The organism is Acinetobacter sp. BZX-2, assembly GCF_055179795.1.
The window spans coordinates 2,421,007-2,478,677 of record NZ_CM143686.1; the positions used below are offsets into that span (position 1 = coordinate 2,421,007).

50 protein-coding genes (1 of these 50 running past the window's edge) are annotated in these 57,671 nt (G+C 37.3%); 18 read left to right on the forward strand and 32 right to left on the reverse strand.

Annotated elements, in window-relative coordinates:
• The first annotated feature begins 293 nt into the window (after positions 1 to 293).
• A complete protein-coding gene (locus ACY45D_RS11415) occupies positions 294 to 812 on the forward strand; it encodes a DJ-1/PfpI/YhbO family deglycase/protease (RefSeq protein ID WP_463106855.1) in 519 nt (172 codons plus the stop codon).
• Positions 813 to 878: 66 nt separating this feature from the next.
• On the opposite strand, the gene ACY45D_RS11420 is transcribed toward ACY45D_RS11415, so the two are convergent.
• The 10 genes from ACY45D_RS11420 to ACY45D_RS11465 all read right to left on the reverse strand — a co-directional run bounded on the left by ACY45D_RS11420 (position 879) and on the right by ACY45D_RS11465 (position 13,734).
• Positions 879 to 1,184 (reverse strand): DUF1905 domain-containing protein, encoded by a 306-nt coding sequence (locus ACY45D_RS11420; RefSeq protein ID WP_463106856.1) that lies wholly within the window; start codon positions 1,182 to 1,184, stop codon positions 879 to 881.
• A 680-nt stretch (positions 1,185 to 1,864) separates the two neighbouring features.
• The gene (locus ACY45D_RS11425) at positions 1,865 to 3,007 is read right to left on the reverse strand and encodes an acyl-CoA dehydrogenase family protein (RefSeq protein WP_463109480.1); all 1,143 of its coding nucleotides are present in this window, start codon (positions 3,005 to 3,007) and stop codon (positions 1,865 to 1,867) included.
• A 195-nt stretch (positions 3,008 to 3,202) separates the two neighbouring features.
• Positions 3,203 to 4,165, reverse strand: a complete 963-nt coding sequence (sohB, locus tag ACY45D_RS11430) for a protease SohB (RefSeq protein WP_463106857.1) — start codon at positions 4,163 to 4,165, stop codon at positions 3,203 to 3,205.
• A gap of 121 nt (positions 4,166 to 4,286) precedes the next feature.
• The gene (locus ACY45D_RS11435; RefSeq protein ID WP_463106858.1) at positions 4,287 to 4,991 is read right to left on the reverse strand and encodes a Type 1 glutamine amidotransferase-like domain-containing protein; all 705 of its coding nucleotides are present in this window, start codon (positions 4,989 to 4,991) and stop codon (positions 4,287 to 4,289) included.
• 140 nt (positions 4,992 to 5,131) lie between these two features.
• Positions 5,132 to 6,046 (reverse strand): phosphate ABC transporter ATP-binding protein PstB, encoded by a 915-nt coding sequence (gene pstB / locus ACY45D_RS11440; RefSeq protein ID WP_463106859.1) that lies wholly within the window; start codon positions 6,044 to 6,046, stop codon positions 5,132 to 5,134.
• Positions 6,047 to 6,061: 15 nt separating this feature from the next.
• On the reverse strand, positions 6,062 to 7,456 hold the full coding sequence (gene pstA, locus ACY45D_RS11445) for a phosphate ABC transporter permease PstA (RefSeq protein WP_463106860.1): 1,395 nt from the start codon (positions 7,454 to 7,456) through the stop codon (positions 6,062 to 6,064).
• Positions 7,453 to 8,832 (reverse strand): phosphate ABC transporter permease subunit PstC, encoded by a 1,380-nt coding sequence (gene pstC, locus ACY45D_RS11450; RefSeq protein WP_463106861.1) that lies wholly within the window; start codon positions 8,830 to 8,832, stop codon positions 7,453 to 7,455. Before pstC ends, pstA begins: the two co-directional genes overlap by 4 nt.
• Before the next feature lie 104 nt (positions 8,833 to 8,936).
• Entirely contained in the window at positions 8,937 to 9,953 is a 1,017-nt protein-coding gene (locus ACY45D_RS11455; protein WP_463106862.1) for a substrate-binding domain-containing protein, read from the reverse strand.
• Between the two features lie 871 nt (positions 9,954 to 10,824).
• Entirely contained in the window at positions 10,825 to 12,357 is a 1,533-nt protein-coding gene (locus ACY45D_RS11460) for a pyridoxal phosphate-dependent decarboxylase family protein (protein WP_463106863.1), read from the reverse strand.
• A gap of 3 nt (positions 12,358 to 12,360) precedes the next feature.
• The gene (locus ACY45D_RS11465) at positions 12,361 to 13,734 is read right to left on the reverse strand and encodes a diaminobutyrate--2-oxoglutarate transaminase (protein ID WP_463106864.1); all 1,374 of its coding nucleotides are present in this window, start codon (positions 13,732 to 13,734) and stop codon (positions 12,361 to 12,363) included.
• Between the two features lie 501 nt (positions 13,735 to 14,235).
• On the opposite strand from ACY45D_RS11465, the gene ACY45D_RS11470 reads away from it, so the two are divergent.
• The 3 genes from ACY45D_RS11470 (at position 14,236) to ACY45D_RS11480 (ending at position 18,333) form a co-directional block, all read left to right on the forward strand.
• On the forward strand, positions 14,236 to 14,940 hold the full coding sequence (locus tag ACY45D_RS11470) for an SIMPL domain-containing protein (protein ID WP_089604826.1): 705 nt from the start codon (positions 14,236 to 14,238) through the stop codon (positions 14,938 to 14,940).
• A gap of 282 nt (positions 14,941 to 15,222) precedes the next feature.
• On the forward strand, positions 15,223 to 17,418 hold the full coding sequence (locus ACY45D_RS11475; protein WP_463106865.1) for a TonB-dependent receptor family protein: 2,196 nt from the start codon (positions 15,223 to 15,225) through the stop codon (positions 17,416 to 17,418).
• A 144-nt stretch (positions 17,419 to 17,562) separates the two neighbouring features.
• Entirely contained in the window at positions 17,563 to 18,333 is a 771-nt protein-coding gene (locus tag ACY45D_RS11480) for a sulfite exporter TauE/SafE family protein (protein WP_463106866.1), read from the forward strand.
• A 105-nt stretch (positions 18,334 to 18,438) separates the two neighbouring features.
• Here the strand turns inward: ACY45D_RS11480 and ACY45D_RS11485 are convergent, their stop codons facing one another.
• Together ACY45D_RS11485 and ACY45D_RS11490 are read right to left on the reverse strand one after the other, a co-directional pair.
• The gene (locus tag ACY45D_RS11485; RefSeq protein ID WP_463106867.1) at positions 18,439 to 19,533 is read right to left on the reverse strand and encodes a fatty acid desaturase family protein; all 1,095 of its coding nucleotides are present in this window, start codon (positions 19,531 to 19,533) and stop codon (positions 18,439 to 18,441) included.
• A gap of 12 nt (positions 19,534 to 19,545) precedes the next feature.
• Positions 19,546 to 20,613, reverse strand: coding sequence for a ferredoxin reductase (locus ACY45D_RS11490; RefSeq protein ID WP_463106868.1), 1,068 nt, complete (start codon positions 20,611 to 20,613; stop codon positions 19,546 to 19,548).
• Between the two features lie 140 nt (positions 20,614 to 20,753).
• Here ACY45D_RS11490 and fabR point away from each other — a divergent pair, with 140 nt between their 5' ends.
• The gene (fabR, locus tag ACY45D_RS11495) at positions 20,754 to 21,449 is read left to right on the forward strand and encodes an HTH-type transcriptional repressor FabR (protein WP_463106869.1); all 696 of its coding nucleotides are present in this window, start codon (positions 20,754 to 20,756) and stop codon (positions 21,447 to 21,449) included.
• A gap of 821 nt (positions 21,450 to 22,270) precedes the next feature.
• Here the strand turns inward: fabR and ACY45D_RS11500 are convergent.
• Positions 22,271 to 23,041, reverse strand: coding sequence for a response regulator (locus ACY45D_RS11500; protein WP_463106870.1), 771 nt, complete (start codon positions 23,039 to 23,041; stop codon positions 22,271 to 22,273).
• A gap of 746 nt (positions 23,042 to 23,787) precedes the next feature.
• Here ACY45D_RS11500 and ACY45D_RS11505 point away from each other — a divergent pair.
• Positions 23,788 to 24,804: an AI-2E family transporter gene (locus tag ACY45D_RS11505; RefSeq protein WP_463106871.1), complete on the forward strand. Its 1,017-nt coding sequence runs from the start codon at positions 23,788 to 23,790 to the stop codon at positions 24,802 to 24,804.
• A 59-nt stretch (positions 24,805 to 24,863) separates the two neighbouring features.
• On the opposite strand, the gene rapA is transcribed toward ACY45D_RS11505, so the two are convergent.
• Entirely contained in the window at positions 24,864 to 27,701 is a 2,838-nt protein-coding gene (gene rapA / locus ACY45D_RS11510; protein WP_463106872.1) for an RNA polymerase-associated protein RapA, read from the reverse strand.
• 142 nt (positions 27,702 to 27,843) lie between these two features.
• On the reverse strand, positions 27,844 to 28,488 hold the full coding sequence (locus ACY45D_RS11515; protein WP_463106873.1) for an RluA family pseudouridine synthase: 645 nt from the start codon (positions 28,486 to 28,488) through the stop codon (positions 27,844 to 27,846).
• Between the two features lie 472 nt (positions 28,489 to 28,960).
• Between ACY45D_RS11515 and ACY45D_RS11520 the strand changes: the two genes are divergently transcribed.
• Positions 28,961 to 29,662 carry a YidX family protein gene (locus ACY45D_RS11520; protein WP_463106874.1) on the forward strand — a complete coding sequence of 234 codons (702 nt, stop codon included), beginning with the start codon at positions 28,961 to 28,963 and terminating at the stop codon, positions 29,660 to 29,662.
• 395 nt (positions 29,663 to 30,057) lie between these two features.
• On the forward strand, positions 30,058 to 30,858 hold the full coding sequence (locus ACY45D_RS11525; protein ID WP_463106875.1) for a phosphatidylinositol-specific phospholipase C domain-containing protein: 801 nt from the start codon (positions 30,058 to 30,060) through the stop codon (positions 30,856 to 30,858).
• 171 nt (positions 30,859 to 31,029) lie between these two features.
• Here the strand turns inward: ACY45D_RS11525 and ACY45D_RS11530 are convergent, their stop codons facing one another.
• Positions 31,030 to 31,656, reverse strand: coding sequence for a cation efflux transmembrane domain-containing protein (locus ACY45D_RS11530; RefSeq protein WP_463106876.1), 627 nt, complete (start codon positions 31,654 to 31,656; stop codon positions 31,030 to 31,032).
• 117 nt (positions 31,657 to 31,773) lie between these two features.
• Between ACY45D_RS11530 and ACY45D_RS11535 the strand changes: the two genes are divergently transcribed.
• On the forward strand, positions 31,774 to 32,178 hold the full coding sequence (locus tag ACY45D_RS11535) for a Cd(II)/Pb(II)-responsive transcriptional regulator (protein WP_463106877.1): 405 nt from the start codon (positions 31,774 to 31,776) through the stop codon (positions 32,176 to 32,178).
• A 314-nt stretch (positions 32,179 to 32,492) separates the two neighbouring features.
• Here ACY45D_RS11535 and arsH read toward each other — a convergent pair whose 3' ends face one another.
• Genes arsH through ACY45D_RS11555 form a run of 4 tightly spaced genes read right to left on the reverse strand, consistent with a single transcriptional unit; the run spans position 32,493 to position 35,064 of the window.
• On the reverse strand, positions 32,493 to 33,197 hold the full coding sequence (gene arsH, locus ACY45D_RS11540) for an arsenical resistance protein ArsH (protein WP_463106878.1): 705 nt from the start codon (positions 33,195 to 33,197) through the stop codon (positions 32,493 to 32,495).
• Between the two features lies 1 nt (position 33,198).
• Positions 33,199 to 34,257, reverse strand: a complete 1,059-nt coding sequence (gene arsB, locus ACY45D_RS11545) for an ACR3 family arsenite efflux transporter (protein WP_463106879.1) — start codon at positions 34,255 to 34,257, stop codon at positions 33,199 to 33,201.
• A gap of 4 nt (positions 34,258 to 34,261) precedes the next feature.
• Positions 34,262 to 34,735 (reverse strand): arsenate reductase ArsC, encoded by a 474-nt coding sequence (locus ACY45D_RS11550; RefSeq protein WP_463106880.1) that lies wholly within the window; start codon positions 34,733 to 34,735, stop codon positions 34,262 to 34,264.
• A 5-nt stretch (positions 34,736 to 34,740) separates the two neighbouring features.
• Positions 34,741 to 35,064: an ArsR/SmtB family transcription factor gene (locus ACY45D_RS11555; RefSeq protein WP_463106881.1), complete on the reverse strand. Its 324-nt coding sequence runs from the start codon at positions 35,062 to 35,064 to the stop codon at positions 34,741 to 34,743.
• Between the two features lie 96 nt (positions 35,065 to 35,160).
• Here ACY45D_RS11555 and arsC point away from each other — a divergent pair, with 96 nt between their 5' ends.
• The 3 genes from arsC to ACY45D_RS11570 all read left to right on the forward strand — a co-directional run bounded on the left by arsC (position 35,161) and on the right by ACY45D_RS11570 (position 37,432).
• Positions 35,161 to 35,592 carry an arsenate reductase (glutaredoxin) gene (arsC, locus tag ACY45D_RS11560; RefSeq protein ID WP_463106882.1) on the forward strand — a complete coding sequence of 144 codons (432 nt, stop codon included), beginning with the start codon at positions 35,161 to 35,163 and terminating at the stop codon, positions 35,590 to 35,592.
• Between the two features lie 164 nt (positions 35,593 to 35,756).
• Positions 35,757 to 37,157, forward strand: a complete 1,401-nt coding sequence (gene trhP / locus ACY45D_RS11565) for a prephenate-dependent tRNA uridine(34) hydroxylase TrhP (RefSeq protein ID WP_463106883.1) — start codon at positions 35,757 to 35,759, stop codon at positions 37,155 to 37,157.
• Positions 37,158 to 37,171: 14 nt separating this feature from the next.
• A complete protein-coding gene (locus tag ACY45D_RS11570) occupies positions 37,172 to 37,432 on the forward strand; it encodes a YfhL family 4Fe-4S dicluster ferredoxin (protein WP_463106884.1) in 261 nt (86 codons plus the stop codon).
• A gap of 228 nt (positions 37,433 to 37,660) precedes the next feature.
• Here ACY45D_RS11570 and ACY45D_RS11575 read toward each other — a convergent pair whose 3' ends face one another.
• Positions 37,661 to 38,551 (reverse strand): LysR family transcriptional regulator, encoded by an 891-nt coding sequence (locus ACY45D_RS11575; protein WP_463106885.1) that lies wholly within the window; start codon positions 38,549 to 38,551, stop codon positions 37,661 to 37,663.
• Positions 38,552 to 38,664: 113 nt separating this feature from the next.
• Here ACY45D_RS11575 and ACY45D_RS11580 point away from each other — a divergent pair, with 113 nt between their 5' ends.
• A complete protein-coding gene (locus ACY45D_RS11580; RefSeq protein ID WP_463106886.1) occupies positions 38,665 to 39,342 on the forward strand; it encodes an FMN-dependent NADH-azoreductase in 678 nt (225 codons plus the stop codon).
• Positions 39,343 to 39,513: 171 nt separating this feature from the next.
• Here the strand turns inward: ACY45D_RS11580 and ACY45D_RS11585 are convergent, their stop codons facing one another.
• The gene (locus ACY45D_RS11585; protein WP_463106887.1) at positions 39,514 to 39,852 is read right to left on the reverse strand and encodes a carboxymuconolactone decarboxylase family protein; all 339 of its coding nucleotides are present in this window, start codon (positions 39,850 to 39,852) and stop codon (positions 39,514 to 39,516) included.
• 96 nt (positions 39,853 to 39,948) lie between these two features.
• Here ACY45D_RS11585 and ACY45D_RS11590 point away from each other — a divergent pair, with 96 nt between their 5' ends.
• On the forward strand, positions 39,949 to 40,866 hold the full coding sequence (locus ACY45D_RS11590) for a cupin domain-containing protein (protein ID WP_463106888.1): 918 nt from the start codon (positions 39,949 to 39,951) through the stop codon (positions 40,864 to 40,866).
• 232 nt (positions 40,867 to 41,098) lie between these two features.
• On the opposite strand, the gene ahpF is transcribed toward ACY45D_RS11590, so the two are convergent.
• Positions 41,099 to 42,664 carry an alkyl hydroperoxide reductase subunit F gene (gene ahpF / locus ACY45D_RS11595; RefSeq protein ID WP_463106889.1) on the reverse strand — a complete coding sequence of 522 codons (1,566 nt, stop codon included), beginning with the start codon at positions 42,662 to 42,664 and terminating at the stop codon, positions 41,099 to 41,101.
• A gap of 411 nt (positions 42,665 to 43,075) precedes the next feature.
• On the opposite strand from ahpF, the gene ACY45D_RS11600 reads away from it, so the two are divergent.
• Complete coding sequence (locus ACY45D_RS11600; RefSeq protein WP_463106890.1) at positions 43,076 to 43,696, forward strand: DsbA family oxidoreductase; 621 nt, start codon at positions 43,076 to 43,078, stop codon at positions 43,694 to 43,696.
• Positions 43,697 to 43,813: 117 nt separating this feature from the next.
• Here the strand turns inward: ACY45D_RS11600 and ACY45D_RS11605 are convergent, their stop codons facing one another.
• From ACY45D_RS11605 to cxpE, 7 genes are all read right to left on the reverse strand, one after another.
• Positions 43,814 to 44,749 carry a hypothetical protein gene (locus ACY45D_RS11605; protein WP_463106891.1) on the reverse strand — a complete coding sequence of 312 codons (936 nt, stop codon included), beginning with the start codon at positions 44,747 to 44,749 and terminating at the stop codon, positions 43,814 to 43,816.
• 57 nt (positions 44,750 to 44,806) lie between these two features.
• On the reverse strand, positions 44,807 to 45,934 hold the full coding sequence (locus ACY45D_RS11610) for a toxic anion resistance protein (RefSeq protein ID WP_463106892.1): 1,128 nt from the start codon (positions 45,932 to 45,934) through the stop codon (positions 44,807 to 44,809).
• 9 nt (positions 45,935 to 45,943) lie between these two features.
• Entirely contained in the window at positions 45,944 to 46,726 is a 783-nt protein-coding gene (locus ACY45D_RS11615) for a tellurium resistance protein (RefSeq protein WP_463106893.1), read from the reverse strand.
• A 191-nt stretch (positions 46,727 to 46,917) separates the two neighbouring features.
• The gene (locus ACY45D_RS11620; RefSeq protein ID WP_463106894.1) at positions 46,918 to 49,350 is read right to left on the reverse strand and encodes a CSLREA domain-containing protein; all 2,433 of its coding nucleotides are present in this window, start codon (positions 49,348 to 49,350) and stop codon (positions 46,918 to 46,920) included.
• Positions 49,351 to 49,362: 12 nt separating this feature from the next.
• Entirely contained in the window at positions 49,363 to 51,171 is a 1,809-nt protein-coding gene (gene rbtA, locus ACY45D_RS11625) for a rhombotarget A (protein ID WP_463106895.1), read from the reverse strand.
• Positions 51,172 to 51,347: 176 nt separating this feature from the next.
• Entirely contained in the window at positions 51,348 to 52,055 is a 708-nt protein-coding gene (gene hda / locus ACY45D_RS11630; protein WP_463106896.1) for a DnaA regulatory inactivator Hda, read from the reverse strand.
• Positions 52,056 to 52,070: 15 nt separating this feature from the next.
• Positions 52,071 to 53,276 (reverse strand): chloramphenicol efflux transporter CxpE, encoded by a 1,206-nt coding sequence (cxpE, locus tag ACY45D_RS11635; RefSeq protein WP_463106897.1) that lies wholly within the window; start codon positions 53,274 to 53,276, stop codon positions 52,071 to 52,073.
• A 135-nt stretch (positions 53,277 to 53,411) separates the two neighbouring features.
• Here cxpE and purM point away from each other — a divergent pair, with 135 nt between their 5' ends.
• Positions 53,412 to 54,482 carry a phosphoribosylformylglycinamidine cyclo-ligase gene (purM, locus tag ACY45D_RS11640; protein ID WP_463106898.1) on the forward strand — a complete coding sequence of 357 codons (1,071 nt, stop codon included), beginning with the start codon at positions 53,412 to 53,414 and terminating at the stop codon, positions 54,480 to 54,482.
• Positions 54,483 to 54,491: 9 nt separating this feature from the next.
• The gene (gene purN, locus ACY45D_RS11645) at positions 54,492 to 55,124 is read left to right on the forward strand and encodes a phosphoribosylglycinamide formyltransferase (RefSeq protein WP_463106899.1); all 633 of its coding nucleotides are present in this window, start codon (positions 54,492 to 54,494) and stop codon (positions 55,122 to 55,124) included.
• Positions 55,125 to 55,213: 89 nt separating this feature from the next.
• Here the strand turns inward: purN and ACY45D_RS11650 are convergent, their stop codons facing one another.
• Together ACY45D_RS11650 and sppA are read right to left on the reverse strand one after the other, a co-directional pair.
• Positions 55,214 to 56,026, reverse strand: coding sequence for an alpha/beta fold hydrolase (locus tag ACY45D_RS11650; RefSeq protein WP_463106900.1), 813 nt, complete (start codon positions 56,024 to 56,026; stop codon positions 55,214 to 55,216).
• Positions 56,027 to 56,100: 74 nt separating this feature from the next.
• The gene (gene sppA / locus ACY45D_RS11655) at positions 56,101 to 57,132 is read right to left on the reverse strand and encodes a signal peptide peptidase SppA (protein WP_463106901.1); all 1,032 of its coding nucleotides are present in this window, start codon (positions 57,130 to 57,132) and stop codon (positions 56,101 to 56,103) included.
• Positions 57,133 to 57,268: 136 nt separating this feature from the next.
• Here sppA and ACY45D_RS11660 point away from each other — a divergent pair, with 136 nt between their 5' ends.
• Positions 57,269 to 57,671: the 5' portion of a lysophospholipid acyltransferase family protein gene (locus ACY45D_RS11660; RefSeq protein WP_463106902.1), read on the forward strand. The gene runs 545 nt beyond the window's last position; 403 of the gene's 948 nt are visible here — the first part of the coding sequence; its start codon is at positions 57,269 to 57,271; the stop codon falls past the right edge of the window.

Here is a 57,671-nt window from a genome sequence, read left to right on the forward strand (position 1 = left end):
TTATACGCCCTTTAAAGTCGAGAATTACGAAAAGTCTAAGCTTAAGACCTCCGACAGTATAACAATAGTTCGATTAAATTTGTTGAGCAAAACTGCTTTTATCTTAGCAACAATACACGGTTCATCAATTCGAAAATAATTGATTGATGAGAATCTAAATACTGCTTCAATTTTGTATAAAAAACAGCCAATTCCATCGTTATTTTTCACATAATTTATTTACAAAGCAGCTATAGAGTTATGACGATTTCCATTTATGATGAAAGAGTTAAGCGCAATTCGAGAAATAGAATATGAATAAAAGAATCGCTGTTTTGATTACCCATGATTTTGAAGATACAGAATATCATCATCCTGTCGAAGCCTTTCGTGCAGCCAGTCATTCTGTACGAAATATTGAAAAATTGGCTGGAAATATTGTTTATAGCAAGCAACGCAAATCATCTGTAAGTATCGATTTAGGGATCGATGAAATTTCAGTGCAAGACTTCGATGCGCTGATGATTCCCGGTGGGAACTCTCCACTTTTACTCAAACAAGACCCACGTTTTATTGATTTTTTACGTAATTTTGCCAATGCACAGAAACCAATTTTTTTGTGTTGTTATAGCCCCCAACTCTTGATAGATGCTCAAATTGCAATTGGTCGTCGCTTAACCTCGATTGATGAATTGATTAAAGAATTAAAAGATGCTGGAGCAGTTATTTTCGATCGTGAAGTGGTTAATGACAATAATCTGTATATTTCTTCACGTTCAACTTATGAACTCCCTATTTTTATCAATGAATGTTTAAGTGTATTAAGGGTTTAGTTTCTATTCATTCATCAGCATGAAGTGAACGAAACTTTTTAATTATTTTCAAATACAATTTAGTGATTAAACAGATAAAAGAATTGAAAATGAAATACGATCTCCTAAGCTGATTTTTTCTTTCTTACGGATTTCTGCTTTCAGCGGTAACAAATAACCTTCTGATTGTTTGTCTGGGAATATAGATGTTTTCCACACACTTTGACCTAGTGTCACAGTAATAGATACAAGCCCCCAACTCCGTCTTTGAAGTAAGTAGTTTTTTATTTCAGCAGACTGTTGTTTGGGAATAATCACATAGTGCCAACCACCAACACCCGAATAACGTTGAACTGTGGATTCAACTAAAAAATGAATTTCATTGCCCATCATCTTTAATTTTTCTCAAAATTTGAATACTCTCATCACGATTATATTTATCCCATTTGCCCATTCTATTTTTAACATGACGAGTAAATACAATACAAATACCTGAGACTTCCCCCCAACTAGATTAATTAAACCAAACTAGACAATGTACTGGCTTTATTAATCTCATCATACTTTTATCAAACCTCTTCTCGTTCAACTCAAGAGTTACCCATTTTTATTAGTGAATGCTTAAATGTTTTACGTACTTAATTTAAAGACTGGGCTAAATGGGTCAATTTGATTTGGTTTTAGGTTCTTGGCAATGTACACAATGCTTTCGTGTAAATAACCCGATAGATTTGATGTAAATTGGACCACCACTTGATTGAGAGAAGAAATGTTGTTTACACCAAGGGCAAATATCTTTCATTAAAAAACCAAACATGACAAAGAGGTAAGCAAAAATTCCAAAAATCATGGTCAAAACAAAAACCAAGCCTTGCGTTGCAATAAATATTTTTAAGATGTAATAACAGAAATATATTAAGAATGGTAAAGAGAAAAAACTGATTACGAACCGATTTCTTGCTTGAATCAGCTTTTGATATTGTTGGTGCTTTTCTATCTCTTGGTCCAATTTATTTTTATTCCTCAATGGAAGCTATTTACTAATAGCTTCCATATATTCAAAGAAATACAGATTAACGCCCAATCATGCCACGCGCCACGATTTCTTTCATAATTTCATTGGTTCCACCATAGATGCGCTGGATACGTGCATCGACGAAGAAACGTGAAATTGGATATTCAGTCATATAACCATAGCCACCAAACAACTGAAGTAAGTTATCTGCAACTTTCATTTGCATGTCTGTACTAAAGCTTTTCAAAGCCGCAGCCGTTTCAACATCCAATTTATGTTCTTTATATAACGCCAAATTTTGATTATAGAAAGCTGCTGTTGCTAACTCATCAATTTTTGCTTGCGCTAAAACAAAACGTGTATTTTGGAAATTACCAATTGCTTGACCAAAAGCCTGACGTTCTTTGACATAAACTGTAGCAATATCAATCGCACCACGAATTGCACCCAAAGCCGTTGCTGCAATTGCAGTACGCTCACGTGGTAATTCTTGCATCAAATAAGCAAAACCATTTCCAGCATTGCCTAAAAGTTGATTTGCAGGAACTTTGACATTATCAAAGAACAATTCAGAAGTATCTTGAGAATGTAGACCGATCTTGTCTAAATTCGTACCCTTCTTAAACCCTTCCAAATGCGTATCAACCAAAAGCAATGACACACCTTTTGCACGCGCTTGCGGATCTGTTTTACACGCGAGAACCACTAAATCCGCATGTTGACCATTTGAAATAAAGGTTTTTGAACCATTTAAAACATAGTGATCGCCATTCAAAATTGCTGAAGTACGCATCGCCTGTAGATCAGAACCTGCTCCTGGCTCAGTCATACCAATTGCACCAACCACTTCACCTGCAACCATTTTAGGCAGCCAATATTGTTTCTGCTCTTCATTGGCAATATTTAAAATATATGGCGCTGCAATTTCTGAATGGCACGAAATAGCAGTAGATAATGCGCCATAGCCTGCACGTGAAGACTCTTCAACCAACATCAAAGAATATTCAGTGGGTACACCATAACCACCGTATTCTTCAGGAATATCAACACATAAATAACCATTTTCACCCAAAAGGGTCCATACCGAACGAGGCATTAAGCCTTCTTTTTCCCATTGCTCATAAAAAGGCGCAATGTGTTCATTCATAAAACGTTTAAAATTATCACGAAAAAGTTCTAAATCTGCATCATAAGCTAACATCATGCTGTTCCTTATTGAGTTTGTTTGTTTAAATTCCTATTGAGCTCATGCTAATCAATTTTGAAAAAACTTTCATGATCACATGAGGTCATTTTTTTATGTTTATTTAGCCAATAAACGGCACTTCACAGATAAAAAAAGAGTAACCAATGTTGATTGATTACTCTTCAAATACATCATCTCTTGATATTAGACTTAGAATTTATTGTCTCTAAACATCGGTAATGATGAGTTTAATTGAGTGACTTCATTCACCAACTTATTCATCAGTGAAGGAATTAAAGCATCTGCCATCTGTGCAGCCTGTAATCCTAATTTTTCGCCTAACGTTGGTTTACGGCGTGTTTGAATTACATAAACATCATGATTTGGCAATAGACCGAGCAAATATTCATCAGAAGTTTGTAATTTATCTACTAGATTTAAATTACGTGCATCTTCACCATACCAGTGCTCACCCGTAGCAACATGTTCAACATTGAGTTGCGGGCGATACTTTTCGACAAAGTGTTTGAATAATTGATGCGTTTGTTGCAATTCTTCTTCAAACTTAGCTTTACCTTCTGGCGTATTTTCACCAAACATGGTCACGGTACGTTTGAATTGACCTGCTGTATACAGTTCAAAATCTACATGGTGCTCTTTCAATAAACGATTGAAATTTGGTATTTGAGCAACCACACCAATCGAACCCACCACTGCAAAGGGAGCCGAAATAATTTCACTTGCAATACAAGCCATCATATAACCACCGCTTGCCGCAACTTTATCAACACAGATGGTCAAGTTAAAGCCCGCATCACGTAAACGAACCAATTGTGCAGCAGCTAGACCATAACCATGTACCATACCACCTGGGCTTTCTAGGCGAACCACGACACGATCACGCCCTGCTTTTGCAGTTGCTAAAACCAGGGTAATTTCTTCACGTAAATTTTCAACGGCAGAAGCTTGAACATCTCCTTTAAAATCTAAAACATAGATCTTTTGATTGTTCTTTTTTCTCGCACGCGCTTCTTTAGAGAACTGTTGCGTCAGTTGTAAAAGCTCTAGTTTAGAAGACGTTGTTTGCGCAATTCTTTTTCTTTGTTCGTTAATACGTGCATTTAAATGACCAATGTGGATCTCTGCAGGTACTTTAGGTAAATGAAATAACATAGAATTTATATTCTCAAAGAGTGCTTTTCAATAAACATGCGGTCTATTAAGTAAAAATTCAATAGCGCTGTTTAAATTAAATGTTATAAACAACGCAAATCAAACACTTCATATTTTCAACTCACTTCATCAAAGTTTGAATTTCAAGCTGCTGTTGGTGTATTACACCTGATTGTTTGGAAATAAAAAGCGCCTTAGCATTCGGTTTAGATTTTATAGCCTTGACCAACTGACCATTTTCAAAATGAAGAATCACACCATCATCTAATGCATAACCTGCAACTATTTGTTCCTGTTGAATGCATTCAATATAGGTCTCAAGGCGACTATCTTCAGAATCACAATGTGGACAAACACTCCCAGACAAAAAACCTAAACTATTTAAAGGAACGAATTTTCCATAGAATGAATCTGTCAGTCCAGCTTCAAACCAACATAGAATCCCTGCACTGACACCAGACAGAATTACCCCCTTTTCTAAAGCCTTTTTTAAAATCTGCGGGATTTCCCAATCTTTCCAAAGTGCCAGTAAGTTCTTAGTATTCCCTCCACCGACATAGATAATATCCATACTCAATAGAAAAGATTCAATATCTTCAACATGCGGTTTAAAAAGCGATAAATAAAATGGCTCGCAATCATATAAAGAAAACTGAGCAATAAATTTTTTGATATAAAATTCGCTATCACCACCTGCCGTTGGAAGTAAACAGATCCGTGGTTTTGTAGCGTCTGATGCATTCAATATATACTGATCAAGCAATGAATTGTCCAATTCTGTGGAAAATCCACCACCACCCATTGCAATTATTTTTTGTTTGATCACAGCTTTACTCTTTTTATAAATATTGCAAAATCATATATTAAATCGCATGACTCAGAACAAAAATACTTGGATTTTCTTTCTACAAACAGCCTGTAAAAAAAGAGCCTTTCAGCTCTTTCAATCTCACAACGTATTTTAGATCAACCAAAACGCCCTGTGATATACGCTTCCGTTAATTGATGATCAGGTTGCGTGAATACCTTCTCAGTCGCATTGACTTCAATCAAATCACCCAAATGGAAGTATGCGGTACGGTCAGATACACGAGCAGCCTGTTGCATAGAATGCGTTACAATCGCAATCGTATATTGTGCAGAAAGTTCAGAAATTAATTCTTCAATTTTTGCAGTTGCAATCGGGTCAAGTGCAGAACACGGTTCATCCATCAAGATCACATCTGGACTCACGGCAATTGTACGTGCAATACAAAGACGCTGTTGCTGACCACCTGAAAGACCTGTACCCGGCTGATTTAAACGATCTTTGACTTCGTCCCACAACCCAGCTTTACGCAAACTATTTTCTACAATTTCTTCTAAATCGTACTTATCACGTGCTAAACCATGAAGTTTAGGGCCATAAGCCACATTATCAAAAATTGACTTTGGAAATGGGTTTGGTTTTTGGAAAACCATACCGACTTGAGCACGAAGTAAAACCACATCAAGATTTGGATCATAAATATCTTGATTATCTAAACGAACCTTACCTGTTACACGACAAGTATCAATGGTGTCATTCATACGGTTTAAAGTACGTAAGAATGTTGATTTGCCACAGCCTGAAGGCCCAATAAATGCAATCACTTCATTCTCAAACACTTGAAGATCGATACCTTTAATGGCTTCAGATTCACCATAATAAACATGTACATCTTCAGCACTGATTTTAACTGTCGTGTTTTTTTCTTTTTTTGGTGTACTACTCGATTCAAATTGCGAAACAAATGACGTCGCTTGACGCTTTTGTTCTGTTTCATTTAACGCTGATTGAGATTGTTCTGAATTCACGGTTCTATCCTGTTCTAAGGAATTTTTAATGTCTACAGTATTCATATATTGTGCCCTTTATTACCAGCGAACTTCAAATTTCTTACGTAACCAAATCGCAAAGCTGTTGAGACCCACCATCAATGCTAATAGTACGATAATCGCAGCCGCTGTACGTCCTTCAAAGAAGTTACGTAACTCATTGCCTTGCCATAAGTAAACTTGAACAGGTAATGCTGTAGATTGATCTAGTGGTGTCGCTGGAATATTTGCAACGAATGCGCTCATCCCGATCAATAACAATGGCGCAGTTTCACCTAAAGCATGTGCAACACCAATGATTGCCCCTGTCATAATCCCCGGTAATGCCAATGGCAATACATGATGGAAAACAGTTTGTAAACGTGATGCCCCGATACCTAACGCAGCTTGGCGAATAGAAGGTGGCACAGCTTTAAGTGAAGCACGTGTGGTAATGATCACCGTTGGAAGAGTCATTAAGCTAAGGACTAAACCACCGACCAAAGGTGCTGAAATCGGTAAATGCATCCAACCGATAAAGATTGCCGCACCAAGCAAACCAAATACGATCGATGGAACAGCTGCAAGGTTGTTAATATTCACTTCAATAATGTCAGTGATGAAGTTTTTTGGCGCAAATTCTTCTAGATAAATTGCACTTGCAACACCTAACGGAATAGAAATCACAATCACGATGAGCATCATAAACAATGAGCCCATAAATGCACCTGCCAAACCTGCTGTTGCTGGCGAACTACGTGAATCTGGATTGCTGAACAATTGAGTATTGAAAGTACGTTCAATTACACCCTTTGCCGCTAAATCATCAGAAAGTTTACGTATTTCTGGACTTAACTGCTGCTGATCATCAGGCAAAGAACGATCAATATTACCTGCTAACCACACATCAATATTGGCATCTGCAAGGAAATTCAATTCTATTTTTTTACCGATTAAAGACGGATCTTTAAACACCATATCTCGAATACGATAGGCTTCTGAACTGGTGTACAAATTACTTAGTTCATCACGTTGGCTTTCAAGTGAAGGATCTTTTGCAACTAAACCATTCACAATTAACGCATCCCAATCCACCATACCCATCTTGGTTTGCCAGTCTACATAGCGCTCTTCATAATGCGCTGGTGACTCACCCACTTTCTGTGTTGGTTTCGGTCCTGCATCAATCACCGTTGGATCAAAATAAACAGGAACAGTCATACTGGCTTGCCAAAATGCTGGAAGTCCTTTGTATAAAATACTACCGAACAAGATTGCAACGAAGGCTAAACCAATCACCACCGAAGTAAAACCAACGATACGAAAAGTTTTTTCTTTACGATGACGCTTTGACAATGAACTTGCAATTTTAGCTTTGCGTTTTTCACGAAGCTCAGCCGCAACTTGAGGATCAAATACATTTTGATCCACAGGAGATGTATTTGATGTACTCATTCGTATTGCTCACGATATTTACGCACGATGTAAAGTGCAACAATGTTTAAACACAATGTAATGACAAATAAGGTTAGACCCAATGCAAATGCCACCAATGCTTGTGGGCTGGCAAAATCTGTATCACCTGTTAACTGTTTCACAATGGTTACTGTCACAGTTGAAACAGCTTCAAGTGGATTGATATGCAATAAAGGACTGTTCCCAGCTGCGAGTACCACAATCATGGTTTCTCCTACAGCACGAGAAACAGCAAGCAAGAATGCCCCTGTAATCCCCGGTAAAGCAGCGGGTAAAACAACTTGGCGAATGGTCTCAGACTTGGTTGCCCCTAAGCCCAATGAACCATCACGTAATGCACGAGGTACTTGGGTGATAATGTCGTCAGATAATGAAGATACGAATGGAATAATCATAATTCCCATTGCAAAACCTGCGGTTAAAGCACTGGTTGCATTGACATCGATACCAACAGCATTCCCCAACATTTTAAAGACTGGGCCAATTACCATGATGGCAAAAACACCATACACAATCGTTGGAATACCCGCTAAAACTTCAATGGTTGGTTTTGCCCAAGAACGAAAGCGTGGAGACGCATATTCAGCAAGATAAATTGCAATCATTAAACCCAACGGTACGGCAACCAATAATGCGATACCACTCACCATGAGCGTACCCCATAGCAATGGTAATAATCCGTAGCTACCCTCTGCATTTCCAGAAGTACTAAAACCTGGATTCCACTCTGTGCCAAAGAAGAATTCCATTGGACTTACAAATTTGAAGAAGTGCATTGCTTCACTAAACATTGACATGACAATGCCAACAGTGGTCAGAATCGCTACACCAGAACAAAGAATCAAAACAACATTAATGGTTTTTTCTACTTCATTACGTGCACGGAATTGTTGGCTAATTCTTTTCTTTGCCCAAACAAGTCCTAGCATTGCCGCACAAGTCACCACTGCGAATTTTGCAAAAGAACCAATTCTTTCAAATTTAGCAAGTTGTTCTGCTGCTGCAACTTCATACGCCGCTGGTGTATCTGTTACCCCAAAGCCAGAAGCAATCGCTTGAATACGGTCAACCAGTACATCTACCCCAGCTTCATCAAGTGTAGAAGCAATATTTACAGGAACATTCTGTAAAATTAAATGTTGTAAAATACTTGGTTCAACCAAATTCCAAATGATCAAAATTAAAAAAGCAGGAATGCCACACCATAGCGCAACCAATGAACCATAATAGCCTGGACGCGAATGTAAGATTGCAGTGTTATTTCCCTTACCTGCTAGGCTTCGGCTTTTTCGTAGCCCGATTTGATATGCGATAGCAATTAAAGCTAATAACACGCCAATAAGTAGCAGATTCATGTATTCTCCACCGTTTTTTCAATTTGCATGATTTGAAAAAACTCTGCTTAGCAATGAAAGCCGATGGTAGTCACCCACCATCAGCTTCGATTATGACTGATTGATTATTTACCAGCTTTAAAAGTTGCAAGAATTTTTGCACGCTCAGAATCAGACATTGAAATTAAACCCGCTTTGTCTAACTTAGAACCTTTACCAGATACTTTCTTGTTCAAGAAGTATTCAGTATATTCTTTTAAGCCTTTAATCGATTGTAAATGCTCACCTTTCACATAGAAGTATAAAGGACGAGATACTGGGTAAGTACCATTTAGAATGGTTTGCTCAGAAGGTGTTACGTTGTTTACAGTCGCAACACGTAATTTGTCACGGTTTTGATCATAGAAACCTAGACCGAAAACACCAACTGCATTTGGAGAAGATTTTAAACGTGCAAGTGTTTCAGTATAATCACCTGCAATTTCAATCACTCGTCCGTCTTTACGGAAAGATGAACATGCTTTTTTCTGTGCATCTTTATCTAATTTCTTATAGTATTCATAAGCTTCACATCCAGCTTCAACCATTTTCTCTTGGAACACTTCACGTGTACCGTGGTTAGATGCAGGAATCACTAGAGTAATCGCTTCATTTGGAAGTGATTTGTCAATTTGGTTCCAACGTGTATAAGGGTTTGGAACCAATTTACCATTTGATGGCAATTCTGCCGATAACGCTGCAAAAACGTGTTGAGGACGTAATTTATAAGCCGCTTTGCTTGAGTTTGAAGCAAATACGATACCGTCATAACCAATTTTGATTTCTTGGATTTTATTTACGCCTGCTTTTTTACATGCAGCGATTTCAGTATCTTTAATTTTACGAGAAGCGTTTGCGATGTCGATAGTGTTGTCGCCAACACCAGAACAGAATTGTTTTAGACCAGCAGAACTACCACCAGAACCGACAACAGGTGCTTTGTACTGTGGGAAAGTATGACCAAACTCTTCTGCAACAATACTTGCGTATGGAAGTACAGTTGAAGAACCAGCAATTTGAATCGTGTCACGAGCTGCATTAGCTGTGGTTGCAACCGCCGCCCCTGAAACAACTAAAACAAGTGCAATGTGATTTAAGCGCATTCTTTTCTCTCTTAATAAGCTTGCAATTTTGAAGTACGCCATTTGTTAGCCATGTTGTACTTTTCGGATAACTGCATTTTGATTTTAAAATATGACAAAGAAGTTACAGCTTTATGACGCTTTTATGATAATTAATATTTCAGATTTGATTTGATTAAAAATCTTTAAAATTCAATATGTAACAAACTGTGATTTATTTATATTTTTTCCTGATTCTGTGAATACAAATGTAATCATTCATTTATCTGTCACAATGATCCGTCTTTATTTTACTATGCCAAGCGACAACTTAAGTCGTTCCTACATTATTTTATGTGCAAAAATCACTTAAAATAGAAAAAAAGGATAATGACTAATGAAAGTATTAAATCGTCAAGAATGGCATGAAACATTTCTGAAAATGGTGGGTTCATCCAGTATGATCACCTTAATCATTACAATGAGCTGCCTTATTATTTACATTTTATTATCACAAATCAGCCCCTCTTTTCTGATGCAAAATCTATTGATTAGCTTCAGTTTTATTTCACTGTTCATTCTCACCATGCAAACACTACGTTCAATGTATCATGTCTATCATTTGCCATTGATGGGCAGCTGTAGGCAGAACTACCAAAAGATTATTTTCTTTTGCAGTAGCTTCTCTATGGCGCTAATCATACTCAGCTCATTCCTATTGAGTTTTAGCAAAATGGTTAAAGATTATTATGGCTAAATAAGCAAATCGTTATTTAATGCTTGTAGACACTTGAATATACAGTTGTTATTTGTGAATTAAGGCATACTCCTTAAAACACCAACTGACTTGTCTCGCTCTAAAATACAAAAAAGGAGATCATATGATCTCCTTCTTGCATATCACTGAGATGAATTAATCAATCGCAGGTGTATATGTACCATCAGCAATGGCGTCTTTAATACGTTCAGCTTCTGTTAATACAAGATTTAACAGATTTTGAACGTTCTCTAAAGTTGCAACAGGGCTTAAAGTGGTCATTTTCAATGATTGAACATTACCCACTTTGGTTACACCAATATTCGCTTCACCACGTGCAAATAGTTCATCTGCAACGTTTTGGTTTAAGGTATCGAGTAACTCAACGGGATAGCCTGCCGGAACGACACGGAACAATACAGAAGCGAATTGTGGATCAACCAACATTTCCAAACCTTCTGTTGCATTGATATATGCCGCAACATCACGTGTTAAATCAACACCATGATCGATCATTGAACCATACAATTCTTCACCAAGTGATTCAACCGTCATCCACAATTTCAATGCATCAAAACGACGCGTTGTTTGTAATGACTTAGAAACGAGGTTCGGTACACCATGTTCTTCATCATAAGCAGAGTTTAAGTACTCAGCTTCATAATGCATGAAACGATAATTCGCTTCATCTTTCAACAAGAACGCACCACAAGAAATTGTTTGGAAATAATGCTTATGGAAGTCTAATGTCACAGAATCTGACAATTCGATCCCATCGAGCATAGAACGATAATCATTAGAAAGAATCAGTGCACCACCCCATGCCGCATCGATATGCATCCACGCGCCATATTTATTGGTGATTTCACGGATTTTTTTCAGTGGGTCAATTGCGCCTGCATCGGTTGTTCCCGCTGTTGCAACAACACACGCCACGATCTTACCTTCTGCTTGAAGATGAGCCATGGTTTTTTCTAATGCATCAGCATCCATCTGTGCGTTACCATTCACAGGAACAGTCACAACAGATTGGAAGCCCATACCCATCATTGCCATGTTCTTTTGCACAGAGAAATGTGCATTTTCAGAACAAATCACTTTGACATTACGCATTGCATCCGCAGGGATACCATCACGCTGTACAGACCACGGATTACCGTTTTCGTCTTTCCAATTTTTAGAAATACATGCATCACGCGCCAGTAAAACACCCATCAAGTTTGATTGTGTTCCACCTGAAGTGAACACACCAGCTTGACCTGCGCCATAACCTACTTTTTGACGTAACCAATCGATTAATTGCACTTCCATCAAAGAACCCGCAGGGCTTTGATCCCATGAATCCATGGACTGGTTGGTCGCATTAATCAGTACTTCAGCAATTTGACTTGTCACCATCGTAGGACAATGTAAATGTGCTAAAGAGTGTGGATGATGTACTTTTAAGCTTTTATTTAAGAAAAGCTCAACCATACGTTCCAAAGCTTTATGTACACCTAAACCTTCTTTTGAAGGATTAAATGCAATTGCACTGCGAAGATCTTTGATACTTCCGCCAGTGTACATTTTATCGTTTTGCAACCATGCTGCGACCGCTTTGGTCGCCTCACCCATTGCTGACTCATAGTCAGCAATAGATTGAGCATCATTGCAGAGTAACGCTTTACGGTGTTCTGCAAAATCTACCATAACTTATGCGCCTCGAACTGCAACAAGCGCTTCAGCAACTGCTTTCTTAAAGCGAGCAAGTGCTTCAACACATTCTTCTTGAGTGATGATCAATGGGCAAAGTAAACGAATCACTGTACCGCTACGACCACCTTTTTCAAGCAATAATTTATTGTTGAAACAAGCCGTTTGAATTGCAGCAGCTAACTGTGAATCGGCTGGAAGTGAACCCATATGATCTGCTGGTTTACGCTCATCGACAATTTCAACACCAATCATCAAACCACGACCACGAACATTGCCAATACATGGGAATTCAGCAGCCATTTTTTTCAATTCAGCTTGTAAGAAATCACCACGTTCTTGCGCATTTTTTGCAAGATCTTGTTCTTTAATGGTTTTGATTGTCGCAAGACCAGTACCCATAGCCAATTGGTTACCACGGAAAGTACCCGTATGACCTGCTGGTTGCCATGCATCAAACTTACGTTTAATGGCTAAAACAGCCAATGGTAAACTACCACCTACTGCTTTTGACATGACTACAACATCAGGTTCAATACCTGCATGTTCGAAAGCAAACATTTTGCCTGAACGTGCAAAACCAGCTTGAACTTCGTCAAGAATCAAAACGATGTTATGACGCTCTGTCACTTCACGGATTTTTTGCAACCATTTGATTGGCGCAGTAACCACACCGCCTTCACCTTGAATTGCTTCAAGAATCACAGCTGCTGGCTTAGTTACACCGCTTTCAACATCTTCAATAAAGTTTTCGAAGAAATACGTTAAAGCATCTACACCGGCTTCACCGCCCAGCCCAAGTGGGCAACGATATTCATGCGGGTATGGCATAAATTGTACGCCTGGCATTAAGCCATTTACCGCATTTTTAGCAGATAAGTTACCTGTCATTGCCAGTGCACCATGAGTCATCCCATGATAGCCACCAGAAAAACTGATTACTGTGCTACGACCTGTGTAGGTCTTTGCCAATTTAATTGCTGCTTCTGTACCATCTGCACCAGATGGGCCACAGAACTGTAAGCAATACTCTTCTTGACCACCCGGAAGTTGTTCAAGAAGTGCTTCAGTAAAAGCATCTTTTAAAGGCGTTGTTAAATCTAAAGTATGTAAAGGTAGACCACTCGCTAAAGTGTCTTGAATACTTTGAATTACCGCAGGATGATTATGGCCCAAAGCCAATGTTCCTGCCCCAGCTAAACAATCGAGGTATTTTGTACCTTCAACATCGGTAACCCAACAACCATGTGCTTCCGCTATCGCTAACGGTAATTTACGTGGATAACTACGAACATTCGATTCCATCTGACTTTGGCGAGTCAAGTAGTATTCGTTTGTGGAAGTGGCAGCAGGATTTACAGAAGTAACGCTCATATCGAATTACCATCTCTGATATGGGTTGAAAGAAATAAGTCGGGTGACTTGCGGTCTTTTGACTCGGTGCTTTATAGAATCTAGTTAGAGTGCTTTATGTATTCATAACTAGGAGCGGAATGATACAGTTTTTTACGACAAAATAAATATCTTTTATGCACTTATCCATATTCCATTTATCGAAAAAAACATTTAGAAAACTCTAAATAGTTATTATCATCATACTATGTGACAAAGCAAAGAAAAGCCGATAATTATCACTGCTCACTAAAATCTGGACATGATATATAGGCTGTTCGTTTAAATTCTCATATAAGCATTTAATTTTTATATCATTTAAATTTATTCAGAGTTTCAAATCATACGTAAATTATTACAATTACACCACAAATTCTGCCAAAGTAATCCGCAAGTTGTGCTTAATATCAAAAATACATTCAAAGTAATTTAATATAACTTTCAGTCAAAAAAAATTGACTCATACTTTATTAAGGATTCGCCATGCGTTATTTAGCTTTAACCACCCTTCTTTTAGGAACGACTTTAAGCACTATGACTATTGCAGCTGAAAAAGAGCCTTTAAATTACAATATTGTCAATGTACAAGCTGAAGCGACTCGTCAGGTGTCTAATGACGAAATGCATGCTGTACTCTTCATTGAAAAAACCAACAAACAACCTGCTGAACTTTCATCACAAATTGCTCAATTGATGAATCAAGCAATGGCGATTGCTAAAAAATACCCGCAAGTCAAAGTCGAAACAGGTTCGCAAACCACTTACCCTGTATATGACAACGACAATCAAAAATTGAAAGAATGGCGTGGGCGTGCAGAAGTCCAAATCGAAAGTAAGGACTTTAAAGCAGCAAGTCAGTTAATTAGTGAATTGCAACAAAACTTCCAAACTCAATCGATCAACTTCTCTGTTTCAGATGAACAACGTAAGAAGGTTGAAAATGAGCTAATGGTCGAAGCTTCGAAAAGCTTTCAACAACGTGCTCAAATCATTACACAGGCTTGGAATAAATCGAGCTACAATTTGGTTAACTTAAATTTGAATACCAGTAACTATTACCCACAGCCTGTGATGATGCGTGCAAGTATGGCAAAATTTTCTGATGCTGAAGCAGCTCCACCTCAAGATGTTTCAGCGGGTGAATCTAAAGTAACAGTGAATGCCAATGGTTCAATCCAACTGAAATAAGTTTCATTTAATCAATAAAAACTGTGCTTATGCACGGTTTTTTTATAGCTATATTTATTCGCTGCAACAACAGCGTACTCTATTATCAATAAGCCAATAGCACATTAAAATACATAACTAATTGCGATATCTAAAAAGATCATTTTTTATTAAAAATTCAATTAATTTTAACTAAGCAATAGTTATAAATGATAATCATGTTTATTTAAATTTAGATTACAAAAGATTAAGATGGACTAAATTTTTATTGCACATATTCTTATAGAATTTTCAAGGATGCTCATGTTACAAAGCTTAAAGTTCAAGCCATCTACGCTTAGTTATGCGATTGGATTATCTTTCCTCTCCGTTACGTCTATAAGCTATGCGGAAAATGAAGACAATAATCAAACGCAGACACTTGCCCCGATTGTTGTTCAAGCCAAAGGTAACTGGTTAGAAAATGCCAATGCAGAAAAAGTTCATAACCATGCAGGTGCACGAACCATTATCGATCGTAAAAAAATGGATGCCTCTGCAGTTACTTCAATTCGTGATGCTTTAAAACAAGTTCCCGGTGTCCAAGTCCAAGACAGCAACGGGACTGGTGGTAGTGATGTATCCTTAAACTTAGGGGTTCGTGGTTTAACTTCACGCTTATCCCCGCGTTCAACTGTGTTGATGGATGGTGTTCCTTTATCCTTTGCTCCATATGGTCAGCCACAGCTGTCTATGGCTCCCCTTTCTATGGGAAATATTGAATCTGTTGATGTCGTTCGTGGTGCAGGTTCTGTCCGCTTTGGGCCACAAAACGTTGGTGGCATTATCAACTTTACAACCCGTGCTATTCCTGAATATTTTTCGGGTTCTGTTGGTTTAACGACTGAATTTGCAACTGGCACAGATCAAATCAAATACAGTCCAAATCTATTCATTGGTGGAACAATGGAGAATGGTTTGGGTCTTGCCCTGCTTTACTCAGGCACCAAAGGTGACGGTTACCGAGAAGCCAATAATAAAATTGATATTGATGATGTGATGTTAAAAACATCGTATCAATTTACTGACCATGATCAAGTTGCAGTGAATCTGCATCATTATGAAGGTCGTGGTGAAATGCCTGAAGGTTTAACAGCCGCGCAATATGCTGAAAATCCTTATCAATCGAACCAAACACGTAACTATTTTGCAGGTCGCCGTTCTGACATTTCAGTGAAATATAGCCATAAAGATGACGTCAATAATTTTGAAGTCTTAGGCTATTATGTAGATTCTTTCCGTACCAGTGACCTTGAGTCTGCAATTGAAAATACGCCTAATAGCCGTATCAGTAACTCACCACGTGACTATAAATACTTTGGTATCGAACCTCGTTATTCAAGAGCTTATACATGGGGTAAAATGAATAATGAAGTAACCGTGGGCTACCGTTATTTGGAAGAAGACAGTTCTGAGTTTTCTGGTCGTACAGCACCTTATAATACGCTGACAGGCACACCCGGAACTCGTGTACCGAATACCACCAGTGATGGTGGAACAAAAGCCCATGCAGTCTATATAGATAACCGTTTTGGTATAGGTGCATGGACCATTACACCAGGTGTGCGTTTTGAATCGATTGAAACACATAATGATTTCACTGCATATCAAGGTGGTATTGCCAATAACACTGTGCATCCAAAGATTAAATCTGACGAATTTTTACCGAATATCGCAATACAATATGCTTTCAACGACCAATGGAATGTATTTGCCAACGCAGGTGTATCATTCGGTCCGCAGCAGTATAACCAGCTTGTGACGACAAGAACTATAAACAGTAAAAATACTGCGGTGACTACACTAGATGGTTTACACCCTGAAAAATCAAATAACTACGAAATTGGAACCAAATACTTAGGTAATGGTCTAAATGCTGAATTGACTGTATTTTACCTAGATTTTGACAAAGAACTTTTACTAGAACGTCCTGACAATATTGGTACAGGCATCTGGACCAATCTAGGTGCAACCAGTCATAAAGGTGTTGAAGCAGGTTTGAGCTATGACTTTGGTTCATTGTCAGATTCGTTAAAAGGTCTAAAAGCTTATAGCAATTACACCTTTACCAAAGCAGTCTCTGAAGCAGGTAAATTTGATGGTAAAGATCTACCTTATTACTCACGTCATGTTGCAAATTTAGGCATGGGTTATACGGTAAATAAATGGTCAGTCAATGCTGACATGTTTGCGCAATCTAAACAACATGCACCAGGTTCTGGCGATGTTTACCAAACTGAAGAAACCGCAGATGGTCGTATCGGCGATATTCCGGGTTATTCAACTTTTGCTGTTCGTACTGGCTATAATTTTGGTAAAGATTTTTATGGTTTAAAAGTTGCGGGTGGAATTAAAAACCTATTTGATACTCAATACTTTACCCGCTCTTCGGACTCAACAGGTGGTAAGTATGTAGGTCAACCACGTACCTTCTATCTACAAACTTCTGTTGATTTTTAAGCCCGTTATTTAAAATACTTACTCATCGCCTTTTAAATAACCAAAGCCCTAATCTCACAACTTGAGATTAGGGCTTTTTTAATTACTTTTATTTGAATATCTTCTATGATGGTTCTCTTAAAATACGTTATAGAAAATTCAGTAATGGAATACGAAACAATACTGCTCAGCCTTGGTTTTTTTGCTTTTTGTGCAGGGCTGATTGATGCTGCTGTCGGCGGTGGAGGTTTAATCCAACTTCCCGCACTGATGCATGCTTTTCCAAAACAAAGCTTAGCAACTATTTTTGGAACCAATAAAATCATTGCAATGGCAGGTACAGTTTCATCAGCTTTTGCTTACTATAAGAAAGTCACTATCAATTGGAAATTAATTATTCCAACAATGCTCGCTGCATTTATCTTTTCTTTCTTTGGTGCAATGTCTGTTTCACTGATTCCCAAAGAACTCATGCGCTATATCGTATTTTTCCTTCTCATTATTATTGCGATTTACACCTTTGCAAAAAAGGACTTAGGCCAAGTACATACTGTTTTACAAACAGGTAAAAAAGAAATCGCCTTGGGTTTATTCTTTGGTGCATTAATTGGTTTTTATGACGGAATTTTCGGCCCAGGAACTGGAAGTTTTTTACTCTTTCTATTTGTTAAAATATTTGCTTTTGACTTTTTAAATGCTTCTGCGTCAGCCAAATTGGTCAATGTAGCAACCAATATTTCTGCCATGTTCTTTTTTATACCTTCTGGGCATGTTTTATGGATGGCAGGCATTATTTTAGCCGTATGTAATGTCTTGGGTTCATTTGCAGGAACTGCATTAGCAATCAAATATGGTAGTGGCTTTATTCGTATTTTCTTTTTGATTTTGCTAATTTTTTTAATCGGTCGAATGGGTTATGATTTATTCATACATTGAGAATAGAACTGTGTCAATATGCTGAATCCGTAAATAATTTCAATGCAATTTAAACGATAAAAAACCACTCGAAAGTGGTTTTTTGACGAAATGCTTAAATCAAAACTATTTCTTAAACGGAAATGCATATTTCACGATACGCCCAAGCACTTGACCATACTGCTTAAACAAACTGGCATTGTTATAATTTAAACCATATTTTTCACAAACAGCTTTTACCTTTGGTGCCATTTTACGGTAACGACGTGCAGGTACTTCTGGGAATAGGTGATGCTCAATTTGATGACTTAAATGTCCTGTCAAAATATGAAAAGCTTCTGAACCTGTCAAATTTGATGAGCCGCGAATCTGACGCATATACCAGTGACCACGGCTTTCATTCTGCAATACCGTTTTCGGAAACACCTCAACATCTTTTGTGAAATGCCCACAGAAAATAATACTAAATGTCCAAATATTGCGAATGCCGTTGGCAACTAAATTGCCTGTAAATACAGGTAGTGCCGCTGGCCCTGCAATGAGTGGGAAAAATAAGTAATCTTTAAAAAACTGTTTACCAATTTTTTTCTGAGTTGGTTTCCACTCTTCTTTAAACTGCGCCCAAGTTTTTCGTTTATAGATGAGCTTGCCAATTTCAAGATTTTGAATGGCAACCCCCCATTGGAACAACAAACAGAATGGAATTGCATATAACGGTTGTAATAAATACCCTGCTTTCCAACGTTGTTCTGGAAATAGACGCAATAAACCATAACCAATATCATCATCCATACCCTTAATATTGGTATAAGTATGATGTTTATAATTGTGGGTTTGACGCCAATTATCTGAAGTTCCAACGATATCCCATTCGTAAGTTGTACCTTTAAAACGTGGATCATTCATCCAGTCATATTGTCCATGCATGACATTATGACCCAACTCCATATTTTCCATGATTTTGGCAAAACCGAGCAAACCTGTACCCAACAACCATGCTGGCGGAAACCACCCTGCGAATAAACAAGCACGGCCTAAAATACTGCTATAGCGAATCGCTGCATACACTTTTTTAATGTATTTAGCATCCTTTTCCCCAATATCATCCAGTACTTCTTGCTTGATTGCATCTAACTCACGTGCTAATTCATCCAATTCAAATTGAGTTAATTCGCGGTTTTTAGGATTGGTAAAATATTGAATTTTAACTGGCATATTCATGATAAAACTCGCTTAAATATCGATAACTAAATCAGTTTGAGCTGTATTGACACAGATTCTGAGCAAATTGTTCGGTTCTGAATTTTCTGAACCATTGACTAAATTCTTAGTTGCACCCTGTGCTTTGTTGCATGCACATTTATTGCAAATTCCCATACGGCAACCATGTTGTGGCTTGATGTTTTGCTGCTCAAGTCCGACTAAAATGGACTGACCTTTTGGAATCGCAACCACTTTATTGGACTGTGTTAATGTCACGTTGATAAAGCCATTATCATCAGTGAATACAGGACTTAGGCTAAAAGCTTCACTCTTGAAATCTTGAACATTTTCAAACAGTGTTTCTGCTGTTGTAACAAAACCTGAAGGCCCACACACATACACTGTACTATGCTGAAGGTTTTCAATATGATTCAGATGTGCAACATTTAAACGTGAATCTGCATGTTGTTCTTGGGTATAAAATACTTCGAATTTGAATTGTGGAAATTGCTCGCAAAAATGATCAAATGCTTGTTTAAAAGCAACATCTTCATGCTTTTTGACCCAATACATTAAATGTACTGCTTGCTGATCTAATTGTCGGGTTGTTGCTAATTTTTGGATTAGACTATACATCGGTGTAATACCACTACCCGCCGCCAATAGAATCAAACTTTGTGGCGTTTTTGGAAGTAGCATTTCTCCATAAGGAACACCGAACTCAATCACATCATCAATTTTGGCACGATCATTCAACCACTGGCTGACGATACCTTGATCCACTTTTTTAACCGTTAAAAGTACATGTTGATGATCAAGTTGCGTCAAACTATAGGTTCTTTCATATCGAATACCTTTTATTTCAATAATAATCGGATGATGTTGCCCTGCTTGCCCCATTTGAAAGTGACGATTGACTTGAATGGTTAAGCTCACCGTGTCCGCTGCGGATTGTTGCTTTTGAACAATTTTTCCTAAAGCCTGTTGAACAGACCATAATGGGTTAATTTTTTGTAGCCAAAAATTAACACTATGTTGACCTACAACAATGTCAAACATCGAATTTACAGGAGATTTTTGCTTTTCAATAGCGTGCATTTGAGCTCACCATTTGTCTAAATTTTAATTATTATACACATGTATATATATTTGTATATACATTCGTATTGTATCTAGTCGTTTCATTTATGTGACTTCAACCGCTATAATGGTTAAATAATTTAATTTATTTGATATTTATGAATCAGACTTCTGCAATTTCTCAGGATCCATCTACACTTCAAGAGCAGTATCATGAGCTTGAGAAAGTAACTGTGCGTACTGTTGGCAGAAAGGCAACGATTACTAAAGAAGAATTATTCCAAGCCGCACTCAATCTGATTGGCCCTCAAAAAAGTATCGCCTCATTAAGCTTGAGAGAGGTTGCACGTGAGGCAGGTATCGCACCGAATAGTTTTTATCGACATTTTAAAGATATTGATGAATTGGCGATTGAATTAATTGAGCTTTCAGGTGGCGTCCTACGCCGAATTTTGCATCAAGCACGAATTAAAGCCATCAAACAAAGCAGCATTATTCGTAGTTCTGTTGAAGTGTTTATTGAACAATTAGACGCGGATGAAGGCAATCTCAGCCTTTTACTGCGTGAAGGCTATACAGGCTCAATTCAATATAAACTTGCTGTCGATAAACAATTGAATTATTTCCAACAAGAACTCCAAGAAGATTTAATTCGCTTAGAACGCATTAACAACAGTAAATTGGCTCACCCTGATTTAGTTGCCAAAGCCATAACCCAATTGGTGTTTAACATGGGTGCTAAAGTGATTGATTTACCCGTCAACGAGCGTAAAGAAGTCGCAGAGCAAACCATGATCATGATTCGTATGCTACTTGAAGGCTCTCGCCATTTAGACGAAGCGCAAATTCGCTAATTGTATTCATATGATTAGCATTTGCTTAGGCTATTCATAATTCAAACAATAACGCGTAAAAATTACGCGTTTGATTGATGGGTTATGCCTCGTTAGAATCAATTTCTGTACCAGCCTGTTTTAACCCCATTCAGGCTTTTATAAAGGCTCACTGAGCCTTTTTTATCGAATAATTTGACTTAGAGCCAGCCCATTATAAACTTTGCTTTTAAGGCCTTAAAATCATCAAAAGCAAAAAGAAAGATTTTAATAAAAGACATTCTTAATAACAGTTTTCCTTAATAACAGCCCTACGTTATTTAGTTTAATTCAATGAATCATATTTTATAATATAACCTTACATATTTAATCCGACAAATGTCTAAATAGATTTTATTTTAAAATAACAAAAGAACCTATATCAAATCCAACATATGTATAAACACCCCACACTATTAAAATGTAAATAAAATACACATTATAAAAATATACACAAATAAGATGTAAATAAAATACATATTATATTATGCATGAGAGTGGCATTTATAATCATGAAATGGCATTTTATATCATCATCAACAGACATTCATTTACTAAAGAATATATTTTAAAGCAAACCCAATTATCCAACAAAAGTATGATTATATTTATTAAATGAATATTTTTTAAATACTATAGCTTATTTTGGGTTTAATTATTTACTATGCTATAGGTGATAATAAAGCTTGCTCAAAGCCAATTCCACTCACAAAAAAGTCATTTTAGTTTGACTAAAATGACTGAGTATTTTGAGAGATTTAAGCTCCGATGGAACACAAAACTCTGATTAATCTTGAATGATATTAATCAATTAACCCTATTTTCTTTGCGGCATTTATTGCCTTAGTTCTAGAGTTGACTGAAAGTTTGTGATAGATATTTTTAATGTGGCAATCAACAGTAAACTTCGAAATACTCAGTGTTTCAGAGATTTCACGGCTACTATTTCCCGCTGCAACTAAAATCAAAATTTCTAATTCTCTTCCTGATAAATTACTTTCCATTTTATGCTGCGAACACGATGGTTTAACTTCATCATCGATATGATGCATGCTTTTCAGAATTTGACTAGCAACAAATGGGTCTATAATTACCCCACCGCGCAACAGACTACGAATTGCAAAAATCAATTCAAAATCATCACGTTCCTTTAAAACATACCCCGAAGCACCAGCAGACAATGCTTTTAAAATAGTGTCTACAGAATTCCATGCTGATACCACCATAATCGGTGTTTCGTTGTCATTTTTTCTTTCACGCATGTAATAAATAAAATCGATACCATTACCATCAGGTAGTCCTAGATCGACCAAAACCAATTCAGTGTGCTTCTTTTCATAAATTTCCTCAGCCCCTTTAATTGTTTGAGTAAAATTTAAGTCTTCATCCTTATAACCAAAGCTCACTAATATTTTGTACATACGCTCTTGAATAACTGGATCATCCTCTAAAACAAGAACAGGTAACCTTAATTTGCAATCTATATTAAAAATATTATTAAAGTGTTCATCCATTTTATGATCATCTTCTAATGTATGAGTAGGTAATGGCAGTTGATAGTCTAAAGAAAACATGTATTCCACTCCTTCCTTACTTCTTAATATTGTTAATTTAAAAGTAGTGATAAGACAATAACCAATATTGGGTATATTTCATATAATCTTAAATAAACATCTAACCCTTTATAATAAGAATATGAATTATATTACATTAATAATTATGTAACATATTTTATTCAATCAAGCGTATTTATTATTTTAAAACCCTATTTTATTAAGTTTTCTTTAACATTTTTATAAAATTCAAATTACTTATTTTTAGTGATTTATTATCTAGACGTATTGAATTAATTTAATCATGTAGATTTACCGTATCTTTTTCTTCATTGAAAAGGCAGGTACTCGTTTAAGTTTAAAAACACAATTGCGTTCAATTGACTGGGGATTTTTAACACTTGGTTTTAATTTTTGGTTTCAGTTTTTAATCACGCTTAAATATTTTTTAGTGTTTAGCAGGATTAAAATAAAACGTTTTAGACTTGATCTCTTTATTTAACTGAGCATTATACGCCATGTTTATCTATGCATAAAATGCGATCAAGTCCCTCTTTGCTGATGAACTGCACATGTTCATCAGCCTTTTTTTGCGCATAATTGATGTCGCAGCAGCGATAGATAAAAGCGTTCATTTAATTTTAAGTATTTCACACTATAAAGAAAAATAAGCCTAGAATTGCTTGAATAAATAGGCATTTTCATCACATTTAGCACCACTTTTAACACCCTGAAAACCAGCAGTGCTAAGCGATTTGGACAATTCAATGAATCTACTGAACAACCGTCAAAGTATTCTTGCAAGTTACATCATCATGTTCGTCGCTTTGATTTCAATTATTCCCCTACATCTCCTCGCAAGTTTCTTCGCTGGTTTTGTTATCTACGAAATGATCAATAGTTTGGGAAATATCACTGAAAAATATATCGATGGTCAACGTGCCAGACTCACCATTAGTGTGATTCTTGGCATTATTATTGTTACATTGATTACTTTTGCGATCACCAGTCTGATTAGCTTTATGCAACATGATGTGCAAGGTTCGGGGATCAATGCATTAAGTTTGCAAATTGACGCTACACTGCAAAAGCTGCAACTTGAAATTGCACAATATATCCCAGGATTTATTCCCTATACTTTACCTGAACTTAAAGATCAGACACTGGCTTTGATGAAAGATAATTTATCTACACTCAAACATACGGGTACTGATTTTATTCATAATCTCGCGACTATGCTGATTGGTTCGATTGTTGGCATATTGGTTTCATTAAATCGTTTGCATAAAGCACCTGAGCATCCTGCATTCAAACAAGCCATGATTCAGCGTATTGAAAACCTCTCTATATCGTTCAAAAATGTTGTATTTGCTCAATTTAAAATTTCACTGATTAATACGGGCTTGTTCCTTATCTTTTCGCATATTCTCATGCCGATTTTTGGGATACATCTACCCTTTGCCAATACATTGGTTATTTTAACTTTTATTTTTGGACTGATTCCTATCGTCGGCAACTTGATTTCCAACTCGATTATTGTTGTGACAGGTTTAACTATTTCAGTGACAACTGCGGGTATTGCACTGATTTATCTTATTTTAATTCACAAACTTGAATATTTTATCAATGCTAAAATTATCGGAACAAAAATCCATGCTGCGTCATGGGAAGTTCTGTTGGCCATGCTGGTCTTTGAATCTATCTTTGGACTTGCAGGTTTGATTGTTGCACCTATTTTCTATGCTTATATCAAACTTGAGTTAAAAGAAGCCAAGCTGATCTAAGCAAAAAGCTCCCGAAGGAGCTTTTATTTTTTTTGAAAATCAATAAATATTTCAATCAATTATGGTTTAACAACAACAAGAATTTGAATCGCTTCTGGTGTTACAGATAGACCATCCAATAAGCCTAAACCTTCTTTTTGGAATTTCTGTAGGCGTTCAATTTCATCTGCACGAATACTTGGATTAAACTGTTTTAGATAAGTTAAACGGTCAATTTCATATTGCCATTTACTACCATAAATTTCTTTCGCCTGTTCACGCAATGTTGGCAATGCACCTTTTGCAATATCAAGGGCTTGTGCATAACGTGCTTCAACCACTTCACGGCGTGCTTTCACGACTTGACGGCAACTATTACTGTCTAAATGGTGCAAGTACGGTTTAATGATCTCAGGATCAAGCTTAGCCGTAATATCTTGACCATTCTCAGTCAATAACACACGAATCAATTGTGTCGGCAGGCTTGAAGGTAAATTCAATGCTTTAGGTGCGATTACATCCACTTTAAACCATACTTCCAACAAGATTGTCCCTTGTTTCAAAGCATTGGTTTTAAGAATCGCCACATTGGTGCTACCGAAAGACTGTGTACGGATAATTTCCATCACACTTTCAGTAAATGGATGTTCAAGAGTTAAATACTGAGCATCTTCACGAATCTGCGCTTGATCGCGGTAGAACGTTGCCGTCATCCCTTCTTCATCAATATCCAAACCTTGTACTTGCATTTGATCGGTTGGCTTGATGATGACTGTACCATTACTTTGCTCATCAAAATCAATATTCGTCGCTGCCATAAAGCGTTTCATAAACATTGGTAATAATGTATTGTCATCATAGTCTTCAAGCGCTGTCACAATTTCTTGTGCAACAAGAGGACGACAAGAGTTGTATTCGAGCAAACGATCACGCCCCTCTTGCAACTCATTCTCAAGCGCTTGGCGTTGAACATTCACAGCTTCAAGAAGTTCTTCAAATTCTTGACCTTTATCAGTCAATAAGCTCTCTTTTAAATCGAGAATAAAGTTTTCTTGAAGCGTTTGAGCCGTTGGAGAAATACTGCTGAAAATATTCAATGCTTCGTTGTACCAGCGGAACATACGCTCTTGCGCCGTTCCTAGAAGATAAGGCACATGAATTTGAATACGATTTTCTTGACCAATACGATCTAAACGACCAATACGTTGCTCTAAAACATCAGGATTTGCTGGTAAATCGAATAATACGAGGTTAGAAGCAAACTGGAAATTACGACCTTCTGAACCAATTTCAGAACATAGCAAAATCTGTGCACCATAAGAATCTTCTGCAAAATAAGCGGCTGCTTGGTCACGTTCCAACAAGCTCATGCCTTCATGGAACATCGCTGTGCGAATACCTGCATGAATACGTAAAGCATTTTCCAATGCTTCGACCACTGGGCCACTACGTGCAATCAACAATACTTTATGATGTTTTAAATCTGTACGTAATTTTTCCATCAACCACATCACACGTGGATCTGTTTCCATCCAAGCACCATCAAGCTGTGCTTCTTCTGGCCACATTTGCTCACGCAACTTACCATCTTTAGACCAGTGTTCTGGTGCAGGTAATGGCGCAGGCTGACAGTCACGACCAGGGAAACCTTGAATTGCTTCACGTGTGTTACGGAAAAGAATACGTCCTGTACCATGACGGTCTAAAAGCTCATGAATCGCACGGAAACGATGTTCAGGTTGGTCTTCAATCGGATGACCAAGTAACTTTTCAACAGCAGCTAAATGCACTGCTTCAAGCGGAAGATCCGACATCAACACTTCTGCAATTTTAGCCGTATGATGATATTGCTCTTCTTCATCCAAGAAACGATCTAGAGAACTAAAACGCTGCGGATCGAGTAAACGTAAACGCGCAAAATGGCTTTCTACACCCAACTGTTCAGGCGTTGCTGTCAATAACAATACACCTTCAGTTTTTTCAGCAAGCTCTTCTACAAGATCGTAACGGTCATTACCACCTTCTTCTTCGCTCCACATCAAATGATGTGCTTCATCAACAACGAGCAAATCAAAGCCAGCTTCAAGTGCTTGATCACGCAGATCATCATGGTCAATCATCAAATCGACCGATGCAATAATACATTGCTCAGTTAAGAATGGATTTAACTCAGGATCATGTTCTTTAATCGAAGCAGTACGTGTCAAATCAAACAATGAGAAGTTCAAATTGAAACGACGGCGCATTTCAATCATCCATTGATATTGCAATGAATCAGGTACCAGAATCAAAATACGCTCAGAACGACCTGTCTTCAATTGTTGATGAATGATCAAGCCTGCTTCAATGGTTTTTCCTAAACCGACTTCATCGGCAAGTAAAACACGAGGTGCAAAACGCTTACCGACTTCATGTGCAATATAAAGCTGATGTGGAATAAGACCAACACGTGCGCCCACTAAACCACGTAACGGTGAAGTTTGCATATTGGCTTGCATTTGCAAAGCTTCAATACGTAAGTCATACCACTCTTTATAGTCAATTTGGCTTGCAAGTAAACGCTCTAATGGTTTTGACAATTGAATTTGCGCGCCAATACGTGTTTCATTCAAGGCTTTGCGTTCTTGTTCACCATTTTCAAGCGTGCGGATCACGTTATAACGAATCACGCCATTGTGATCATCGAGTGATTCAACAATCCATTTTATGCCTTCTTGGTCTTGAACTTCATCATTTACATTGAAGACAATACGAGATAGAGGTGCGTTGTTACGTGCATAGACACGTGTTTCATCACTTTTCGGAAAGAGAATACTAATTGAACGTTCATCGACATCAATCAATACACCTAAACCTAATTCAGTTTCTGTGTCTGATAACCAACGTTGACCTATAGCAAATTGTTGCAATTTTTCCACCTTTATCTCAAGTTAGGACCGAAACACAGTTGCTCAAATCAGGAGAATATTTGAACAAAGTATACCGCCTTTACGCAATACTTTTTGACATAAAGCTCACTAAATTCTGAGCTTTTTCACGATCTATTTAAAAAAATTTTGACTAAAACGGAACTGGACAATCAAATTGTACAAGCTCCTCTGTTTTAGGATGATGAAAACTCAGTTGTTGTGCATGTAAACATAAGCGCGGCATCAACTGTTGTTGTTCTGCAGTTGCATACAAAGAATCACCAATAATCGGATGACCTAAATATTGCATATGAACACGTAACTGGTGTGACCGCCCTGTAATCGGTGTTAATTCAACACGTGTTACAGACTGACCTTGTATTTGAAAATGTTCGATTGCTTTCCAATGTGTCAAAGCAGGTTTATTGTTTGAAGAGTCAACAATATGTAATGGAGGATGTTCAGGATCATAAATTACAGGAATATCGACCGTGCCCTCACCTTGCAAATTTCCTGCAACCACGGCTTGATATATTTTGGACGTTTGGCGTTCTTGAAACTGGCGTGAAATACTTTTTTGTCCCCATTTACTTAAGCCAAATACAAGAATACCTGAAGTATCTCGATCTAAGCGATGAATCAGTAAAGTCTTGGGTTGTATTTTCAATAAACGGTTAATTACACAATCTTGTAAGTCTTCTGTTTTTCCGGGAACTGTGAGTATGCCTGCTGGCTTATGAATCACCATAAAATCATCTTCACGATGTATCAGGTGCTCGGTTAGAAAATTACTCAAGGTTCAGTTCCGCTGATCGTGCAAACAAGCGAGCAATTCTATGAATCTTGACATAAAAATACAATGAATATTTTTGGTTTTTTAGCTTTATTCATCGGTTTACCAATACACTTGCCTACATTATTCAAACTTTAAAAATCAAGCTTCCCCTCAGTATTTAATCATAGTCAAAAAAATTGAAACGAAATCCTCATTTTAAATTTATCCTACGCTCAAATGATGATTAGATTTTTAAATGTAGAGAAAAAAGATATCGAACACATGCACAATTTAGGTAAATTTTAATGCATCGATTCTGAATAATCAGCATGTCATCAAACCGATCATCATACATTTTGCCAACTCACAACGTGAAAAAATAAATAACCTATTGATAAAGCAGTTTTTTGCCGTATTTTTTGGCAACTTAATCATCTTAACGCTGGCTGAATGAAATGTTATAAACAATCAATACAAACAAAATGAGTAAAACATGAAAAAAACAACCTATAAATTTACATTTGCAATCTTATGCTCTTCGAGCATGCTCATCACAGGTTGTGCGACCAAAACCCTTTTAGAAAAAGATGACGGTGTACGTACTCGCGATGTACAGAATGTTCTCGTAAATGACACAGTGCTCGCTTTTGGAAAACCTTCGCAAAGCATCACGGATCTTCCTACAGACAGTATCGTGATTGCAGGACAACAAAATAGTTATGTACTCACCTCGGGTGGTGCACGATTTGCCAAAGTCATTACAGGGCTTGATCCTAAACTCATTCAAATAGATAAAGAACTTAAATTCTATTCTGCAAAAAATGATGGGAAATTTTCAGGCACATTACCCTTGAAATACGTCAAACTTTCAGAAGATGTGACCAAACAAGATCGTGAATTTTTTATTGAAAATGGTGCAGAAGAATGTACAACTTCAAGTGATCAACGTTTAAAAGCACAACGTTTTTGTTTTAATTTGGCTCTATCGGGGTTAATTTTTCCCCCTGCGAAAAATAGTGCTTCACTTAAACCACTCAGCAAACCATATAGTGTCAGCATTTATACCTATGAGCAAGTCAAAGACTATTCTCAAGTCGGTAGCAAAACAGCTGATAAATTGGTGCTGTTCCCCTTCGCAGTTGCATTTGATGTGGTGACCTTGCCTTTCCAAGCCATTCAAAAAATCTTTGATTGATCTGTCTGATTCTCAGACAAAATCGACGTTTTAAAGTGCTTAGATGATCAAACGGACTGAGCTTTTGGCTGTAATTTAAAGCTCAGTTTTCTGCAATTATTTTGTTACAAAATTTTAATACAAACCATTGTTTTCAATAAAAATAAATTAAATATTTTCAAACTCATTTTTAGCTAAATTTTACTTATTTTTAGTGATTCTCACATATTCAAAAGTTGAATACTTTATAAATACAAACATCAAAGTTGAGTTCTGCGATGAATCTTGGAATAAATAAACACGTATATAGTGTAGCAACCCATAATTGGATGAGACATTTAAATCCAAACTTAAAATTAAGTGAAATTACCATCCCGGGGACACATTGCTCAGCGACTTATAATTTTGATGACTCGATGAATCATCTTAAACATCAGAACTATACTTTACTTGAACAGCTCCATGATGGAATCCGCTATTTGGATATCCAATTGGCATGTACACATCCTGAAGATTACGCTTTGAGTGTGATTCATGACCGTTACCATTGCCAAATTAATTTTGAGCAAGTGCTTTTGACCTGCAAAAGCTTCTTAAAACGCAATCCGACAGAAATCATCTGTATTCAAATTGTGCAAAGAGAAACTCAATTCTTTAATTTTAAACGTAATTTCATGCATCACTTAGAACAATACCTAGTTGAAGGTGATAAAAGCTATTATTCTGAATGTGATCGCAATACAACACTCAGTGAATTGAGAGGAAAAATTGTTTTCTTCAATCATTGTACTGCAATCAGTGAAATCGGTATTCCATGCCAAGCTGGATTGTATGAATACTCAAATCATTTAGATCAAAAGTTCCGTATCTTGCCTTTGCAATACCAAACTGAAACTGCGGGACAAATCACAGGAATTAAAAAAGTCATTGATGAGGCTTCAACAAACAACAATGACACTTTATACATCAGCTATAACTGTGTACAAACCCATTCTGAAAAAGAGACACCTTATGACTTAGCATGGGGCAATGGTTTAACAGCATATCCTGTAATGAATAAATCATTGATGGTTATTTTAGAAAACTTGCCAAACCATCCAGCACGTTTAGGTGTGATTTTATTGGATTACTACCGCAATATGGATAAAAATGGCTTCAATCTAACCAAAACCCTGATTGAACTTAACTTACGTTATAGTGTGAAGAATTTCATATGATTAAAATTTTAAGCATAACTCCATTAAAGTAATGATTTGATCTTAATGGAGTTATTTGCAAATTAACGGTTCAACTTATTTAAGTTCAATTCATTTAAATAGTCATTTCAAAATACTAAAAAATAAAAATAAAACTGTAAAAAAACAAAAATGATATTCCAAATCATCAGCTTAAGCGTTGACAATTTTATTCTGCTTTCTTTCTTGCACAGCTTTTTTAATCACTTGATAGCCACCTGTTAAACCCAGTATAGAAATCACCAAAGCGACGATTAAATCTGGAATCAAACTGCCTGTACCAAACACACCTACCGCAGCCAGAATTACGGCAACATTTCCAATTGCATCATTACGACTACATAACCATACCGACTGCATATTGGAATCACCATCACGGAACGCATACAAAATCACCGCAGCAACGACATTGGCAATTAAGGCAAGCACACCAATGACACCCATGGTGATTGCTTCAGGTGGAATATCTTGTACATAAGCATAGGCTGTTTTTGCAATCACGACCAAGCCAAACAAAGCCATGGTCAGACCTTTAAATAATGCAACTGTCGCACGCCAGTATAGACTTGCACCTAAAACGGCCAGTGAAATACCGTAATTGACAGCATCTCCAAAGAAGTCCAGAGAATCTGCCCAAAGTGCCGATGAATGCGCATAAGCACCGCCAATCAACTCAACCAAGAACATGCTTAAATTAATAAATAAAGCAATCCATAATGCTGTACGAAACTTACTGTTCGGTTTTTGTGGTGTAGGTTCATGGCTACAAGTACATGCCATAACATTCCTCACTTGATTAAATCATGATCTGTATTATGCTATTCAAAAGCATGGAGTAACTCCAAGGTCAAGCCTGTTTTGAAAAATCGAGTAGGAAAATAAACGAGGTAATAAATCATGCATCAATATTTAATCAGTGATTTAGCCAAAAAGACCCAGCTCAGCAATGACACCATTCGTTTTTATGAGAAGAAACAACTGATTAAACCTAGTTTTAGAGCAGATAATAATTATAAATATTATGATGATGAAGCATTAAAACGTCTGATTTTTATCAAACGTTGCCGCGCTTTAGATATGACTTTACACGAAATCAACCAACTCCTTGAACAAATTCAATATCCTGAGCAAGGCTGTAAAGTGATTGATCAACTGATCGAGGAACATATCCAACATGTAGAAACACGTATTCAAGAATTGATGAGTTTTAAAACTCAATTACATGAATTACGTCAATCCTGTTCCTCAAACACCACCATTGATCATTGCCAAATTGTCAAAAAACTGGAAACCTCAGAATAACTGATGAGTTTTATAAATAACTTAACCTGAGTTCGAGATAAGATATATTCCCAACTATATGATACGCGGCAACGTCAGTCGCATTGTTCGAGGCAGGACTACATCTGCAATATACTGTTTTTGCAATATATTTGGTAATTGATAGTATTTGTCGAGTTCGCGACTGACAAATGGTTTTGCCTACTTTTCCCGAAAGAAAAGTAGGTCGAACCGAAGGTTAATCCTTACATCTGACTTTAAACGGTAAGACTCCGCTGTGCCTGATCTATCTTTTCAACAACTTACATCAAAATTTATCCCGAATTGACGTTAACTTACAATGCCTTCTGATTTACCCGTTTAGACAACTGTTCTGCCGATTCTTTGCGTTCAGAATAACGATCGGTGAAAAAAGCAGTCTGTCCACGTGTTAACAATGTAAATTTAAACAATTCCTCCATTACATCGACAATCCGATCGTAGTAAGAAGAAGGCTTCATACGGTCATTCTCATCAAACTCTAAGAACGCTTTTGGAATAGAAGATTGATTTGGAATAGTGATCATTCGCATCCAACGACCTAAAATACGTAATTGATTGACCGTATTAAATGATTGAGAGCCACCCGACACTTGCATTAATGCCAACGTTTTACCCTGCGTGGCACGAATCGCACCTGCGGCTAAAGGAATCCAATCAATTTGTGATTTGAAAATAGAACTCATCGATCCATGTCGCTCAGGTGAACACCAGACCATTCCCTCTGCCCAAGCCAAGAGTTCATGCAGTTCTTGAACTTTAGGATGTGTGGTTTCTGCATCTTCAGGCAGTGGCAAACCTTTAGGATGGAAGATTTTAACCTCAGCTCCAAACCGCTCAAGAATACGTCCTGCTTCCATGACAGCCAGACGGCTAAATGAACGCTCTCGATTAGAACCATAAAGCAATAATATACGAGGTGGATGCATCAGTGCTTTGGCTTGAATCTGATCCAAACTCGGAGTTTGCAATAACGCTAAATCAATATTGGGTAAGTTCATTCTATTCTCCCATCTGCTTTAGGTCTTCTGAGAAGTATTTTTTACGTAACCACAAAGACACACTCACCAAAAGCACCAATACAGGAACTTCAACCAAGGGCCCTATCACCGTGGTAAATGCAACAGGTGAAGCCAATCCAAATGTTGCGATCGCCACAGCAAGGGCTAACTCAAAATTATTTCCTGCAGCAGTAAAAGAAATCGCTGTAGTACGAGGATAATCATTGCCCATCCATTTACTCATAAAGAAACTCAGGAAGAACATCACCACAAAGTAAATCGTCAAAGGAATGGCGATCCGTAGTACATCTAAAGGTAAATGAATAACTTCTGCGCCTTTTAAACTAAACATCGCAACAATCGTGAATAACAATGCCAATAGACTCAAAGGGCTAATCTTTGGAATAAATTGAGTCTCGTACCATTGCAAACCTTTGGCTTTAATTAGTATGAGTCGACTTAAAAAACCCAATAAAAAAGGAATACCTAAATAAATCAGCACAGCATGGGTAATTGTCCAAAACCCCACTTCAATCACTTGCCCTGCTACGCCAAAATATGGTGGTAGGAAACTTAGAAAAAGCCATGCATAACTACTAAAAAATAGGATTTGGAAAATACTGTTAAAAGCTACAAGCCCTGCAACATATTGATTGTCACCACATGCCAAACCATTCCAAACCAACACCATGGCAATACAACGTGCCAAACCAATCAGAATCAAACCCGTCATATATTCAGGATAAGCATGTAAAAAAATGATTGCTAAAGCAAACATCAGACACGGCGCAATCAACCAGTTTTGAACCAGTGAAAGCATCAAGGTACGTTTATCTTTAAACACCTGTGGCAAGGTTGCATAGTCCACTTTGGCAAGTGGTGGATACATCATTAGAATTAAGCCAATCGCAATAGGAATATTAACCGAACCCACACTTAAACGATCTAAAGCCGTAGAAGCTTGTGGAAAGTAGACGCCTATCCCGATCCCCAAAGCCATAGCAATAAAAATCCATAATGTTAAATTACGATCTAAAAAAGACAGTTTGGATGCAGACATTAGCTTACTCAATGTTTGAAATTTTATTGATTTCAGAAATAAGTTCTGAACGAGTAAGTTTGCTTGCTTCTATAGCAAATAACGCATCCAAACGCTTATTAATATGCTCCACTGTGCCAAGAAATGCTTTCAACTTTTCTTCTTCATCTAAATTTAGATGAGAAGGATCTGCCAACCCCCAATGTGCCTTAATTGCCCCTCCTAGATAAAGAGGACATGCTTCTTGAGCCGCTTGATCACACACTGTAATCACTACATCAGGTTGATATTGTTCACAATCATCAACGGTTTTACTCGATAATCCCTCTGTCGATAATCCTAAATTTTCTAAGGTTTTAATCGTTAGAGGATGGACTATCCCCGTCGGTTTACTTCCCGCACTGTAAGCTTTCCACCCCTCAGGAGCACGACTATTAAATAACACTTCTGAAAGGATGCTACGACAACTGTTGCCTGTACATAAAAATAAGAATTTCATTGGATCTACTCACAGTAATTTGAAGTTGATGGCTGAATATTATAAGTGTTCATTATTTCGTCATTTTGATTTGAGATAATATTTAAAACTGAATGAGCCCACTCTGGTAAATCAGGGTTTAAACGGTAATAGACCCATTGCCCTTTACGTTGATCAAGCAGAATCGATAGATTTCTGAGTAGTGCTAAATGTCTCGAAATTTTCGGTTGACTCAAATTCAATCCTGCCGTCATTTCACAGACGCAAACATTGTCTTTTGCCATCACCATTTTCAAAATCTCTAAACGAGTTGGGTCAGATAAGCATTTAAAAAAATCAGTTTGATCCATATTGACTGCTCAATTTTACAATTTTAAATATATACTATTACGAATATACGCATATCCATATATAAATGCAATATAACTTTTCGCCTGAGAATAAACATGTCATCAAATCAGATTAGAATTTATCACAATCCTGCTTGTGGGACTTCACGGAATGCGTTGGCACTCATTCGTAATTCAGGGCAAGAGCCTGAAGTCATTGAATATTTGTACAACCCACCGGCTCAAGATCAATTGATTGAGATGATTCAGCAATCAGGTTTATCTGTACGTGAAGCCTTGCGCAAAAATGTCGAACCTTACCAAGACTTACAATTAGAACAGTCATATTGGACAGATGAACAACTCATCGAATTTATGCTGAAATACCCTATTTTGATCAATCGTCCATTTGTAGTGACTGAATTAGGTGTCAGATTATGTAGACCTTCAGAATTAGTTTTGGATATTTTATCTGCGCCACAACTTCACCCATTTAGCAAAGAAGATGGTGAAATTATTATCGATCAACAACTCAAACGCATAAAATAATTTTCTTTGCTTTTCTAAATTCTCAAATAAATTAAACATAATAAATTGATAAATAAAAATTTTTAAATAAATTCAACCTAATAATCCTGAGTGTTTTACTAGGTTGAATCTTCTTTTTAAATCCCTACAATAAAGACATAATTTTTGTATGCCTTTATATTTTTATGCGCATCTCTCACGTTACAGAACTCCTCTCACCTGCTGGTTCACTTAAAAATATGCGCTATGCCTTTGCTTATGGCGCAGACGCTGTTTATGCAGGTCAACCACGCTATAGTCTGCGGGTTCGTAATAACGAGTTTGATCATGACAACCTAAAAATCGGTATTTCAGAAGCGCATGCTTTAGGTAAAAAGTTTTATGTCGTGGTGAATATTCAACCACACAATTCTAAATTAAAGAATTTCATTCGAGACCTTGAACCGATCATTGCCATGCAGCCTGATGCCTTAATCATGTCTGATCCAGGCTTAATTATGATGGTTCGAGAGCATTTCCCAGAAGTTGCAGTTCACTTATCTGTTCAAGCCAATGCTGTGAATTGGGCAACAGTGAAATTCTGGAAAAATATGGGGCTAAATCGTGTCATTCTGTCCCGTGAATTGTCTTTAGAAGAAATTGAGGAAATTAAGCAAAATGTACCTGATATGGAAATTGAGGTTTTCGTACACGGTGCACTTTGCATGGCTTATTCCGGTCGTTGCTTACTTTCAGGCTATATGAATAAACGTGATGCAAATCAAGGCGCTTGCACCAATGCATGTCGCTGGGAATATAACATTCACGAAGCAGTACAAGATGTATCTGGGGATGTCATTCCAGTTCAAACGCTGGAGACAACATCGAACTGCTGCAATAATAAAGATGCCGACGAGCAACACGCCCTACAACAACACCAATTTGGCGAGCCGGTTTTATTACAACGCAACCAAGAAGAAATGTTTGCTGCTGAAGAAGATGAACATGGTACGTATTTCATGAACTCCAAAGATTTACGAGCCGTTCAGCATGTTGAACGTTTAACGAAGATGAGAATCCACTCGCTTAAAATCGAAGGACGCACCAAATCTTACTTCTATTGCGCTCGAACTGCACAAATTTATCGCAAAGCGATTGATGATGCGCAGTCAGGAAAAGCTTTTGACCCAGCGTTAATGTCACAACTTGAAGGTTTGGCAAATCGTGGCTATACCGAAGGTTTTCTACGCCGTCATGTGCATAGTGAATATCAAAATTACCAAACTGGCTCATCACGCTTTGATCATCAACAGTTTGTAGGCGAAGTTTTAGAACGTCACGGTAACTACATCAAAATTGATGTCAAAAATCGTTTTGTCGTCGGTGATTCATTAGAACTCATGACCACTTCAGGAAACGTGACTTTTATATTAAGTGAAATTTTGGATAAAAAAGGTCATCCAATTTTAGAAGCGAAAGGTTCTGGGCATGTGGTCAGCATCCCTATTCCAGCCAATGTCGAAATGGAATATGCCTTGCTTATCCGTAACTTACCTAGCTCTACAACCGATATTTCAGCAGCGTCTTTAGCTTTTCAAGCGGTTTAATCAGCGAAATCAATATGGCTTTACTCATTACCAATCAATGCATTAACTGTGATATGTGCTTAGCTGAATGCCCAAATCAAGCCATATTTGAAGGTCAAAAGTTTTATGAAATCAATGCGGAACTTTGTACTGAATGTGTCGGTTTTTATGAGCGCCAAACGTGCGTCGATGTCTGCCCGATTGAATGCATTATTCCTGATCCTCAACATCAGGAAACAAAGGAACAGCTTTTCAATAAATTTCATGCTTTAAATTTATCGACTACAAAGGAATAGTTTTTAGCTTTTGGTATTGTTTTTGCTTAATAGACTGTGTCGTAAATTCTAATAACAATAAATAATAAATAGCGTGAAAAATAAAAAAATGCGAAATAATAATAACGATAAATAATAAAAAGGCTTTGTGTGCTTGTCACTCCATGCCGAACAAGGGTAAAACAAGAAAAGGGAGAAAATCCAATGTGGGCTGGGGAACACATTGGATTTTCCTTTTATTGAATGAAACTATTCAGAAGAATCAAAAGACTGCAAAAACTTATCGCGACACCACTGTTTGATTTCGATGACTATAGGGTCTGCTGTAGGTAAGGTTAACAAATAATAGCCCAACGCCTTTTCTATATAGGGTGAAACAATTTTAATCCGTTGTTGTTTTAGATCTTTCGCAATTGGGATACGACTGAGTAGCGCCACACCTTGCCCAGATAAGACAGCCTGAATCGCATGACTTTCCTGCGTATAAAATACCTGTGGTTGCCCTGCTTGAATATGTAAATTTTGTCGGTCAAACCATTTCTGCCAACTTATTCGATTTGGGAAATATTCATCTCCCCATGTAAAGTGAATTAAAGGGATAGTTGACCAGTCAATTGTTTCAGGATTTAACGATGAATGTCCCACAGCGACATATTCATCTTCAACCAATAACTCAACATTTACATCTTGATAAACCCCTGAACCATAACGGATTGCCAAATCATACAATCCCGAAGCCATGTTTACCGCATCATAACTGGTATGTACTCGAAACATCAAATGGGGATAACGGCTTTGTAATTCTGGTAAATAAGGAATAATCCATTCACTAGCAAAAGAAGGCGTTGTGGTTATAGTGAATAAACGTTTTTTTTGATGTTGTAACTGATCTAATGCCGTTTGAATCTGCCCAAAACCTGATTGTACATGTTTGAGCAAATAATTCCCTTCTGGCGTCAATGAGATCGCACGCGTATGTCGTTCAAATAACTGTATATTCAATTGCTGTTCTAGCTTTTTAATGCGATGACTTAAAGCTGTAGGTGTTAAAAACAATTGGTCCGCAGCCTTTTTGAAACTCAGATGCTCCGCAACATACTGAAATGCCAATAGTTGTTCTAGTGAATAATGCAAATCCATTTCAAAGCCTAATGCATGAATTTAATTCATTTATAGCATGTATTCTTATCGTTTGTCGCCATTTAATGATTACAAGAAAATGTGATGAACAAATCAAGAATGAGCAAATTAAAATGACCAATATCTTAAGAATAGATGCAAGTGCACGTACTGGTATCTCAGGAATCCATCCTCATGGCTCTTTAAGTCGCCGCCTAACTGAATTATTTATTAACACATGGAATGAAATAGATTCATCTGTACAAATCAAAGTACGTGATGTCGGCGCAAATCCTCCCCCCTTGATTGATGAAGAATGGATTGTTTCAGAATTTGGCTATGCTGAATCGCCTGAAAAAGCACAACAACGTTTACAGTTTAGTGATGAACTGGTCGACGAATTAAAATGGGCAGATATTATCGTTCTCGGCGTTCCAATGTATAACTTTGGACCACCTGCACATTTAAAAGCATATATTGATAATGTGGTGAGAATCAACAAAACCTATAAGTATGACAGTAGCAAAGCGCAACCCTTTATCGGTTTGCTCAACCATGAAAAACCTGTGGTGCTTTTATCTGCACGTGGTGGGCACGATTTTGATTCTGCGAATACACCTTTTGCTAATCATGTCGAACCCTCGATTAAAACTGCATTCAATTTTATGGGACTCGATAAATTCCATGAGATTGCCATTGAATATCAAGGAGATGGTGGGGATTTACTGCAAAAATCTATTGCAGATGCGGAATTAAAAACAACAGCGTTGGTACATAAATTACAGCAACGCTTCAATCAAAAAGAAAATTGAGCGATTCGCCGCTGATCGCTCAATCCCTATCCACAGAAACCAAAGTTTCCTAGATAGCTATGGGTGGAAAAGCTAACATGAGTTGGGGAGCACATTGGCTTTTCCATACTGTAAAACTGTCATAGTATTTTTCTAAAAATTGACTTTATATCAAAATGATCCATACAATAATTATGTTTTTTGTGCTTCACACGCCTCTAACGCACGTAGTGCAAACGTATAAGCTGCACCCGCGTTCAGTGAAATTGCTGTGGCCAATGCACCAGCCACTTCCCCTTCAGTTGCACCAGCTTTCATTGCCGCTTCTGCATGCACGGCAATACAACTTTCACAACGTGTTGTGATTGCCACAGCTAAAGAAATTAATTCACGTGTTTTTGCATCCAAAGCTTCTGCTGCGGCTGCATCATCCAAAGCTTGATAAGCTTGTAGCATTTTTGGATGTTTTTTACCTAATGCGCCAAATGATTTTTTGACATGTTGTGTATGTTCTTTCCAATCTACAAACATTGCATTCACCTCATTGAATTGATAATTTAGTATTGCAATTTTTATATAGTTAAAACCGACTAAAAGTATCAAATAACAAGCTAAAAGTATCATGCAATGTTAAATAAACTGATTGAGCTGGCTCAGATTCAAGGCAATATAGACACAGAATGTCGATTTGGTGGGGAGTGGTTATATTCTATCTCAGCCATTCAAAATACAGCCATTATTCATATTGTTCGTCATGGCAAAGGTTGGTTATATCTCAACCACAAAAAGATTCCGTTAAGTGAAGGTGATGTTATATTTTTCCCGCATGGTTCTGCACATCAACTCTTTCATTTTCAAGAAAATAGCAGTGCCGACCAAATTTTAGAAACAGAATCTAAACGTACCCAAGAAATTGCAGCGATCAAGCAAAATACGGGCTTAACCTTAAAGACCAACCACGCTCATCAACTCAATTTGAACTTATTTTGCGCACATTTCAGTTATTCAGAAGATGCAGATTTATTTGTCCAATTACCAGATCTGATTCATTTAAATATTGAGCAATTACGCCTAGAACCACTTTTAAACTTACTCGAACAAGAAAACATACACAATGCTGGGCAGATGAAAGTAATCAATGCCCTCTCTGAAGTTTTGCTGATTTATATTTTCCGTAATTACTTGAATGCTCAACACAACACCATTTCATCACGTATTCTGCAATGGAATACTTCGAAACTATCGCAGCTGATTCACGCTATTTTAAAATCGCCTGAACATAAATGGAGTTTGGAGGAGATGGCAGACTTTCTACACTGTACTCGAATTCAACTGATCCGTTTATTTAAGAAAGATTTACACACCACACCGCATGCTTTTTTACTCAAAGTTCGGCTACAACATGCCAGTTTATTGTTAAAAACAAGTCACTTGTCTATTTATAATATTGCCTTAAATCTTGGCTTTCAGTCTGAAACCCATTTTGGGCGAGTATTTAAACAACATTATGCCATGACACCGCATTTATATCGAAATTCTGATTAGGTTCTCTAATAAATTTCATTAAATTTCGAATTAATCACCATTTAGCATAGAACTGATCATATCGATTGCTATTTGCATATTCAACGCATGATCACAAAGCTACATAGAGCCAATCCCAACAATAAAAAAGGAATTGAGCTGTTAGTGACTCAATCCCGATTAAGGGTAAATCATAAGAGGAAACAAGAAAAGCCAACGTGAATTGGGAGAGCGTTGGCTTTTCCTTTGACGCTTATTGACCCGAACGAATGATGTAATCAAAAGCAGATAAAGAAGCTTTAGCACCTTCACCAGCCGCAATGATGATTTGTTTATAAGGCACTGTTGTACAGTCTCCCGCAGCAAATACACCTTTGACATTGGTTTCGTTACGATCATTCACAACAATCTCATTGCGATTTGAAAGTTCAACTGCTGTGCCTTTCAAGAAATCTGTATTTGGTAATAAACCAATTTGTACAAAAATACCTGCAAGTTCAACAGTATGTTCTTCGTTTGTCGCACGATCTTTATATTTCAAAGCAGTCACTTGTGAACCATCACCAACCACCTCAGTTGAAAGTGCATTTAAAATAACAGTGGTATTTGGCAAGCTGTTCAATTTATTTTGAAGGACTTGGTCTGCACGTAGTTTCGTATCAAACTCAACCAACGTTACATGTTCAACGATACCTGCAAGGTCAATCGCAGCTTCAACACCAGAGTTCCCACCACCAATAACTGCAACTCTTTTGCCTTTAAAAAGTGGACCATCACAGTGAGGACAGTATGCAACACCACGTGTTTTATACTCTTTCTCGCCCGGTACATTCATTTCTCTCCAACGCGCACCTGTAGACAGAATGACCGTTTTCGATTCAAGTTTTGCACCATTCTCAAGTTCAACCTCAACCAAACCATTGGCTGTTTGATCTGCACCGATAATGTTTTTCACTTTTTGTAAATTCATGATGTCTACACCATACTCACGTACATGTGCTTCCATATCTGAACCAAACTTAGGACCTTGTGTTTTTTGCACAGAAATAAAGTTTTCAATGTCCATAGTATCCATGACCTGACCACCAAAGCGCTCAGAAACGATACCTGTACGTATGCCTTTACGTGCCGCATAAACAGCCGATGTCGCTCCAGCAGGCCCACCACCGATGACCAATACATCAAATGCTTCTTTTGCATTTAACTTTTCTGCATCTTTTGCTGCTGCACCTGTATCTAGTTTTGCAACAATTTCTTCCAAAGTCATACGACCTTGACCGACATGTTCACCATTTTGGAAAAGCATCGGTACAGCTAAAATTTTGCGTTCTTCAACTTCGTCTTGGAAAAAAGCACCATCAATCATGGTTGCTGTTGTGCCAGGGTTGTTAATCGCAATCAAGTTTAAAGCTTGAACAACATCAGGACAGTTATGACAGCTTAAAGATACAAATACATCAAAGTCAGCACGAATATTCAAAGCTTTAATTTGAGCAAGGACTTCATCTGAAACTTTAGGCGCATAACCCGAAACTTGTAATAAAGCCAAGATCAAAGAAGTAAACTCGTGCCCCATCGGTAAACCAGCAAAGAATACACGTGGCTGCTCGCCTGCTTTGGCAATACCGAAGCTTGGTTTACGATTATTTTGACCATCAAAACGTGCAGTTACTTTGTCAGACAAGGCTGCAACTTCTGTCACTAATTCTTTAATTTTTTCAGATTTTTCTGAATCATTTAAAGACGCAACCAATTCGATCGGAGCTTCCAAGCGTTCTAAAAGTGTTTTTAATTGAGCAGTTGTATTTTGATCTAACATGGTAAACATCTCCAAAGGAGTTAATTTCATTTATTAAGTGTATAGTACGGCAATTTAAAAAATAGATAAAACAGTTTGTTTTCATAAAAACAATCGGTTTTTTAGTTTGAATAATTTTAACCCCTCTATTCTAACGTCCTACTTTTAAAGTTCAACCTCTTCAGTAACACTTAGAATTGGATCAATTTTTATAATTTCAATGAAACTTCCAGTTTACTCCAACCTTAAAATTTGATTAATCATCAATAAAAAATAATAAATTTGCGACCATCATTGCACAAAAAATCATGCGCGGACTTCATACAAAGTTTTAAGCTAAATCTATGAATTTTCTCTCCACGATTAACTACAGTTTTTTGTCCTTAATCAAAGCAAATGTATTTATAGATGTGTATAAAGTGAGGTAAAACAATGAAAATTGAGTTTGTATTCGATATTGTCTATCCAATGAGTTATGTTGCTTTCGAAAAATTGAAACAACATTGGAACCAGCCAACTGCAAAGAAAATCGAATTATTACCTGTCCAAGTTTTGCCAGAAATTCCTGAAGAAGGATTAAATGTTTATCAATATTTAACAGAAAAATACGGTACCAAGGAAGCAGATCGAAAGTTGGATATGGCGAAGTTTGCAGCCTATAGCCAAGACTTAACCGTTGATATTGAGCACATGAAACGCATGCCAAATAGTCGTCTCGCCCACCAAGCGATTTTGGCACTCGACAATACATTCGATCAATATGCCTTAACCCAAGCCATTTTTCATGCGCTATTCGCACATGGTAAAGATATTGCAAATCAAGATGTATTAAAAAATATTATCGAAGGAATGGGACTGGATGGTAATAAAGTTTTACGGTCAATCCAACATAAAGAGATTCATGATAAACAAACTGAAATGACTCAATACGTGAAAAGTTTTGGACAGCATCCCACTCCGTTTTACATCGTAGATGGTGAAATTTGGGATAAGACTTTCGATACTTTGGAGTTAAAACAACTTTTACTTGAAGATGCAAGAAGCGTTGCTTAAACCTTAAAACATAGCATTAATCATGATTGATAAAATGATTAACCAAACTGCACGCTGGTTACAACTCAACATTGAACAGCGTGCTTTTATTGAATGGTGCATTAATCGAGTTGTTCGTTAATCGTGATAAATCTGACGATCTATACGAATAAGACGTTGCTTGATTCGGCTAGCGAGAAAATAAATTAAGATACTCATCGCAAAGCTGACAGCTGTGACAAACCATAAAATATTCTGCGCAATACTCGACCAAAATTTCGCTTTATCTATTTGTGGATCAACTGTTTTTGCAATTGTTGAAACTGATTGCCCATAGACTTGATGTTGAATTGCCCAAATTTGTTCAGGTTTAAAACCATACTCTTGAAAACGATGATCTGTTTTTTCATCATTTAAAAGCTTTTCCGCATAAACTTTAGCAACAGTTTTGTCCTCGGGTTTATGCATTAGCGCTGTTTGTACCAATAGATAATGTTTTACAGGATCAGGCGTATCTGCTTGCTGTAAATAGGCATAAATTTCACTCTGTTGAATATTTTGTTCGTACTCAATAAAAGAGGCAATTTCACTTTCTTCATCATCTTTTAAATCATACTGAACATAAGTCATTGCAGACCAAAGCACGATAAATGCAAGTATCCATGCCACAAATTTGAGTACAAAAGACTGAAATTTAAATAAAAAATATTTAAACTTTTTAAGAATACTGACAATAAAAAATGCACCAATGAACGATACGATGACTTTTAAAATCAACCACCCAAACCATGAAAATGCATTCATGAAATAATCAGGTTGATGAATAAAGGCTCTCAATTGCTCATCGACTGCATAAGGAATATGCATCTGGTGAATATCTAAACTTAATCCGAATAAACCAAACACAATGGCTTGCTGCATAAATACAGTAATCAAGCTCACAATACCCACTGTACTCGACAAAACTGCCAAAAAAGCCAATCTTTTCTGACGTTTCGTCAAAAGTGCTAAGCCTTGTTGTAAATGCTGAGTATCTAGGGGATATTTCGTTGTTTGATTCAATGTTTTGTTCAATCAAAATACCTATTCTAACAAAGTCATACAAAAATTTTGTTTAGATTAATACATAACTCATGATGGCTTATTGGTACTCGAATTGATCACCAATTGCTGTAAATTATTTTGCAATGCCTTAATTCGTGTAGATGCTTCTTCACGTTTTTGCATGCCCTCTTTTTGAATCTGAATCACATCATTCACAGTTTTAATGAGGGTATTTTGAACATGTTCAAGTGTTTCAATATCAATCACTGAACGTTGATTGGCTTTCGCCGTATCGACTGAGTTTTGATGCAATAAATCTGCATTTCGTTTCAATAGCTCATTGGTCGCATCGTCAATGGTATTGGCCAGTTGCACACTATTTCGCTGTTCATTTAAAGAAATAGCTAGGCTAATCTGATTCTTCCATGCAGGTAAGGTGATGTTTTTAATCGCATAAAATTTGTCTACCAACATCATATTATTGGATTGAATAATACGAATCATCGGTAGCGTTTGCATTGCAGATTGTTGTAATACCTGTAAATCACTCACACGCTTTTCTAAGTTATTTGCCAAATGATTGAGATCGTATACACGTTGTGTTGTTTTCTGATCTTGTTCCAAGGCGGATAAGCTCGCAATTTCTTGCTGAACTTCGTCCTGTTTAATCCGCCCCGCTGCAATATAAATACCGAGCTGACGATATTCTTCTTGCACACCATTGAACATACGATCCAAAGTATCCACTCGTGCTTTTAAACCCGTTTGTGAACCTTCAATTTCTTTGACTAAGCTATCAATTTGCTCTTTGGTGGTATTGAAATGCTGGTCAAAGCTTTGCTTTGCACCCTTAAATTTATTTAAAATCCCGCCAATAAAGCCTGAACTTTTAGACTTATTCAAAATACTTGAAGTATTCAACTGCTGAGCAGCTTGTACAACCTCATTCAGCTTTTGACCCGTCACATCTAAATCTTTATTTTTAACCAAATTCAACAACTCATCGGTATAAGTTGATGTTTTCGTAGCAATATTTTTTCCATATTCAGCTACAGCGGCATGATTAATATTGGCTAAATCTTTATGCGCATTTACAACTTCATTAAAATCGTCATTGTTTAAACCAATTTCTTTTAAATTCAACTGTTCAAACTTTTGTAATTCTAAGCTTGAATTTGACTCGATTGGTTGCTGTTGATGATTTGATTCGTTCATAAATGTACCCTATTTGTTTTCTAATGATTTCTTTAATGATTGAATTAATTTATCACGACTTTTATCGAGATCCTCAGTTGTCGTGAAAGAATTCTGCGCACTACTCTGTTTGACGTGATATTGCCAAGCAGGAATCAACACTTGTTGAGCTTCATTAAATCGATCTAATAATGATAATGAAAGCTGTTGAGTGAGTTGCATCTGAGCCAGTGCAATATCATTGCTCGATTGCAGCGTCTGTAAGGTATGAATTTTCTTAGATAATCTGTCTGAAAAATTATCTAACGGATGTCTATTTTGCACAAAGTCAGGATATTCGTGTAAGAACTCTTGCGCTGCACGAATATATTTTGCCATTTGCTCTCGTAAACCACTGGCTTGTTGAAATCGTGATTCAGATTTTTGAATTTCAACCTGTAGACGTTGACTCAAACGTTTTGCTTCATCAATCAAGCTTTCTAAATCTTGTAAATATTTAACCTGACCTGCACTAAACTCTAAATCAAGTCCTAACCACTTTTGCAAAGTATTGAATTTTCTTTGGTTTAGTTTTTTCTTGGATGCAGATAACTGTTCAATAATTTTACTAATCACTAAACTTAACTTCTGGGTCAAATTTGGATCTATACTGTTTAATAATACAGATTGCGCCTGAATAAGCTGGTCTGCATACATGTTCATACGTGTTTGATTATCCAACAAAGGAATCAAATCATTACGTTTAATTGAAAGCAATTCTTCAGAACTACAAGGAATTTGCTCAATAGGAGTGAGGACTTTAAATTGTTTCATATCCGTTTAAAATGAAATATTTATCCAAAATTTATCAAAGATTTACGCAATGCTTTAAATAAAACACAGCCTCATTAAACTTATAATATAAATCGCGTATGAATCCTATACAAATAGCAAAAAATATACAGATTAAAAAAGCCAGTTTCTTCGAACTGGCTTTTCTTCAAACAAATAGACAATAAATATGCTTAGCGCTTCATTTTATAACGGCGATAACCTGCGAGCCCCATTAAACCCAAAATACTTAACCAACCGAATGAACCACCGCCACTCACACGTGTACTGCCCGGTGCTGTACCTGAGTTTTCTAACTTCACAGTCGCTGCATTAGAAATCAAACCATCAGCATCATAAACATAATAAGTAAATTTATAACTGAATGGATCTAGCGTATTTCTGAGTTGAACATGCAGTTTTCCGCCATAACAAGTAAATTTACTGTCTTGGCCTGGACATGGTCCACTACGGTCAGCAGTAATGATTACAGGGTCAATATTTGATCCAATACGAATTGGTAGCTCTTCACCATTTGTATTGACATAGAATTTTGGTTTATTCGGTTTTGCTGTCAAAGCAGCAGCATTACCGTCGCCATCATCATTGGCATATTGCAATAGGTCAATATCAATTGCATTACTCGAACCATAAGCAATGTTCAATGTCGTATCTTCAGCATTAGGTGCAATATTGACATAACTCGCAATAATATATGCAGAAGATACAACTTCAGGATTAGAACCCTTTAATTTCAGTTGATAACTACAGAACTCATTATCACCTGATGGTGTAACGCTATCATCCGTACGCCACAGCATAATTTTATTCAGATTTGCATTCCACTCACAATGAAAATTCGGGTCTACTTCCCCATCAAAAATTTTATTACTATCTAATATACCCACACCAAGTGCCTTCACCACCACATCATAGTTATCAGAACTTAAATGTTTGACTGTTCGTACATCATTACCATTTGCATCTTTGGTCACGATTTCCGCTGGTAAACTTGTCGCATACGGGTCAACAAAGATCGTCCGATACTTCTGATCAGATTTGGTGTATTTGATCAGATTACTGTATTTATCTACCTGAATTTTATAAAACGGAAGATAATCTGGTTTTGTCGCTTTATCTTCAAGCAGTTTAGTATAGGTATCTAATTCATTTTGATATGTTTTTAGTGCAGTTACCACAGAGGTATTGGTTGCACTCACATTATTTGCAGTTAAACGAAGCAACTCCGTTGAACCTAGGTCACAAGAATTTGCTTGTTCATTTGTACCATTTGAATTGGCTGCAATCACACGGGTTACACCACGCTGATCCGCAGTACTACATCCCACATATCCCACATCGACTAAGTCTTTGTCAGTGCCTAAATCCTTAGGGAAATACATCGGCATGAAATTGGTCGATTCACTTGGTGTTTGTAAGTCAGTTAAAATGCTTGAGAAATTAATCTGACTGACATCAAATGTATGATCCTTGTTGTCTTTAGTCACAGCCTCTGCAACTTCACATTGATCATTTCCAGTCGCTAAAGTTAAAGCGTTATAACTCAAGATCATGCCTGACTTTTCAACCTTAGATACATCTCCACCTGCATAACGACAAGATTTGCCTGTGTTATATGCCAAGACATTATTCACCAACGCTTTAGCACCATAGTATCCGTACAATAATGTCGACCACGCATTATTCTTAACAATAGTATTACTTTGCAGAGATAAGCTTGAAGAATTACTAAAATTGACTTTGCCTTGTGGTGTTGTAGCACTAAACTGGATAATACTGCCGTTATTTGGATTTGCTGTATTATTCGTGATGGTATTTGCAGTCAAAGTAGCAGATGGCTGTCCACAAAAATTAAAAACACTCGAACTCGTTGTCGAACCATTATTCACAAAACTTGCTGAACTGATTGCAATACTACGTGTTGTAAAAAGCAAATTATCAGAACAAGACATACCCAATACACTACCTTGTTCTGCCTGATTGGCTTGGAAAACACCGTAGTTAACTGTCAACGCACTGGTCACATCATTTAAATAAATTGCACCACCCATTTTCGCTTTCGCATTGAGAATAGATACATTATTTAACGTTAATGTTCCGCCTGCATAGATTGCTCCCCCGACATCATTATTGGTATCAGCCGAACTTGAACCATCCGTCAATATTAAATTATTCAAGGTTAAGCTTGGTTTATTGTCATAAATCGTATTAAAAATACGAACCTTGCCTTGGCCTGAAATCGTTGTTTTTAAAGGTAACGGCGCTGGGTAGCTATTGGTAAGCACACTTGGGCGTGAATAATCAGCAGATTCTTTACCAAAAATCACCACATCTGAATTTGGTTTCAATTCCTTATTTAAGAGATATGTACCAGCTTCAAGCTGAATGATATTCGGTACAGTTGCATACTGTTGACCTGCAATACAACCACCATATGCTTTGTGTGTAGAAGCCGCTTTTAAAGCCTCTCTCAGAGAACAACTCTCTGAGTTTTCACCATCTTCATCCGCAAGAGTCGTCACGTAAATCGTACGATCTTCAGCCGCCATCAGTGACATCGCCGACAATACAGTAAGCGTCAGAAGTCCTTTTTTATAATTTTTCATGTCCAATCCTTTTTACTTATATTTTACACGTCGGTAACCAACGAGCCCAACCAATCCAATAAGTGAGAAAAACCCTAAACTTCCCCCTGAGGTTTTCACTTTATCATTTTTAAAATCATCAGGTTTTCTTTGTACAATACGAGCAGGAATCGAGATATAAGGGTTATCAGATTTGTTAAAACTGGTCGTAGATGTAACAACATTGATTTTAAACTCATCAGAACCTTGCCAATGATTATTTGGCGTATAAACAACTTCACCATCTTGGCTAATCGTTATCGTTCCTTTTGAAGGTGTATTGGTTTGAATGATTTTCAAACACCCAACTTGCCAAGGTTTACCATTATCATCGACATCACGATTAAAAATTTTCTTACATTGTGCAACACTGACCAATTCACCATCTTGCAATTGATCTGCAATTGAGAAGCTCGCCGTTTGATCATAAAGAATATCTTTACCGACCGTAGTCACATTTGAAGTATCAATTACTAATTCAATCGCGCCACGATCACACAATTCTGGGTTACGATCTCGGGTTTTTCCACGTTGATCAGCAGTCGAACAAGCTAAAACTTCATCCTGAGCAGAGACACCATGATTCACAATCGGTGAATCTGTGACTGCATTATAGCTTGGCAAAATTCGAGGTAAAAAATAACCTAATGCCAGATTTGGCGATTCAGAAAATGGACATAAAATGCCACTAGAACTGTAATCACATTTACCTTCAGTTGTAGCTCCAGCAATGAGTTGTGTATTTCCCAATGCTGTCGATTTGAAGCCATTACAACCTGAAGAATAAAGGTTGTTACTGACTTGCATTTCTTCACCACCAGCCGCAATGGTACAATCTTGAGTACCATTTTTAGCCAGAATGCTATTTGCTACATAACCTTTCTTTTGAGGGGCATTTAGAATAAGTCCCATGCTATTTAAAATCATGGTGACATTATTGATTTGCATAGCGTCAAAGACTTTAACAACATAACCTTTGTTGCTAAAAATAGTACTGTTCAACACACCAAAAGGTGCAGCTTTACCTAAATTCTTTAATGCATCTTCTGAGAATTGATCTTGTGTTTCAAGCACAGCACCGCTTGCATCTGTCGCCTCATTATCACGTATGACAGATTGTGAGATCATATAAGCTGGGATTTCAGTAAAAATTGCCCCACCTTTTTCTGCTTTATTCCCTTTGATTAAGGTATTACTTAAGGAAATAAAACTTAGGCTTTTATTGGCTTCATAAATACCTGCATTGTAAATTGCACCACCTTGTTTTGCGACACCATTTAACAACTGCCCATGACTAATGCTTAATAATTCTTTGTTATAAATCAAACCACCTTGATCAGCACAGACTGACTGACCACAGCCTTTCATCGTAATTTCAGTGAATGTCACTTTGATCATTGGTGGTGCTGTTTCAGCAGCAGGGTCTACGTTTTTTTCAATGCGGAACAAACGGTCTTTACCCGCCATTTTAATAATCGCGTTTTTCTTACCAACGACGTTTTCAGTATCAGTAACATTTGTTTCGTAATTGGAAGCAAAATCGACATCTTTAGAAATACGAACTTGGTTATTCAGTACATATTCTTTATTAGCATCGAGAAGAATTCTAGCAGTTGCTTCTTTACCACCACAGCCGTTATAGCCTGCTTCTGGCATCCCCTGATTAATATATTCAATGGCTTCTCTTAATGAACACTGATCATCAGCTTTCACAACATCTTCTGTTGTTGTCACTGTGATATTTGCACTAAATGCATGACCACTGATGCATAATAATCCTAAGCCTATGCCCCGTTTGAGCATTATAGTCTCCTTAATTTCTTTTAATTATTTCTTATTAGCCAGCAAAGCTTAGCCATAAATCCTTTTCGCGTACTTTGTCACAGTTAAAAAAAATTCTCAAGAATTTTATGATAACGTGATTTGACAAGGTATTGGCGCTTACTTCTTGCTAGACAATCGAAGACTACCCTCTATCACTACTGTCTATATTCATCAATCAATGCATAGATTTGTCTTAATGTTGAATGAGATAATTTGGTTTTCTCACCCTTCAGTAACTTTTCTAATTGATCAACTGATTGAAGCAGTGTACTGGTTTGATGAGGTCCATGTAATAGCATATATTCCGTTATTTGTGGGTCAAAATGTACACCCCTGCGTTCGAGTACCGAATGTAAAAGCGATTGACGGTCAGCATATGAATTTCCACTAGGTACTTTTACACTGACTGCTTGCGTTAAACGTGATTGTAAATCGGGTAATTCGAGTTTTAATTCGATTGGCGCAAAACGTGATGAAAACACCAGTTGACCACCACCTTCATTATTATTGTTAATTAAATGAAAAACTGCTTTCTGCCAATGTGGCACACCACTAATGGCTTCGATGTCATCCAAAGCAACCAAATCATAACTTTCTAAGGAAGTAATCGCTTCAATCGGGGCATCGAGTAACTCAAGTAAAGATACTTTTATTGCTGATTTACCAATTTCTAAATATGAATCACAAATTGCAGACAGTAAATGACTTTTTCCTGTGCCTGCTCCGCCATAAATATAAAAGCGGTTCATCAAACCCGCATGAAGCTGACGCACAGCATCAATTACAGGCCCCCAACCTGGCCCAGAAAAATCACTAATTCGGGCATCCAGTTGTGGTTCTATATCCAACTGTAATTGACGCATAGACGGTATAAATTCCTAAAGTGGGTCTTGGTCTGATTTGACCTTTTCTTCGTTATCTTGCGTGTTTTTTATTTCAATATCAAGGTCAACTTGCTGACTATTCACTGAAATCGTTTCAACATGCCCATCATTTTGCACCACAACGGATGCGGGTGTACTCAATTGATAAAATTGACTTTGCTCATACCATTCTCTAGCGTGTTTAAGCAGTACGACAATAATTGCTGCGACAGGTAAAGCAATCAACATACCTACAAAGCCTGCAAGCTGTGCGCCTGCTAATACGGCAAAAACCACAGCAACGGGCGATAAACCAATTTTATCGCCCAATAAGAAAGGCTGTAAAACATAACCTTCGATTAATTGCCCAACTCCAAAAACAGCCAGAACCATCAATAAATGCTTTGGATCCATACCGAATTGGAAAAAACAAGCGATTACTGCAGCAATAATCCCAACACCAAAACCTAAATAAGGAATAATGCTACATAAACCAGCGATCATTCCAATGATTAAACCCACTTCTAATCCAATGGATTGTAAGCCAACGGCGTAAATGATTCCGAGCAAAATCATCACCAAAAATTGCCCTTTCACAAAAGCACCTAAAACACTGTGACATTCACTCACAATGCTCATGGTGCTTTGTTCATACTGACGTGGAATCAAGCTTTTTAAGCTCGCTAACATACGGTTCCAGTCCAATAAGAAATAGAATGCAATAATTGGAATTAATACGATTGTGCCGCCAATAGAAATAAAACTGAGTCCAGACTGCGCTATTTTGAGTGCCATCGTTTGAATGCTGTCAGCACTATAATTGGTCTGTACATACTCCATCACGACTTGAGAAATTTGGTCTGTATCTAACTCCATTCGTTCTACATTAAACGAATTAGAAACCCATGGTAAAAAAGTTGAATTAATCCAATGAATTCCTGCTGGAATGCTATCTCTTGCATAGATCAACTGCTTCCACACTAAAGGCACAACAAACCATATTGCCCATGTGAGCACAACCCCTATACCAATAAATACGATAGCAATTGAAAGCCATCTTGGTAAAAATTTTGATAATTTCTCGACCACGGGGCTAAATAAATAAGCCACAAGGAAAGCAGCGATAAACGGGATTACCACAGGTTTTAATAAGTATAAAACCCAGAGGATTAAAGCAATGCCACCGAGTATAAAAATTCGTTTTAAGGTCCGATCGTGCATGTAATCACGCCTTTTTCAGATTTAATCATTATTGAAAGTAAAATATTTGAATAAACATAACATTTTAGTGCAGAAATAACATAAGAATTTCGTATATTCAGGTATAATCTGCGCACGAATGCGGAGACTTCACATATGAGCAACTCAACTTCTACCCCAAACACTGGTTTAAGCTATAAAGACGCTGGTGTCGATATTGAGGCGGGCGACGCACTTGTCGATCGAATCAAATCTGTCGCTAAACGTACAACTCGCCCTGAGGTCATGGGTGGCTTAGGCGGTTTCGGTGCCCTTTGTAAAATCCCTAAAGGTTATGAAGAACCTGTTCTTGTATCTGGTACAGATGGTGTCGGTACTAAATTACGTTTAGCACTAAACTTAAACCGTCACGACACAATTGGTCAAGACTTAGTTGCAATGTGTGTGAACGATCTTCTTGTCTGCGGTGCAGAACCATTATTTTTCCTAGATTATTATGCAACAGGTCACTTAAATGTAGACGTTGCTGCAAATGTCGTTACAGGTATTGGTAAAGGTTGTGAGCTTGCAGGTTGTGCATTGGTTGGCGGCGAAACTGCTGAAATGCCTGGTATGTATGAAGGCGAAGACTATGACCTTGCAGGTTTCTGTGTAGGCGTGGTTGAGCAAAGCAAAATTATTGATGGTACTAAAGTCAAAGCAGGTGATGTTTTGATTGGTGTTGCTTCTTCAGGCGCACACTCAAATGGTTACTCTCTACTTCGTAAAATCTTTGATGTTAAAAATGTTGATTTAACACAAATCGTTGATGGTCGCCCACTTGCAGATACAGCAATGGAACCAACACGTATTTATGTGAAAGCGATCTTAGAACTTCTTAAGCATGTCGATGTTCATGCGATGGCACATATCACAGGTGGTGGTCTTCCAGGTAATTTACCACGTGTATTACCAAATGGTGCGCAAGCCATCATTAATGAATCGTCTTGGCAATGGCCTGAATTATTCCAACTTCTTCAAAAAGAAGGTGGTGTAGACAGATTCGAAATGTATCGTGCATTTAACTGTGGTGTAGGCATGGTGATTGCGGTTGATGCTGCTGATGCTGAAAAAACCATTGAAGTGTTAAATGCTCAAGGTGAAAAAGCTTGGAAAATTGGTCAAATCCAAGACAATGCCGAATCAGTTGAAGGCGCTGACGAAAAAATTCGTGTAATTTTTGCATAAGTACATCACATGATCAAAATTGCTGTACTGGTTTCAGGCAGTGGAAGTAACTTACAAGCCCTGATTGATGCCAATCTTTCAGGGAAAATTGTTGGGGTTATTTCCAATAAAGCTGATGCCTATGCACTACAACGTGCGAAAAATGCGAATATCCCCACCACAATCATTGAACATAAACACTATCCTAATCGTGAAGCTTTTGATGATGTCATGCATCAACAACTCAGCGATTGGAATGTTGATTTAGTCATTCTTGCTGGTTTTATGCGAATTTTAAGTGCTCAATTTGTCAAAGCATGGGAAGGTAAAATGGTGAATATTCACCCTTCCCTTTTGCCAAATTATAAAGGTATGCATACCCATCAACGTGTTTTAAACACTGGAGATGTGCTGCATGGTTGCACAGTGCATTATGTCACTGCGGAACTGGATGCAGGACAAGCTTTAACACAAGGTGTTTTAAAAGTTGCACAGCATGACAATGTGGCATCACTTGCAAAACGTATTCATGTGCTTGAGCACCTGATCTATCCTCAAGCCGTTGAATGGATTTGTAATGGCACAATTCAACACTTGGAAAATGGTCAAGTTTTATATAAAGGTCAAGCTTTAGAAAAACCAATTCAGTTTTGCCAACTTTGAAAAATGATCAAGTATACGAACAAAAAAATGCATCCTCGGATGCATTTTTTATTGGGTCTATAGTTTAGGAGAGAAAAGATTCACACAAACTATTGTTGAATCAACTTCTTCACCAATTCAACAGTTTTAACAGGATGTTCCAAAGGAAACATATGTCCTCCTGCGGTTACTGTAAAAGGTATAGCTAACTTTTTCTGAATGATTTGTGGAAACTTTTGTTTAAAAAATGGACTCTCATCACCGATGATCAAATGCGATGGTACAGGTGGATTCGGCATCGGCAACCACATTGAATCTGAATTTGTTCGGAAAATTTCAACTTCATCATATTTAGAAATGGTTAACTCAACACCACCCCTTGCTGTATCTTCAGTTAAAGCATAATCAATATAAGCTTGAAAACAAGCTTGATCAAAATGCTGATAAAACCCTTTCGGTCTTAACAACTCTGCCGCTTGTTCACGAGAGTCCCAATGGTCACGACGTTTAATACTCAGTGACGCTGGCGTAATTTTATCAATCAATTTTGGTTTAAAAATTTTAGCCATGAACATCACAAAAGCAGCTTTCCCCACGATCAAAGGTGGATCGAGCATAATGACCTTTTCAAATAATTCAGGTCGTTTATATGCAGCTTTGAAAGTCAATACTGCACCTAGCGAATGCCCCAAACCAATCACTTTACGTCCCTGCGCTTGCTGCACAATACTGTCAATGACTTGATCTGTCAGCCCATCCCAACCATGTGAAATCGGATAACGGCGATCAGGACCAAGCAAGGGAACATAAATCACATCATAGTCATCTTTCAGCAAATCAAATAGCTTGGTATAAACTTTTGAAGGTACACCATTGGCATGTGCAAAATGAATGAGTGGCTTGGGTTGATGTGAGTTACTCATGATATTTAATTTTCTATTTTAAAGGTCAAAAAAACGCCTCTCACTGTGAAACAATGAGAGGAAGCTTTAAAATTTTACTGCATTTTTACATCTTGGTTCATACTCAGCTTTTGGCTCATTGCTTCAGCTACGCCATGTCCCATTTCAGAGCCTAAACGGCCTAGAATTGACTCAAAAGGGCTACGTTCAACAGTATAATCCACAGCTTTAGTGACTTTTAACTCACGTTTAAGTGTTTCAATGTTTCCTGCTTTATCTGCAATACCCAACTTGATGGCTTGATCACCTGTCCAAAATAAACCTGAGAAAATTGCTGGATCAGTTGATTTTAATTTTGCACCACGACCTTGTTTCACAGCTGTAATAAAGTGTGAATGCACATTATCTAACAATGCTTGAATATGCGCTTTTTGCTCAGGGTTAATCGGTTTCGTCATGCTTAAAATATCTTTGTTATTTCCAGCAGTCATGGTTCGATCTTCTACACCCAGTTTTTGAGCTAAGCCATTCACACCATAATTTGGCATGATCACGCCAATAGAACCCACTAAACTTGAAGGATTAACCCAAATTTCATCAGCCGCTGAAGCAATATAATAAGCACCTGACGCACCCATATCACCAATCACTGCATACACTTTTTTATCTGGATTTTGCTTTTTGAGATATTGAATTTCTTGCCAAATATCATCTGATTGCACAGGTGAACCACCCGGTGAATTTACGTTGAGAACTACAGCTTTTGCAGATTTTGATTCAAATGCTTTTTTCAATGATTTAATCGTGTCAACACTGTTCACACCTTGATTACTTGAATCAATTGTTCCTACAATATTCACAACACCTAGATGCTCACCCGAAGTTACTTCCCCGTCACTACCACTTGATAATGAACAACTTTTAGTCATCATTACCAAAACAACAAGAATATAAAGGAATGTAAGAACTTTGAAGAAAATTCCCCAACGGCGACTGCGACGTTGTTCTTCTACAGAAGCGAGTACGACTTTTTCTAAAAGACGCCATTCTTGTCCTGTAGGTTGTTGACCAGATGAAGGATTCGAATTTGTGTTTTCGTTTTGTGGTTTCGGCGGCCAATCAGACATTTATACCATCCAAATTAATTATTCATGGTTCATTATATACAAGGAATACATATAATCTGTCCAATCATTGCGATTTATTCTATAATATTTTGCTAAATCACAATATACATCAACCACATTCCTATTTTTAGTACCGATGACTGAAAAACATAAGACTACAATCACTCGACTTCTCAACTTTTTCAGTCGACAGCCTATTCCAATCGCTCGTTTTATCGGACGTTTTTTGGCAACTGTTGTCAATGTATTGCACATCAGCAAAACTTCGGAAACTATTCGCTTAAATATTGGTATCTGTTTTCCTGAATTGGATAAATCTCAACGTGAATTGATTACTCGTCATGCTATTCGCAACGAAATTCAATCCTATATGGAGTTTTTTACCATTTGGGGAAGCGCTGCTCAAAAGAATATTGCGCGCATTCACCAAATTCAAGGCGAACATTATTTTCACGATGCAATTGCACAAGGCAAAGGTCTGGTCTTGATTGTGCCTCATTTTGGTACTTGGGAAATCATGAATGCTTGGTTTGCTCAAT

Excerpts from the sequence above, each read along its gene's own strand:
- ACY45D_RS11415 (WP_463106855.1), top strand. The coding sequence starts at position 294 with ATGAATAAAAGAATCGCTGTTTTGATTACCCATGATTTTGAAGATACA.
- ACY45D_RS11420 (WP_463106856.1), bottom strand. The coding sequence starts at position 1,184 with ATGATGGGCAATGAAATTCATTTTTTAGTTGAATCCACAGTTCAACGT.
- ACY45D_RS11425 (WP_463109480.1), bottom strand. The coding sequence starts at position 3,007 with ATGTTAGCTTATGATGCAGATTTAGAACTTTTTCGTGATAATTTTAAA.
- sohB (WP_463106857.1), bottom strand. The coding sequence starts at position 4,165 with ATGTTATTTCATTTACCTAAAGTACCTGCAGAGATCCACATTGGTCAT.
- pstB (WP_463106859.1), bottom strand. The coding sequence starts at position 6,046 with ATGAATACTGTAGACATTAAAAATTCCTTAGAACAGGATAGAACCGTG.
- pstA (WP_463106860.1), bottom strand. The coding sequence starts at position 7,456 with ATGAGTACATCAAATACATCTCCTGTGGATCAAAATGTATTTGATCCT.
- pstC (WP_463106861.1), bottom strand. The coding sequence starts at position 8,832 with ATGAATCTGCTACTTATTGGCGTGTTATTAGCTTTAATTGCTATCGCA.
- ACY45D_RS11455 (WP_463106862.1), bottom strand. The coding sequence starts at position 9,953 with ATGCGCTTAAATCACATTGCACTTGTTTTAGTTGTTTCAGGGGCGGCG.
- ACY45D_RS11460 (WP_463106863.1), bottom strand. The coding sequence starts at position 12,357 with ATGGTAGATTTTGCAGAACACCGTAAAGCGTTACTCTGCAATGATGCT.
- ACY45D_RS11465 (WP_463106864.1), bottom strand. The coding sequence starts at position 13,734 with ATGAGCGTTACTTCTGTAAATCCTGCTGCCACTTCCACAAACGAATAC.
- ACY45D_RS11470 (WP_089604826.1), top strand. The coding sequence starts at position 14,236 with ATGCGTTATTTAGCTTTAACCACCCTTCTTTTAGGAACGACTTTAAGC.
- ACY45D_RS11475 (WP_463106865.1), top strand. The coding sequence starts at position 15,223 with ATGTTACAAAGCTTAAAGTTCAAGCCATCTACGCTTAGTTATGCGATT.
- ACY45D_RS11480 (WP_463106866.1), top strand. The coding sequence starts at position 17,563 with ATGGAATACGAAACAATACTGCTCAGCCTTGGTTTTTTTGCTTTTTGT.
- ACY45D_RS11485 (WP_463106867.1), bottom strand. The coding sequence starts at position 19,533 with ATGAATATGCCAGTTAAAATTCAATATTTTACCAATCCTAAAAACCGC.
- ACY45D_RS11490 (WP_463106868.1), bottom strand. The coding sequence starts at position 20,613 with ATGCACGCTATTGAAAAGCAAAAATCTCCTGTAAATTCGATGTTTGAC.
- fabR (WP_463106869.1), top strand. The coding sequence starts at position 20,754 with ATGAATCAGACTTCTGCAATTTCTCAGGATCCATCTACACTTCAAGAG.
- ACY45D_RS11500 (WP_463106870.1), bottom strand. The coding sequence starts at position 23,041 with ATGTTTTCTTTAGACTATCAACTGCCATTACCTACTCATACATTAGAA.
- ACY45D_RS11505 (WP_463106871.1), top strand. The coding sequence starts at position 23,788 with ATGAATCTACTGAACAACCGTCAAAGTATTCTTGCAAGTTACATCATC.
- ACY45D_RS11520 (WP_463106874.1), top strand. The coding sequence starts at position 28,961 with ATGAAAAAAACAACCTATAAATTTACATTTGCAATCTTATGCTCTTCG.
- ACY45D_RS11525 (WP_463106875.1), top strand. The coding sequence starts at position 30,058 with ATGAATCATCTTAAACATCAGAACTATACTTTACTTGAACAGCTCCAT.
- ACY45D_RS11530 (WP_463106876.1), bottom strand. The coding sequence starts at position 31,656 with ATGGCATGTACTTGTAGCCATGAACCTACACCACAAAAACCGAACAGT.
- ACY45D_RS11535 (WP_463106877.1), top strand. The coding sequence starts at position 31,774 with ATGCATCAATATTTAATCAGTGATTTAGCCAAAAAGACCCAGCTCAGC.
- arsH (WP_463106878.1), bottom strand. The coding sequence starts at position 33,197 with ATGAACTTACCCAATATTGATTTAGCGTTATTGCAAACTCCGAGTTTG.
- arsB (WP_463106879.1), bottom strand. The coding sequence starts at position 34,257 with ATGTCTGCATCCAAACTGTCTTTTTTAGATCGTAATTTAACATTATGG.
- ACY45D_RS11550 (WP_463106880.1), bottom strand. The coding sequence starts at position 34,735 with ATGAAATTCTTATTTTTATGTACAGGCAACAGTTGTCGTAGCATCCTT.
- ACY45D_RS11555 (WP_463106881.1), bottom strand. The coding sequence starts at position 35,064 with ATGGATCAAACTGATTTTTTTAAATGCTTATCTGACCCAACTCGTTTA.
- arsC (WP_463106882.1), top strand. The coding sequence starts at position 35,161 with ATGTCATCAAATCAGATTAGAATTTATCACAATCCTGCTTGTGGGACT.
- trhP (WP_463106883.1), top strand. The coding sequence starts at position 35,757 with ATGCGCATCTCTCACGTTACAGAACTCCTCTCACCTGCTGGTTCACTT.
- ACY45D_RS11570 (WP_463106884.1), top strand. The coding sequence starts at position 37,172 with ATGGCTTTACTCATTACCAATCAATGCATTAACTGTGATATGTGCTTA.
- ACY45D_RS11575 (WP_463106885.1), bottom strand. The coding sequence starts at position 38,551 with ATGGATTTGCATTATTCACTAGAACAACTATTGGCATTTCAGTATGTT.
- ACY45D_RS11580 (WP_463106886.1), top strand. The coding sequence starts at position 38,665 with ATGACCAATATCTTAAGAATAGATGCAAGTGCACGTACTGGTATCTCA.
- ACY45D_RS11585 (WP_463106887.1), bottom strand. The coding sequence starts at position 39,852 with ATGTTTGTAGATTGGAAAGAACATACACAACATGTCAAAAAATCATTT.
- ACY45D_RS11590 (WP_463106888.1), top strand. The coding sequence starts at position 39,949 with ATGTTAAATAAACTGATTGAGCTGGCTCAGATTCAAGGCAATATAGAC.
- ahpF (WP_463106889.1), bottom strand. The coding sequence starts at position 42,664 with ATGTTAGATCAAAATACAACTGCTCAATTAAAAACACTTTTAGAACGC.
- ACY45D_RS11600 (WP_463106890.1), top strand. The coding sequence starts at position 43,076 with ATGAAAATTGAGTTTGTATTCGATATTGTCTATCCAATGAGTTATGTT.
- ACY45D_RS11610 (WP_463106892.1), bottom strand. The coding sequence starts at position 45,934 with ATGAACGAATCAAATCATCAACAGCAACCAATCGAGTCAAATTCAAGC.
- ACY45D_RS11615 (WP_463106893.1), bottom strand. The coding sequence starts at position 46,726 with ATGAAACAATTTAAAGTCCTCACTCCTATTGAGCAAATTCCTTGTAGT.
- ACY45D_RS11620 (WP_463106894.1), bottom strand. The coding sequence starts at position 49,350 with ATGAAAAATTATAAAAAAGGACTTCTGACGCTTACTGTATTGTCGGCG.
- rbtA (WP_463106895.1), bottom strand. The coding sequence starts at position 51,171 with ATGCTCAAACGGGGCATAGGCTTAGGATTATTATGCATCAGTGGTCAT.
- hda (WP_463106896.1), bottom strand. The coding sequence starts at position 52,055 with ATGCGTCAATTACAGTTGGATATAGAACCACAACTGGATGCCCGAATT.
- cxpE (WP_463106897.1), bottom strand. The coding sequence starts at position 53,276 with ATGCACGATCGGACCTTAAAACGAATTTTTATACTCGGTGGCATTGCT.
- purM (WP_463106898.1), top strand. The coding sequence starts at position 53,412 with ATGAGCAACTCAACTTCTACCCCAAACACTGGTTTAAGCTATAAAGAC.
- purN (WP_463106899.1), top strand. The coding sequence starts at position 54,492 with ATGATCAAAATTGCTGTACTGGTTTCAGGCAGTGGAAGTAACTTACAA.
- ACY45D_RS11650 (WP_463106900.1), bottom strand. The coding sequence starts at position 56,026 with ATGAGTAACTCACATCAACCCAAGCCACTCATTCATTTTGCACATGCC.
- sppA (WP_463106901.1), bottom strand. The coding sequence starts at position 57,132 with ATGTCTGATTGGCCGCCGAAACCACAAAACGAAAACACAAATTCGAAT.